Source organism: Pseudarthrobacter sp. J1738 (assembly GCF_050490315.1).
GTDB lineage: Bacteria > Actinomycetota > Actinomycetes > Actinomycetales > Micrococcaceae > JBNPEO01.
The window spans coordinates 715,612-773,282 of record NZ_JBNPEO010000001.1 but is presented as its reverse complement, the minus strand read 5'-3'; the positions used below and the strand labels follow the sequence as shown (position 1 = coordinate 773,282).

47 protein-coding genes and 1 other RNA gene (1 of these 48 running past the window's edge) are annotated in these 57,671 nt (G+C 58.0%); 11 read left to right on the top strand and 37 right to left on the bottom strand.

Going from position 1 to position 57,671, the window contains the following annotated elements:
- The first annotated feature begins 663 nt into the window (after positions 1–663).
- On the top strand, positions 664–981 hold the full coding sequence (locus ACQR35_RS03630) for a hypothetical protein (protein ID WP_430269223.1): 318 nt from the start codon (positions 664–666) through the stop codon (positions 979–981).
- Between the two features lie 700 nt (positions 982–1,681).
- On the opposite strand, the gene ACQR35_RS03625 is transcribed toward ACQR35_RS03630, so the two are convergent.
- The 4 genes from ACQR35_RS03625 to ACQR35_RS03610 form a co-directional block, all read right to left on the bottom strand.
- On the bottom strand, positions 1,682–1,882 hold the full coding sequence (locus ACQR35_RS03625) for a hypothetical protein (protein ID WP_430269222.1): 201 nt from the start codon (positions 1,880–1,882) through the stop codon (positions 1,682–1,684).
- Between the two features lie 24 nt (positions 1,883–1,906).
- Entirely contained in the window at positions 1,907–2,731 is an 825-nt protein-coding gene (locus ACQR35_RS03620) for a hypothetical protein (RefSeq protein ID WP_430269221.1), read from the bottom strand.
- Between the two features lie 442 nt (positions 2,732–3,173).
- On the bottom strand, positions 3,174–4,160 hold the full coding sequence (locus ACQR35_RS03615; RefSeq protein WP_430269220.1) for a phospholipase D-like domain-containing protein: 987 nt from the start codon (positions 4,158–4,160) through the stop codon (positions 3,174–3,176).
- 548 nt (positions 4,161–4,708) lie between these two features.
- Positions 4,709–5,437 carry a GIY-YIG nuclease family protein gene (locus ACQR35_RS03610; RefSeq protein WP_430269219.1) on the bottom strand — a complete coding sequence of 243 codons (729 nt, stop codon included), beginning with the start codon at positions 5,435–5,437 and terminating at the stop codon, positions 4,709–4,711.
- 778 nt (positions 5,438–6,215) lie between these two features.
- Between ACQR35_RS03610 and ACQR35_RS03605 the strand changes: the two genes are divergently transcribed.
- Both ACQR35_RS03605 and ACQR35_RS03600 read left to right on the top strand, forming a co-directional pair.
- The gene (locus tag ACQR35_RS03605; protein ID WP_430269218.1) at positions 6,216–6,479 is read left to right on the top strand and encodes a helix-turn-helix domain-containing protein; all 264 of its coding nucleotides are present in this window, start codon (positions 6,216–6,218) and stop codon (positions 6,477–6,479) included.
- Between the two features lie 238 nt (positions 6,480–6,717).
- Positions 6,718–6,918, top strand: a complete 201-nt coding sequence (locus tag ACQR35_RS03600) for a hypothetical protein (RefSeq protein WP_430269217.1) — start codon at positions 6,718–6,720, stop codon at positions 6,916–6,918.
- Positions 6,919–7,628: 710 nt separating this feature from the next.
- On the opposite strand, the gene ACQR35_RS03595 is transcribed toward ACQR35_RS03600, so the two are convergent.
- From ACQR35_RS03595 to ACQR35_RS03580, 4 genes are read right to left on the bottom strand one after another with little or no spacing between them, the layout of a single operon-like run.
- On the bottom strand, positions 7,629–8,057 hold the full coding sequence (locus ACQR35_RS03595; RefSeq protein WP_430269216.1) for a hypothetical protein: 429 nt from the start codon (positions 8,055–8,057) through the stop codon (positions 7,629–7,631).
- Positions 8,057–10,108, bottom strand: a complete 2,052-nt coding sequence (locus tag ACQR35_RS03590) for a hypothetical protein (RefSeq protein ID WP_430269215.1) — start codon at positions 10,106–10,108, stop codon at positions 8,057–8,059. Before ACQR35_RS03590 ends, ACQR35_RS03595 begins: the two co-directional genes overlap by 1 nt.
- Complete coding sequence (locus ACQR35_RS03585) at positions 10,095–11,801, bottom strand: hypothetical protein (RefSeq protein WP_430269214.1); 1,707 nt, start codon at positions 11,799–11,801, stop codon at positions 10,095–10,097. Before ACQR35_RS03585 ends, ACQR35_RS03590 begins: the two co-directional genes overlap by 14 nt.
- Positions 11,798–13,291, bottom strand: a complete 1,494-nt coding sequence (locus tag ACQR35_RS03580; RefSeq protein WP_430269213.1) for a tyrosine-type recombinase/integrase — start codon at positions 13,289–13,291, stop codon at positions 11,798–11,800. Before ACQR35_RS03580 ends, ACQR35_RS03585 begins: the two co-directional genes overlap by 4 nt.
- 303 nt (positions 13,292–13,594) lie before the next feature.
- Between ACQR35_RS03580 and ACQR35_RS03575 the strand changes: the two genes are divergently transcribed.
- A complete protein-coding gene (locus ACQR35_RS03575) occupies positions 13,595–14,785 on the top strand; it encodes an IS481 family transposase (RefSeq protein ID WP_430267517.1) in 1,191 nt (396 codons plus the stop codon).
- Positions 14,786–14,830: 45 nt separating this feature from the next.
- Here ACQR35_RS03575 and ssrA read toward each other — a convergent pair.
- From ssrA to ACQR35_RS03510, 13 genes are all read right to left on the bottom strand, one after another.
- Positions 14,831–15,199, bottom strand: a transfer-messenger RNA (tmRNA) gene (gene ssrA / locus ACQR35_RS03570).
- A gap of 147 nt (positions 15,200–15,346) precedes the next feature.
- Entirely contained in the window at positions 15,347–15,820 is a 474-nt protein-coding gene (smpB, locus tag ACQR35_RS03565) for an SsrA-binding protein SmpB (RefSeq protein ID WP_430266639.1), read from the bottom strand.
- A gap of 51 nt (positions 15,821–15,871) precedes the next feature.
- Positions 15,872–17,251 (bottom strand): peptidoglycan DD-metalloendopeptidase family protein, encoded by a 1,380-nt coding sequence (locus ACQR35_RS03560; protein WP_430269251.1) that lies wholly within the window; start codon positions 17,249–17,251, stop codon positions 15,872–15,874.
- A 98-nt stretch (positions 17,252–17,349) separates the two neighbouring features.
- Entirely contained in the window at positions 17,350–18,264 is a 915-nt protein-coding gene (ftsX, locus tag ACQR35_RS03555; protein WP_430269212.1) for a permease-like cell division protein FtsX, read from the bottom strand.
- Positions 18,261–19,082, bottom strand: a complete 822-nt coding sequence (gene ftsE / locus ACQR35_RS03550; RefSeq protein WP_430266637.1) for a cell division ATP-binding protein FtsE — start codon at positions 19,080–19,082, stop codon at positions 18,261–18,263. The genes ftsX and ftsE overlap by 4 nt, the downstream gene beginning before the upstream one ends.
- A gap of 168 nt (positions 19,083–19,250) precedes the next feature.
- Positions 19,251–20,366 (bottom strand): peptide chain release factor 2, encoded by a 1,116-nt coding sequence (gene prfB, locus ACQR35_RS03545; RefSeq protein WP_430266636.1) that lies wholly within the window; start codon positions 20,364–20,366, stop codon positions 19,251–19,253.
- 38 nt (positions 20,367–20,404) lie between these two features.
- Entirely contained in the window at positions 20,405–20,893 is a 489-nt protein-coding gene (locus ACQR35_RS03540; protein WP_430266635.1) for a pilus assembly protein TadG-related protein, read from the bottom strand.
- Entirely contained in the window at positions 20,893–21,393 is a 501-nt protein-coding gene (locus ACQR35_RS03535; protein ID WP_430269211.1) for a hypothetical protein, read from the bottom strand. Before ACQR35_RS03535 ends, ACQR35_RS03540 begins: the two co-directional genes overlap by 1 nt.
- Positions 21,374–21,793 carry a TadE/TadG family type IV pilus assembly protein gene (locus tag ACQR35_RS03530; protein WP_430269210.1) on the bottom strand — a complete coding sequence of 140 codons (420 nt, stop codon included), beginning with the start codon at positions 21,791–21,793 and terminating at the stop codon, positions 21,374–21,376. The genes ACQR35_RS03535 and ACQR35_RS03530 overlap by 20 nt, the downstream gene beginning before the upstream one ends.
- Positions 21,777–22,070 (bottom strand): hypothetical protein, encoded by a 294-nt coding sequence (locus ACQR35_RS03525; protein ID WP_430269209.1) that lies wholly within the window; start codon positions 22,068–22,070, stop codon positions 21,777–21,779. The genes ACQR35_RS03530 and ACQR35_RS03525 overlap by 17 nt, the downstream gene beginning before the upstream one ends.
- Positions 22,071–22,128: 58 nt before the next feature.
- Positions 22,129–23,004: a type II secretion system F family protein gene (locus tag ACQR35_RS03520; protein ID WP_430266729.1), complete on the bottom strand. Its 876-nt coding sequence runs from the start codon at positions 23,002–23,004 to the stop codon at positions 22,129–22,131.
- 62 nt (positions 23,005–23,066) lie between these two features.
- Positions 23,067–23,921 carry a type II secretion system F family protein gene (locus ACQR35_RS03515; RefSeq protein WP_430269208.1) on the bottom strand — a complete coding sequence of 285 codons (855 nt, stop codon included), beginning with the start codon at positions 23,919–23,921 and terminating at the stop codon, positions 23,067–23,069.
- Positions 23,921–25,144 carry a CpaF family protein gene (locus tag ACQR35_RS03510; RefSeq protein ID WP_430266630.1) on the bottom strand — a complete coding sequence of 408 codons (1,224 nt, stop codon included), beginning with the start codon at positions 25,142–25,144 and terminating at the stop codon, positions 23,921–23,923. The genes ACQR35_RS03515 and ACQR35_RS03510 overlap by 1 nt, the downstream gene beginning before the upstream one ends.
- A 305-nt stretch (positions 25,145–25,449) precedes the next feature.
- Between ACQR35_RS03510 and ACQR35_RS03505 the strand changes: the two genes are divergently transcribed.
- From ACQR35_RS03505 to pseI, 4 genes are all read left to right on the top strand, one after another.
- Positions 25,450–28,095, top strand: coding sequence for an FG-GAP-like repeat-containing protein (locus ACQR35_RS03505; RefSeq protein WP_430269207.1), 2,646 nt, complete (start codon positions 25,450–25,452; stop codon positions 28,093–28,095).
- Between the two features lie 110 nt (positions 28,096–28,205).
- Positions 28,206–29,237 carry a hypothetical protein gene (locus ACQR35_RS03500; protein ID WP_430266628.1) on the top strand — a complete coding sequence of 344 codons (1,032 nt, stop codon included), beginning with the start codon at positions 28,206–28,208 and terminating at the stop codon, positions 29,235–29,237.
- The gene (locus ACQR35_RS03495; protein ID WP_430269206.1) at positions 29,230–30,612 is read left to right on the top strand and encodes a hypothetical protein; all 1,383 of its coding nucleotides are present in this window, start codon (positions 29,230–29,232) and stop codon (positions 30,610–30,612) included. The genes ACQR35_RS03500 and ACQR35_RS03495 overlap by 8 nt, the downstream gene beginning before the upstream one ends.
- A gap of 62 nt (positions 30,613–30,674) precedes the next feature.
- Complete coding sequence (gene pseI / locus ACQR35_RS03490; RefSeq protein ID WP_430266626.1) at positions 30,675–31,727, top strand: pseudaminic acid synthase; 1,053 nt, start codon at positions 30,675–30,677, stop codon at positions 31,725–31,727.
- Positions 31,728–31,804: 77 nt separating this feature from the next.
- Here the strand turns inward: pseI and ACQR35_RS03485 are convergent, their stop codons facing one another.
- The 7 genes from ACQR35_RS03485 to ACQR35_RS03455 form a co-directional block, all read right to left on the bottom strand.
- On the bottom strand, positions 31,805–33,226 hold the full coding sequence (locus ACQR35_RS03485) for a GNAT family N-acetyltransferase (protein WP_430269205.1): 1,422 nt from the start codon (positions 33,224–33,226) through the stop codon (positions 31,805–31,807).
- Between the two features lie 64 nt (positions 33,227–33,290).
- The gene (locus ACQR35_RS03480; protein WP_430266624.1) at positions 33,291–34,076 is read right to left on the bottom strand and encodes a cytidylyltransferase domain-containing protein; all 786 of its coding nucleotides are present in this window, start codon (positions 34,074–34,076) and stop codon (positions 33,291–33,293) included.
- Positions 34,073–35,200, bottom strand: a complete 1,128-nt coding sequence (locus ACQR35_RS03475) for an aminotransferase class V-fold PLP-dependent enzyme (RefSeq protein WP_430269204.1) — start codon at positions 35,198–35,200, stop codon at positions 34,073–34,075. The genes ACQR35_RS03480 and ACQR35_RS03475 overlap by 4 nt, the downstream gene beginning before the upstream one ends.
- A gap of 2 nt (positions 35,201–35,202) precedes the next feature.
- Complete coding sequence (gene pseB / locus ACQR35_RS03470; protein WP_430269203.1) at positions 35,203–36,189, bottom strand: UDP-N-acetylglucosamine 4,6-dehydratase (inverting); 987 nt, start codon at positions 36,187–36,189, stop codon at positions 35,203–35,205.
- Positions 36,190–36,271: 82 nt separating this feature from the next.
- A complete protein-coding gene (locus ACQR35_RS03465) occupies positions 36,272–37,168 on the bottom strand; it encodes a glycosyltransferase family 2 protein (protein ID WP_430269202.1) in 897 nt (298 codons plus the stop codon).
- A 69-nt stretch (positions 37,169–37,237) separates the two neighbouring features.
- Entirely contained in the window at positions 37,238–37,591 is a 354-nt protein-coding gene (locus tag ACQR35_RS03460) for a DUF2304 domain-containing protein (protein ID WP_430266620.1), read from the bottom strand.
- Positions 37,592–37,593: 2 nt separating this feature from the next.
- Positions 37,594–38,259 carry a glycosyltransferase family 2 protein gene (locus ACQR35_RS03455; RefSeq protein WP_430269201.1) on the bottom strand — a complete coding sequence of 222 codons (666 nt, stop codon included), beginning with the start codon at positions 38,257–38,259 and terminating at the stop codon, positions 37,594–37,596.
- A 262-nt stretch (positions 38,260–38,521) separates the two neighbouring features.
- On the opposite strand from ACQR35_RS03455, the gene ACQR35_RS03450 reads away from it, so the two are divergent.
- On the top strand, positions 38,522–40,564 hold the full coding sequence (locus tag ACQR35_RS03450) for a DUF6541 family protein (RefSeq protein ID WP_430269200.1): 2,043 nt from the start codon (positions 38,522–38,524) through the stop codon (positions 40,562–40,564).
- Between the two features lie 83 nt (positions 40,565–40,647).
- On the opposite strand, the gene ACQR35_RS03445 is transcribed toward ACQR35_RS03450, so the two are convergent.
- The 6 genes from ACQR35_RS03445 to glf form a co-directional block, all read right to left on the bottom strand.
- Positions 40,648–41,520: an ABC transporter substrate-binding protein gene (locus ACQR35_RS03445; RefSeq protein ID WP_430269199.1), complete on the bottom strand. Its 873-nt coding sequence runs from the start codon at positions 41,518–41,520 to the stop codon at positions 40,648–40,650.
- Between the two features lie 230 nt (positions 41,521–41,750).
- Positions 41,751–43,913: an acyltransferase family protein gene (locus ACQR35_RS03440; protein WP_430269198.1), complete on the bottom strand. Its 2,163-nt coding sequence runs from the start codon at positions 43,911–43,913 to the stop codon at positions 41,751–41,753.
- Positions 43,914–43,968: 55 nt separating this feature from the next.
- Entirely contained in the window at positions 43,969–44,718 is a 750-nt protein-coding gene (locus ACQR35_RS03435; RefSeq protein WP_430266615.1) for an ABC transporter ATP-binding protein, read from the bottom strand.
- The gene (locus tag ACQR35_RS03430) at positions 44,718–45,587 is read right to left on the bottom strand and encodes an ABC transporter permease (protein WP_430266614.1); all 870 of its coding nucleotides are present in this window, start codon (positions 45,585–45,587) and stop codon (positions 44,718–44,720) included. The genes ACQR35_RS03435 and ACQR35_RS03430 overlap by 1 nt, the downstream gene beginning before the upstream one ends.
- A complete protein-coding gene (locus tag ACQR35_RS03425) occupies positions 45,584–47,626 on the bottom strand; it encodes a glycosyltransferase (protein ID WP_430269197.1) in 2,043 nt (680 codons plus the stop codon). Before ACQR35_RS03425 ends, ACQR35_RS03430 begins: the two co-directional genes overlap by 4 nt.
- Entirely contained in the window at positions 47,623–48,810 is a 1,188-nt protein-coding gene (glf, locus tag ACQR35_RS03420) for a UDP-galactopyranose mutase (protein WP_430269196.1), read from the bottom strand. Before glf ends, ACQR35_RS03425 begins: the two co-directional genes overlap by 4 nt.
- Before the next feature lie 220 nt (positions 48,811–49,030).
- On the opposite strand from glf, the gene ACQR35_RS03415 reads away from it, so the two are divergent.
- Positions 49,031–53,197 (top strand): FtsK/SpoIIIE domain-containing protein, encoded by a 4,167-nt coding sequence (locus ACQR35_RS03415; protein ID WP_430269195.1) that lies wholly within the window; start codon positions 49,031–49,033, stop codon positions 53,195–53,197.
- A 33-nt stretch (positions 53,198–53,230) separates the two neighbouring features.
- On the opposite strand, the gene ACQR35_RS03410 is transcribed toward ACQR35_RS03415, so the two are convergent.
- Positions 53,231–53,665 carry a hypothetical protein gene (locus ACQR35_RS03410; protein WP_430266610.1) on the bottom strand — a complete coding sequence of 145 codons (435 nt, stop codon included), beginning with the start codon at positions 53,663–53,665 and terminating at the stop codon, positions 53,231–53,233.
- 286 nt (positions 53,666–53,951) lie between these two features.
- Here ACQR35_RS03410 and ACQR35_RS03405 point away from each other — a divergent pair, with 286 nt between their 5' ends.
- The gene (locus tag ACQR35_RS03405) at positions 53,952–54,200 is read left to right on the top strand and encodes a WhiB family transcriptional regulator (protein ID WP_430266609.1); all 249 of its coding nucleotides are present in this window, start codon (positions 53,952–53,954) and stop codon (positions 54,198–54,200) included.
- A gap of 93 nt (positions 54,201–54,293) precedes the next feature.
- On the opposite strand, the gene ACQR35_RS03400 is transcribed toward ACQR35_RS03405, so the two are convergent.
- Positions 54,294–55,760 carry a sensor histidine kinase gene (locus tag ACQR35_RS03400; RefSeq protein ID WP_430266608.1) on the bottom strand — a complete coding sequence of 489 codons (1,467 nt, stop codon included), beginning with the start codon at positions 55,758–55,760 and terminating at the stop codon, positions 54,294–54,296.
- A gap of 13 nt (positions 55,761–55,773) precedes the next feature.
- Positions 55,774–57,671, bottom strand: partial view of an NAD-glutamate dehydrogenase gene (locus tag ACQR35_RS03395; RefSeq protein WP_430269194.1) — the 3' end only. Its footprint extends 2,956 nt past the window's final position; 1,898 of the gene's 4,854 nt are visible here — the last part of the coding sequence; the start codon falls outside the window, past its right edge — the gene reads right to left on this strand; its stop codon occupies positions 55,774–55,776.

Genomic DNA, 57,671 nt, shown 5'->3' with positions numbered 1-57,671 from the left:
CGTGTGACGAGCCAGTCTTTTGTCCAGAACTACTTGTAATCGTGCAGCCGCCCGTCGGAGGTTCCGCCCCTGTCTGGCCTCGTAGTCCAGTTCCCGCTGTGTCTTTTGCCCGTGGCAGCGGCATGGGCAGCGCTTACGTGCTTCTCTGTCCAATCGGGCGATAGCTTCCTCGACCCACCCTGCCCCTAAGATGGGGTCGCCCTGCTCCCGCGCCAGATCCACGACCCAACCGGGTGTGGGGTCCCGTTCCAAGCGGCGGTCCGTCACGAGCCGCAGACGCGCCGCCGCCCGTTGCACATCCCGGTACGACTTTGCATCCCGGGCCAGTTCGTCAAGAGCTAATGTTCGCGGATACCGACGGCCGCAGGGACAAAGGTCGTGCCGAGTGACGACGACTTCACCCCGTAGGGTTGTGCCCGAGGCGGCGTGCCGACCCGCCATCACAACGCCCCCAGCAAGCGGACGCTGGGAGGATCCAAACGGTCCGTGCAGCCGCCCGCTTTCCGCCATACAGAGGCGCGGTCCTCGGCAACCAGCGGTTCGGCAATGCCCGTCATAAACCGATTCTAGGCGGGTGCGGCTAATTAGTCTTGGGGTTTTGCCAGGTGGTCTGCGCGTCGCGTGGGGCCTGACACCGTCATTCGCCGCCGCTAAACTCGCACCATGACGCAGGAGCTTCGCAACGACGATGCGGGCCGCTACATCGTGACCACAGCTACCGGCAGCCGATACCTGCTGGATCTGACAGCCAGGACACTGAAGCGTCACATGGCCGCCACCGCGCCAATTGTCGAGTATCTGGACGCGGGGTTCTCGCAGCTGCGCCGCGATGGGGAAGAACTCGAGCTGCTACTGCTGGAGTCGTGCCTGGTCGGCGCGTCCGCCCGCTACTGGGTCCAGGTCCGCGACGACGACATCCCAACCCTCAGGGTGACATCCCCGGTTCTGCGGATCGATGCCCTGCCGACCTCCGGATCATGAGACAGCTGTGTCTTAGATTCGGCGATACCCGCCCGTCTTGAGGGGGCAGTGGCAGGATGGGGTCCATTATGGACAGGCGACTGCGGCGCGCTCCTTACGGGGAATGGGTGTTGATGCACCGGCACGGACTGAGCCGGAAATCGCTGCCCTCGTGCGCGTTCCTCCCGCCGCGGTCGGATGTTATTTTGGGCTTGTTCCTCCGGCGGAACCTACTCCCCAGCTGATCGAGATATGGGCACTCATCGCCGCCTACTCCCTGATCGTGCATAGAAAACTGCCCGAACGTGGAGATCGCCACCTGGTCGATACTCGGGACATGCTCGCCGAAATTGACCCCGATGCAGAAGGCGGCCTGGTCCTGGCGATGATGACATGGGACTACGCGGCCCCGGAAACGCATGATAGCCGGGTACATTCACCCCTTGACCCCAGAGATGACGTTCACGAGACATCAATCCCTACGAGGGCGCTGAGGCAGGCGGTGCGGCCCAAGGGCAGCCGGGAGCATGGCTTTGTAAAGTTGCGCCTAGAAGGGACGGAGAGGGAGCGTGAACGGCACCTTGAGATGCGAGCGTGAAGATGTCCTGAACGTCGAAGCAGCAGAGAACGTCGGGCCTCCGTCAGCGCCACCGCTCTGACTATGAGAGCGCGCAAACGCGCGCAGAAGCTTTGATTCCCGAGGGCTCGAAAGCCATCGCCATCAGAACCGCTTGATCGACCTACGGCCCTTCTTCAAGGTCGCTTGGACGGAGTCTTTTAGGCCGATGCGATCACGGACCTGTGCCTGCTTCTCGACGACCTCAAGGTCTTCGAGCTGCTTCTCGGAGGGGTGCAGCCCACGCATGGTCTTGAAGAAGATGGCGCTGTCCAAGGGCTTGCGGGCCGGGATCTGATGAGTCATCGGAGCCTCCTTCTACTGTTTATCTTATCGTTTCATCGCCCGGGCGAGAACAGCGGCCGCGCTGGTCAGCAGGTTTTGCTGTATCTGGGCATCACCGAGAACCGACTGCTCGTGCGTGAAAGCGTCCCGGTAGGGAATATCCACTGCCAAGATACCCAGGACCTTACTGCCATCGTCTGACATTATGGGTGTGGCCAGGCTCTCGTAATAGTTTTTGACCATCATCTTCAGTTCGTCGTCCCCGAAACCGAAGCGTTGATCCTGGGGAATAGAAGCCAGCACGTCCTCACCGGCATTCAAAGCCGCTGAATACGGAACCCAGTCGGCATGGACGGACGTCCTTTTCTCGACGGCGTAGCCGATGGCCCCCTTTGCACCCTGCCATTTGATACCCGAGGGCGGCGGGTAGTCATCAAGTCGGTACCTGAGCAGCGTCTTCAGTTTGAAGCCACCCCAGAACTTTTTCTTGTGCTCGAAAACCGTGCCGCCCAGACACAGAATGTCGATCTCCGCATGCCGCGAGAGCACCCTCAGAACACCGAGAACTGTTTTCTCAATGTCCTTGTTCTTCTCCTCGGTGATTTTGCGCCGGGATTCACGAACGAGGCCCAAGGCGCCGTCCAAGGCCACCACAGCAGCAGCGACAGAACCAGCCCAGGCAGATGCCACAACCCAGTCAGCCTGGGCAACGCCCATTATCGTCGGCAGCATTTTCCCGGGATCCGCCGGCCCCGGCGGGGTGTAGCCAGGCATGGGCCGGTCGGGCGACTTGGCTAACTGCACGGTCACCGAAGCGATCAGCCCTGTGACGAGCTTTACCGTTTCCCAGATCCACTTCGGCCTTGCCAACGACACTCCTGTCCCCCGGCAGCTGCGTGATGCGCTGCGCCCAACCACACTACATTGCCATATGGAGGCTCAACTGCCGCCTCGATGACCTCCGGCTGGTTGCTGCAGCTCGTCACGCACGGCCTTCGATTCCAGGGTGTGCCCAGGGCCCGGGCAGTCTTGGCAATCGCCGCCGTCATCACATCATGGTTGGCTTCTACCCGGGCGATAGTCGGTCGGGAAAACGCCTGATGTCTCGCCACGCTCCGCCTGCGACCACCCGAGCTCCTTTCGGGCTTCCGGGTGATGTCGCCGAAAGCCATCTGCCCGTCGTCGCTCATGACGGCCGAGGGACCGCTGAAGATCCTGCATGAGGGCAATGCAATACCCCGGGCCAACGATGAGTTGATAGTGCGCTTCGGCTTTGGTTTCAATTAGCGAGGTGCATCGCCAGGTCAATCTGCTAAGTGACAAGCCGTCCAAGGGCCCTCACGCCTGCTGTGAATTCATCGAACTCCAGCTTCATGTGACCGTTCTGCAGACCTCCGGTGCTGGCAACGAGCTCCTGGGCCTTGAGCTCCAGTACCTGATCCGGCACGAAGCGTGGTTTGGTGCGGCTCACCCAAGGCCAACGTGATGCTTCATCGCCCCTGAGCTCGCAGTAGTCAGCAGGCAGCTTCTCCGGATCCGAGGTTACTTCCACGATCGCATAGCAATCACGGGTCTGCGCGCAAATGATGACCAGGTCGCGGGGTTTGATACTCGGCCGCCCTTCTCCCCTGCCGTTGCCCATCCGGGGGCTCCCAAAGAACCAATCTTTCCGCCATTGCTCTAAAGCCGGTGCGCCGTACTCGCCCTTGAGCCACAGCTTTCGTGTTTCGTCGCGGGCATCCGCCAGCAGCTGCTCAACCAGCGCCAGCGCGGAATCAGTATCCAGCTCACGTGAAGCAGGCGATAGGGCCTTGGTAAGGCGGCGCGCCTGGACGGACAGCTTCTGAAGATCCGCAGAAGTTGCGTCGCGACTAGGCCATGCGCTGATGTTGCGCCTGACAGCCTCGACTTGGCTGGAGGTAAGATCAACTCCCATTTCGAGATTAGACGCCGCCGAACTTCCCAGGCCGGCACCGGTGAGGTTTGCAGATCCCATGAAACCTCGGCTGCCGACGACGAAGGTCTTGGCGTGCAGGCGGTCGACATGGCTGACTTTTACCCCACTCTTCATCAGAGCCTTCAACCCCTCCACGGACAGGTAGCCGTTCGCCACGGCGGTTGGATCTAGGCACGTGAAGAGCCGCCAGGAAGCCTCATTACGGGCAGCGGCGGCGGCCAACTTCCTGCACACGTCAAAGGACAGATAAGGGCTGGCCAGCAGCACATCCCCGTTTGAGCTGCTAACTGCTTCGTACAGCCAATCAGAAGCATTCGCAAAAACATGGCCTTCGTTCAACATGATGATGACCCTACGGCACAGATGCCTGGCTCTGGTTTGATCACTCTGTGGTGGCCGGGGATCAGATGAGATTATGCGGCCCCAGGCGGCCTTCTCCGGCACACCTGAGGCGTACTTTCTCCCATGGTTGTCAGGAGATTCACGCGGCACGCAATGCCAGGGTGGGATCCGTGAAAAGGGACTCAAAGCTCTCCCCCTCGTCCGTGGCCATCACAGCAGATTTGGCACGCCTAACTAGATGCGAACGCCGGCCGGTTCCGGAGTCGGAACTACAGCACTCCCCTGATCGGATCCTGGGCGGCTAACAAAGCTTCTGGCCGCTACCGTCTCTGGTCCGAACCAGCAGCGCCTTCAAGGCGTCGCCTCGATCATGAACGGATCCTCCCCGGCCCCCAGCAAATGCGCCAAGTCGGCCAATTACTGCAACTTGCGCTGGTCCGGACCGGCGCGTGCCAGTACTACGCGGTCAGGGCCACGAGGAGGTAAATGCGTTGCCTGTCCCGCTCCGAGGTCCCCTCAAACGGACTCACTGGCGTCAACGCCGCGACCTAACACTGCGATTCGGGGCCAATCACCCAGTCCACGATCTCCTTGATTTCGTCCGGGCTGGAGAGGAACCATTCTGTCCCCGGGGCATCAACCAGCTGCTGGCCCCTGCAGTGGAGGATGGCATGCAGGCCCTGTTCCAATTTGCGGGGTGCGTTCGTCAGGAATTCGTAGCCGACCACGGGAGCTTCAGGCATAACGGTGCCCTGTTGGTTCAAGACGCGGATAGAGGAATTGCCGGCGTACGTCATTCCGACCTTCACCGGCCACCGCGCTTCCCTCTTTCGGATGGCCAACTCCTTGTAGGTGGGGAAGTAGTAGACGTACACGCGGCCGGCCCCCTGGCCCTCGCTGGTTCCCTGATTGGCCATTTCGACCTCACCCCCCACAAAGACGCCGGACGTGGGCCAGGAGCCGGAGCCAATCTGCAGGCGGCCCGGGAAGTTTGCCCCTGGCCGCCATCGCCACCAGCCGGGCTTTCCCGCGCCCTCAAGCAATCCCGCACGGGCCAGTATGGTCAAAGCCTTCTTGATCAAGGTCACGATGTCCGTCTCGGTCGGCGCGCCGCCTCTTGCCAGGTGGTACTCACGGATCTTTCCCAGTGCCGTGCGACGGAAGACCGGTTCCGGCACTAGGTTCCTGGCAAGGTCTGCCATGACCTGCGGCGTGAGGCGTCTGCCCTCGTACCTGTATCCCAACGGCTCTTGGCTGGCGCTTTCAACCGGCTCCATGACTCACCACATTTCATTCCACGTGCGCCGCGCAAGCCACGGCGTCCGGTGCAGCCACGAACTGCCGTCCACCTCCAGCCCCACCAGGAAGGGTTCCGGTAGTTCGCCGGTCAGGGGCTTGCACTCCGCGGCGACCCCACCGACCACCTCGTAGACAAGACCCGTCTGGGTGACCAGTCAAGGGGCCCTTGGCACCTCGGTGGTCCACCACTCCCCTGACCTCCACATCCAAGCAGTAAGCCATGGCTGTCTCATCCCTCGTCACGCCGTTCAATCGAAACGACCCGGACCGTGGGAATGCCGTCCCTGCGCACGTCGAGGAGCAGGGCATCGGGTTGGCCGAGCTCCATCTGCCGATGGCCAGCAGGGGCAGGGTTGCCCCCTCCCGCCGGAGGCTGGCGACCGGGATCAGGGCGTAGTCTGCCTTCGGCTTCTCCCGCCCGGACACGCGCATCGTGCTGCCGGGGGCCACCCGCACGATCAGATAAAGGTCCGCTCGCCCAGCAAGCCCCATGGCAGTGTTTTCGGCCATCCAGACCCGGTCGAAAGCGGTCCCCCGACCCGTCTGCAGAGTTTCCACCAACCGCCCAACGCCGAGTTGAACCACTGCCGGTCCTCTTCCTAGTGATGCCACGGCCTGAGGAGCTGTTGTCCGCCAGTCGGTCGGACTATGCCTTCAACTGACAGCCACACGCTGTGGAACGAACATCACATCCCCAGCTGCGAAATCCTTATATATAGGGTCGATTATATTGGGCCATATTGACATGTTCAATGCATGCCTTGGACCAAGCAACACTCTCTCCAACTCGGACGACGGATCCGAGAGCTGAGATTGCTGAACGGTCTAACGCAGGAATCCCTCGCACACCTTGCCGGGATAACGAAGAACCAAATGCAGCTAATAGAGGCGGGCCGAGGATCACCTCGAGACCCCCTGCCCGGCTCCAACCCCAGGGCTTCAACTCTTGTCGGGATCGCGGAGGTACTTAGTGTGAGGCCGGGAGACCTCCTCAATGCAGCGGTAGCACCACCTGAGTAGGTCATGGCACATCCTGGAGTGCATGGCATCCCACACCTCGCCGCCGGCAATCGAAACAACGAAGGTCGCAGAACCTCGCATGTTCTTATCGATCTGTCACTGAAGACGCCATCGCGGTGCCAGCAGGCAACCCAACCGCAGGCACCGAGAAGGCGTGAACCGGCATGAAGCAGGCCATCCGGCCTCTCGAAACGTCAGCTCACAGCTCCACGGCGCCTTCGGCCCACATCGTGATCAAATGTCCACGACGGAGACTGTGACCAGTCAGGTACGGATTATCCAAGCCTGCATCGGCAGCCCGCCTCCTGATGATCCTCCCTACATCGGCGGCCGCCAGGGCTTCACCGCTCGTCATACCGCCGCCCGGGGCAATATGCTGAAACAGCGCCTCATCGTCCCGGATGTCGGTCGCCGCCAGCCACTCGTGCAGTGCAAATAGGGGGTCGGTGTCACGGGACCGGCCACGGCGGAAAAGTACGATTTGCGCCGACCGTTTTCCGCAAACTTGCACCGAAAAAGGGGTTGTGCCTCGCCTGTGGCGGAACTGGCCAGCCGTCAGCCTCGTCATCGCGCTCGGCCGAAGGGCTCCCGCGAATCCCATCAGGAGCAGGGCATAGTCCCGCTTTCCCCGGAGCGAAGTTCTGTCAATCAGCGCCAGGATGTGTTTCAGGCTGTGGGCCAGTAAGGCACTAGTTCGGTGGCGGGGCTGCGTACGGAGACGCTTAGTCTCGTGCCGGATTGCTTCCAGGTAAATGGGGCCGAGGAAGGCTGGGACAGGCGCGGCACCTTTGGAGTGCTCGGACCCGTCCACGTCCTGCCGAGGGTCACAGTCGCACTCAGCGGGCTTGTAGTTACATGGCGGTGGGACATCGACATGTGCGTACTTGCATCCCTGCGGGTCGTTTGAAATATCAGACATCTGACGCATCCTTTTCGACGTGGTTCATTAGAACGATTCGCCGGCAAGCAAGTGTCACTGAGACTAGTGTCAGGGCCTTGGAAAAATCAATAGATTCCACTTTAGTTCCAGACGAGGCCCGCAGATCCTGTGGAACGTCCCGGTAGCCCGGATGGCGTTGGCGACGACGACAGGTGGCACGGCATCCTGTATTGAGACCTTGTCAGGGGGCCACGAGTTAGTGATGGACGTCAGGATCGCTGTCGTCTGTGCCGGCGGATGGAGACGGCGCCATTCGTTTCTGTGCGCGGGTTGTCCTCGAGGTAGTAGGCGAAGAGGGTCATCGCGTACCGGTCAAGTTGCCGGTTGAGCTCGCTGACCTGTTGTTTGAGTTCGGCAATCTTCTGTTTGTCCTGATGCTTTTCCTCGCCCGCGGGGCTTCGCCTGCCGCTGCCGAGTGCGCCGATCAGGTGATTGAATTTCTCATTGAGCCGGTACGGGTTGTCCGGCTCGGTCGCGTCTTGCCGGAAAGCGCGGGCCACTGCGTCATGGCCGAGCCCACTGAGGATTTCAATCTGTCGTTTCGTCCGTGGCGCGTTTTGGTCGACGGAGAGTACCTTGATTGCATCGGACACACGGGTGAGCACGTCATCGGAGACTCGTTTGCGCTTCGCAGGCATCATTCCTCCATCGGGGCGGACGCGTCGTCGCCGAGGTCGCGGAGGACGCGGACAAGGTTCGCCCGGTCCTGCTGCTTTGTTGCGCGTAGGTCCGCGTTTCCTCCTTCCCGGTCAAGGTAACCGTCAAGTCGGGCGATTCCATCTCTGAGGACGGGGGTGTGTGCCTGCCTTAGGAGGGCGTTAAAGCAATCAACCCCTATACAGATGTGGTCATTCAGGTGCGGGCCGTCGGTTCCGCAGCCGCTGGTGGCGACATTCCACATACAGTCATTCGTGATACCAAGGTGGTAACGGTCCGCGACAGTATCGGCGATGTGGTCGGCGCGGGATGGGTCGGCGATGACCTGAGCGCGGAAGGCCTCGATGTGCCGGGCGGCTGGCCCGGCGACTGGGGCTGTGTCCGCAATAAGCGCGGCGACCTGCTTACGAAGAATGACTTTGCGGGTAGCGTCCAAATGCTTAACTGCTTGCTGTTGGCCGTCGCTGAAGTACCCGCTGGTCATGCGCCAGGCTGAGTGGCCCAGTTGGATGCCCAGGCCCAGTTCGGCACCGGGTTTGGTCGTAGAGTAGACCGCGAAAGATCGGCGCAGCGTGTCCGCATTGATGCTGTCGGAATCTGTGGTGTTGATCGGACGAAGGCCCAGGCCGGCGCCCCGACCGGGGCGGGTCTGCGGATCGCCGTTGACGAAGGCTATGAGGCGGGGAAGGTCCCGGTCGCCGGCGTAGGCGCCGGCGTTTGTGGCACTGCGCGCGAATAAGTAGACGGGGTGCGGACTGACGGCGGCCAGTACTTGGCACGCGCGGATTACAGGTTGGGGAGCCCACCACGCACGTGCTTCCCCGTCCAGGGTGTCATTGCCCTTGTGCTCGATGCTCGCCAGAGCAGGCAAACCGTCCCGGGTGGTCGCAGAGTCACGTCTCAGTTCCTGAATTTCACCGTCCCGCATCCCAGTCAGGCAAGCGATGATGACGTAGCACGCAGCACGCAGCACGCTGACGAAGCGCTCGGTCTCGCCTAGGCCGATCTCGGCTACCCACGGGTTCCGGGTACCATCCGCTTGAGCAACTAGGACTGAAGGCTCGACCAGTCCCCCAAAGACTGCGCGGCGAGCGTCAACGGCCGCGGCGGCCAGCAGGTCTGCCGCCTCCTGACGGTAGTTGTGGTTAGCCCGGTTGAGGACGGAGTCGTGTATGCGCAGCACTCTGCATAGCATCGACACGTTTGGTTGGCCGCGCCGGCCGGGGCTCCGGCCGAAGCCGGTATGCAGCGGCAGCTTCCCATCGTTTGCATCCCAAGCTTTGATAATGCTCAGGGCGTTCGTGCCGCCTGGTCCGGAGGCCTGCGGCGGAAGATTCTGTCGGGCATAAACGGCGGCGATGATGTCGACGGACCATTGGTCCACAATCGCCCACGACGAGGCGACCAGCGGTGCCCACAGGTCCCACCCGAGCGGCGCGTTCCCATTCTCGACACCTCGGCCATCGCCTGCGCCGGAGATCTCATTGGCGGTCCGCGCGCCCCATGGCCGGAAGGACAAGCCATCAGGCAGCATGGCTCGGCAGTCGTAAAGCAGTTTAAGCACTTCCAGATAGCTACGGATCGTAGATGGCGACACCCCGTGCGCGTTCTCGCGGTGTCGTCCGGACTCAAGATCGGCCAGGAAATCGTCGCAGTCCTGCTGCCGCCAGGCCCTGAATGACGCTAGGGAGCGGGCCTTGCCCCACTGGGCGAAGGTGCGAAGGTGCAGGTAGGTGCCGTAAACGGTGTGGGTCGGGGCGGGATCAGCGCGGCGAACAACTCCCGCCTCGACGACGGCCGGGTGGTCGGGTTGGGCGAGGACCATCAGCAGGTCTGCGGCATCAGCGCGATAGCCATCCGGGATTTCGATGAAATCGATCCTGCGCTCCCCCTCGCCTATCCGTTTGATGAGGCGGCCGAAGTCCCAGACGTGCTGGCCGTAGCGGGGTCCGTCCTTTTCCAGTGCCCAGACCGGCTCGCCGGGGGTGAATACGCCGGGTTGGGCGGCAGCTACGGAGTCAGGCTTCGTCATCGGTGCCCCGCATGTCGTTGCGCGTGCCAAGGTCGAGCGGCACTGAAGCGATGCGCTCCCGGGCTGCTTCTACGGTTTCGGGGGAGAACGCGGGCAGGATCAACTGGGTAATCATCTCGTAAATCGGCTTCCAGTGGTCGAGCCAGACCTGTGGGTCGGCGGCGCGGGCCGGGTCGGCGACCTCGGCGATGGCCAGCGCCGCCGGCAGGTGGTGCCGGGTGATGATGGCGTTGCCGCAGCCGAAGCAGGTTCCGGTCATCGATTTGGTGCAAATGGCCCCCGGCGCCTCGAAGGGGCTGTCCTTGGGGTCGCGGCAGGCGGCTTGGGGCCCTTCGAGGTCGCCGTGCAACAGGGCTGCCGCGGTAGCCGCGTCGAGGCCGGCAGCATCCTGGCCCTGGGCCAGCAGATGCTCGGCTTCCGGCGTCACCACGGTGGGTCCAGCCAACGCGGCATTGAACATGGCATCGGCGCTCTCAAGCAGCAGGCGTCCCGCTTCGGCACGGAGGACCTCACTGTTGGTGTAATGCCTGAAGAACGTCTCGGCCCCGTGCCGTCGATTGCTGGTCAAATAGCGGCGCGGGCTGGCCAAGGCCTCGCCTGCGAGCACCACCTTGCGAAACCGACCCCAGACCTGCGGCTCACTGACCGTCAGGTCCGCGTCGCCAATCCAGCGGCGAATCCCAAAGTCGTCGTTGTTCCAGACCGGCTCGGTGATCCGGCCGTCCCCCCGCTCCTGCTGCCAGAGCGCGGGGAGAGCGCTGCGCGCACGCAGTCCTGCGGTCAGCCGGATGAGTGCCGTTAGCGTCCGGTGGACGGCGTGGTCATGTCGGGTGTAAACGTCCTGGTAGGTTTCCCCCGCCCGGTTCTTCGTCCAGGTAACGGCATACTGGTCTACCAGGTCCCGTTCGGCCAGCCATGCGAGCCGGGCCGCGGGCGTCATGCCACCGACATCCCGTTCGTGCTCTGCCGGGGCGGTCGCGGCAATGTGGTCGACTCTAAGGGCGCGGATCACCTCAGGCGGTTCACCGGTTGCCAGGCTAAGCAGGACGTGGGCGGCGACCAGCACCTGACGGGGTGGAGCAGGTCCTGTTTTCCCGTCTGTCCCGAGGCGTAACTGGCCGTGGACGAGTCGGTGGGCACGTGACCGCATCTGCCTCACCTCGCCGGGGGCGAAGGCGGGCAGACCATCGTTACGGTGGTGGCGGAGCCGTGTGTCGCTCTCAAGGCGATGCACCACTTCAGTGTGAAGGATGTCGGGCGTGTCGTAGTGAATGCGGTCGAGCAGGGCGAACAGGTATACGGCGTAGCGGTAGTGGGTGTCGGTCTTGGCTTCCCGATGCGCCGCCAAGAGGTCCACCTCCCACGCGTCTAGGTGCCGGCGACGCACATCGCTTAATGCGAATGACGACGCGCTTCCCGCTGCGTGGGGTTGCTGTCCCACATGGGTGAGGAATTTGCGTACGGATGTCGCCAGTTCCTTCATTGCGCGCCCGTTCTCTTGGGTTACCTCCAACCACTTGTCAGCAAGCTGTGCACCGAGCACGGGCAGGAGGAAGTCCGAGGGGGTGATGGACGCCGTGGCTGGTTGTCCGTAGTCGTGCCAGGTGTACGTGCGGGGGTCATCTAGGGTGAGGGCGGCCGCCGGGGGCTGGTGGGTGGGGCTTGCCGGGGTGCTGTAGGAGCCTCGTGTCATGCCTCCTCCTCACCTGCTTTGTGCTGCACTGCATCGCGTTCAGGGTCCAGGGCGGCGTGCCCGACAAGTTCGGAGGCCAGGGAACGCAGCGCGCGCGGCACTTCGCCCTGCCAGGTCTCAGCGGCGAAGAGGTACTGGTAGGTGGTGGATACGCTGGCATGCCCGAGCAGTTCCTTGACGGTCAGCACCGGGTTGGCCAGCAGTAGGTAGGGATCTCCGGCCCGTTCGCGTCCCTCTTGCATGAGCGAAGCCAGCATAGTCACGGCGAAGGTATGGCGGAAGGTGTGCGGCGTGACGGTGATGTGCGCCGGAGGACGGTTGGGGCCGCCGAGCTCGAACACCCTGTCGCGGGCGTCAGAGAACAGCTCGTTCCAGTAGGCCGGCACCGGGGGCAGCCCCCGTGCGATGAACAGAGCCAGCGGTTCGATGCTGCCGTCGTCCAGGATCCGGACGGCACGGGCGCGATCCTCGTCGGTCAGGCCGAGCGTCGAGCGAGGGTGCCCGTCGTTGACGACGGCCGGCTGCCCGCGCAGGCGGGTAAATCCATCAAAGATTAGAAGCCTCCCCTGCCGGCGTAACCTGCGCAGGGACGCCTGGTGGCGCCGGACGAGCGCGGCCCGCTCGGTCTGCCGGTAGAGGTCGACGGTCCGGGCGACCTCGGCCGTGACATAGATGGAGCGGATGACACCCATCTTGCCGATGCGTTCGAAAACGTGCACTCCGTCGGCCGGCATTCCAGACAGAGGCGGGATCTCGTTATCGAGAACGAACGCGCCCTCCTCTCTGCGGAGGCCGGTCGCAGCCAGCAACAGCCCATACGCGTAGTCTCGTTCCGGGGCTGCAGGACGGGACACCGCGTCGGATCCATCACCCCGTAACCCTGCCGACAAGAAGTGCGCAGTCTGGGCCGTGGTGAGAAAGCGGGCTTGGCGGACCTTCCGCTTCCCAGACATGAGCGTGTTCCGCTCCCCCCATTGCGGAAACGGATTGGCCGGGACCCAGCCCACGGCGGTGGCATAACGGAAGAACGAGGACAGGCAGCCCAATTCGGTGTCGAGGGTGGTGAACTCGACGGCGCCCTGGCGGCTGTCGCGGTAGCCGACGAGATCCTTACGGGTCGCGTGGATCAGGTCGACCTTCGGTTCCCCATGCGTCTTCAGCCAGTCCTCGACCGTCTGTCCTGCTAGCACGGCGAGCCCTTGCGCCCGCTTACGCCGGATGTAACGCAGCAACCGGGCGAGATGGTAGACGTGGAAGCGGCGCATGTTGCCTAAGTCGAAGGCTTTCTGCTCTTGGGCATCGAGAAGGTACTGGTTCAGGTAACGGCAGCCGCTGACGCCGCCGTCGTCATCGACGACGAACGGGAAGCCGTCCGGCAGTGTTCGTTCATCGAAGACCTCGCGGACGTGAGAAACGGCGAAGGCCTGTCCCTCGGGGAGGGACAGGCCTTCGTTACCCAGCAGTTGCCGGTTGATAAATACAGTCCTCACTGCCGCCTCCCCTCGATGGCCACGGTGATTACCCGATGGCACTACTCGTGCGGAAGACAGTAGCAAACACTATGCGATGTAGGAAGTAAGAATACACTCCCTAAATCTGTCTGGTGGAGATGGGGGTGTTTGAAATCGGGACATCGTTCATATGTGTGTCGGGACATACTGCACAGTGATAGTTCATCGATGTCGCGGGACATGAAGCACACGGTGACAGTGAGTTCATCTCTCGGGTCATGGTTCTGTCGGTGGAGTTCTGGATCTCTCGCGTCATCGTTCCTATCGGTTCACGATGATTTGATGGAGAAGAATCAACTCATCATCAAGTCCATCCGCCAGGGGCAATTATCCCCGGCGCAGGCCGCTGAACACTTCGGCGTCAGCCGCCGCTGGGTCTACGAACTCATGCGCAGGTACCGTTGCGCAGGCGAGGACGGGCTAGTTCCGCAATCCAGGCGTCCTCATTCAAATCCGCGTCAGACCCAAGAGAGTGTGCGTGAGCGTATCCGTGCTCTGCGCCATGAGCTGACAGTCAAGGGCCTCGATGCCGGCGCTGAAACAATTGCATGGCACTTGGAATCCGAGGGGCTAGAAGCCCCTGCGCCGTCCACGATCCACCGTGTATTGCGCCAAGCGGGCCTCGTGATCAACGAGGTCCACAAACGTCCGCGTTCGTCTTGGCATCGCTTCGAGGCCGGTCAACCCAACGAAACGTGGCAATCAGACTTCACGCACTGGGCTCTCGCGGACGGCACGGACATCGAGATCTTGAACTTCCTCGATGACCACTCCCGTTTTCTGATTTACTGCACTGCCCACCGGCGAGTTACCGGGGCTTTGGTTCTCGAGGCGTTCATTCAGTCGGGAGAGATCCATGGATTCCCTGCCTCAACACTGACGGATAACGGGATGGTTTTCACCACGAAGCTTGCCGGCGGACGGGGAGGGTTGAACGCGTTCGAGAAAACGCTCCGGGACCTGAAGATCGTGCAAAAGAACGGCAAACCCAACCACCCCCAAACGCAAGGAAAGATCGAACGATTCCACCAAACCCTGAAGCGATGGCTCACCATCCAAAAACCAGCGACCACCCTAGGACAGCTAAATGAAGACCTCGTCAGGTTCCTGAACGTCTACAACACTGAACGCCCACACAGGGCCTTGCAACGACGCACACCCGCGCAAACGTACGCAGCACTTCCAAAAGCTCAGCCTGAAGGGCTTGCTAAAGGTGTTCATCACCGCGTCCGCACGGACAGGATCGATAAAGCGGGAAAGGTAACCGTGCGCTTCCAAGGCAGACTGCTACATCTAGGCGTGGGCCGCCGCCACAATGACGAACCGGTCACCGTCCTCGTTGCCGACAATGCCGCCACCGTCATCCAAACAAGCACGGGAGAAATTCTCGGAACCTACACACTCGACCCCATGAAGGGATACCAAGCAAAAATGAAAAAACCCCCGGCCGAAGCCGAGGGTCCTTCCATATGAACGATGACGCGGGACATATATGAACTATGTCCCGCTACATCACACTGGTGGAGATGGGGGGAATTGAACCCCCGTCCGATGTGGTGTTGCCAGGGCTTCTCCGGGCGCAGTTTGCGTCGGATTTTCTCGGCCCCGGCCATCCTGCAAACAGGTAGCCGATCCGGGCCCAGTCATCTAAAAGTCCCAGCTACTCCAATGACAAAAGTAACTAGCAGTGGCTATCTTAATGACGCCAGTATCCGGAGCGATAGCATCCCCGGGCTGACGGACTGTCTTACTGCTTAGGCAGCGAGAGCGAAGTCAGTGCGCTTTGATTCGGCACTTATTGGTTTGCAGACAGCGTTTACGAGATAATTCTGCATCCTCGGCCCGCTTCACCTGGCGCGACGAACACCGTCGAAACCGATCATCCCCGTATTTTGTTACCAATACCTGACGTGCACCGAAGTGTCCAGCAGGACTTTTCAGTATAGCGCGGCACAGGGCACCCCGCCACCTCAGCCGGCAGAACGGCGCAGGCCTTGAGGAAACAAACTGCCCTTGGCCTTCCAGCCAGGAATCTTAGCTACCGCGGTTTTTTTCGCGCATGGCGCGCAACGCCTCGCGCTTGTCCTGTTGCTCACGCAGCGTTTGGCGCTTGTCATAGTCCTTTTTACCCCGGGCAATGCCAATCTCAACCTTGGCCCGGCCATCTACGAAGTACAGCTGAAGCGGCACTATCGTAAAACCGGATTCACGAATCTTGTGGCTGATTTTGATGAGCTCTTCGCGATGCAAAAGCAGCTTCCGCCGCCGGCGTGCTGCGTGGTTGGTCCAGCTGCCTTGGTTGTACTCCGGGATGTGGATGCCTTCCATCCACAACTCATCGTTGTAGAAGGTGCAAAACCCATCAACCATTGAGGCATGGCCTTCACGCAAGGACTTCACCTCGGTCCCCATGAGGGCAATACCAGCCTCATAGGTATCAAGAACGTGGTAGTCGTGCCGGGCCTTGCGGTTGGTGGCCACTACCTTCCGGCCACTCTCTCTGGGCACGGTAAAACTCCTTAGAACGAATTGATTCCCACTAGTTTACGCGCAGAAAACCTAGAGCAGGGTCATGGGGTCAACCGGCGAGCCATTAAGCCACGTCTCGAAGTGGGCATGGCAACCAGTGGAGTTACCTGAGGTGCCCGAATAGGCAATGAGCTGACCTTGGCTGACGCGCATACCGGGAGAGACCACAACACTGCTGTTGTGGTAGTAAACCGTGGTCAAAGAGTTTCCTTGGACAACTCCGTGCGAGATCATCACCGTGTTGCCGCCACCGTAATTGGTCCAGCCGCCCACGGTGACCTCACCAGCCGCTGCAGCGTACACCGGGGTGCCACAAGCCGCACCGAAGTCGATACCTGTGTGCATGTATCCACCGGTGCCATAGAAGTCGATGGTGCCAGGCGGTGTTGCGCGCCAACCGAACCCAGAGGTGATGGGAATGTCGCCGCTGAACGGGTGCCGGAGACCAAAGGCCGACGGCGAACCCTGGCTTGGGGTGTAGGCCGGCGGTGCCGGCGGGGCCGGCGGAGCTGCTTGTCCGGCTTTTGCCGCTGCGGCCTCCGCAGCAGCTTGTGCTGCCGCAGCGGCTGCGGCAGCCTCGGCAGCTTTGCGGCGCTGTTCTGCTTCCCAAGCTTCGCGAAGCTTACGATCGCGTTCCTTGATCTGCGCTGCAACTTCGTTTTGCGCACTTTGAACACTGGCAAGTTTCTTCTGGATGCCAGGTTTAGCAGCTTGAAGTTGGTTGTTCAGCGCGGTGGTGTCTGAAACAAGTTTGTCCACAGCGGCCTTTTTTGACGCTGCATCATCACGCGCTGCCTGCTCACGAGCAAGTGCAGCGTCGGCCTTAGCTTTAAGGTCTTTGATCTCAGCCTCAACGGCAACAAGACGGGCTTGTGAGTTCACGTTGGTGGCGTTCTGCTGGGACAACTTGTCCATGGCAGAGTTTTGAGCTCGCAACGCTTGATCAGCAAGATCCATGGTGTCAGTCAAAGATCCAGTGCCGTCTGCTCCGAAAAAGAGTGACAGATCAGAGGGCACTCCCCCGGACTTATAAGCCTGCGATGCGATCTGACCGATGAGCTTTTTGGTTGACGCCAGCTTCTGCTTGTCCGTGTTCATCTGCTCGGTGATTTTGGCTTTGTTCTGCTGAGCCATATCTACTCGAGCCGCCATGGCCTGAACTTCGGAGGTAGCGGTGGCTACGCGGCCTTGGGCTGCAAGGAGGGCCTGCTGGGCGCCGGGAAGCTGTCCTTGGTACACCACCAAGTCGCCGGCAGCCTTGGCAATCTTGGCATCAACGAACTCGAGAGAATCTTGAACCCTTGCTGCCTGATCCTGAAGAGCCTTCTGTTGATCTTCTAAACTATCCGCATGCGCTGCTGGCACAGCTCCAAGGCTGAGGGTCAACGTAAGGACTAGAGCAGAACCCATCACCTGGCTTGCCCGGCGAACAGCCCTACGTGAAGTGCTGCGAACAGCGCCGCTGCCCTTGAATGCGCGCATCGAATAATCCTTTATAGAGATCATGTCTAAACCTTCAGATAACGTCGCAGCGTCAACAACGAGGAAACGCCAGCCAAGAGGACACCTAGGGCAATCAACGCGGGAGCCAAAATCAACGTTTGGCCAGCCGAGATAAACGCAGTCTGGGGGTACTGCTTGGCAAGGACGTCGCCAAGGAAGAAGTGCGCCACTGCCCAGAGCGTAGCCGAGGCCAACACTGCGCCGATCACGGCCGCAATAACACCTTCAAGAACAAACGGCAGTTGGATCACTGTTTTGGAGGCACCCACCAACCGCATAATTCCCGTCTCGCGCCTACGGCTATAGGCCGAAAGCCGAATGGTGGTGGCAATCAGCAAGATGGCGCAGACGATCATCACACCGGCAATCGTCACCGCTACCAGGGACGCTGCATTCATCGCAGAAAACAGCTTCTCTAGCAATTGACGCTGGTCCGTCACGGACTCAACACCTGGCTGAGAAGAGAACGTCTCAGAGATGATCTGGTACTTCTGCGGGTCTTTCAGGTTGATTCGGAACGAAGAAGGCAGCTGGTCTGCAGTGACCGAGTCAACGATCGGTGAATTGGAGAACTGCTCCTTGAAGTGCTTAAAAGCCTCATCCTGGGACTCAAACTGGAAGTCGTTGACGTACTGCTTGACGTTGTCAGACTCCAAGAGTTTTTGCAGATTGTCTTTCTGCTCCGCAGTCACCGGCCCGCTCGCGCAACCAGTCGCCGTCGAACCGTCACTGCACAGGAAAATGGCAACCTGGACCTTGTCGTACCAGAAGCCTTTCATCTGGTTGATCTGCAATTGCAACATCCCCGCGGCGCCCACAAATGTTAGCGACACAAAGGTCACAAGAATGACAGAAACCACCATGGATAGGTTGCGCCGCAGGCCCCCGCCGATTTCACCGAGGATAAACGCGAGCCTCACTTCTGGCCCTCCTCATCGGTGCGGTTCGAACCCGTTGAACTGTCTGAACCTTTTGAACGGCTTGGGTCCGTTGACCGGTCGGTGGAGCGCGAACCGGAATCCGGACGTTCCCCACGAGCGCTGACCACCGGGACCATCGAAGTGTACAAAGCCTTCGCTTCGTCACGAACAACCAAACCATTTTTTAGCTCGATCACACGCCGGCGCATCTCGTTGACAATATCGTCGTCGTGCGTGGCCATAACAACCGTGGTGCCGTTCTGATTAATCTTGTCCAAAACAGCCATAATCCCCATCGACGTGGTGGGGTCAAGGTTTCCAGTGGGCTCGTCAGCGAGCAGAATGCCCGGCTTATTTACGACGGCGCGGGCGATCGCCACGCGCTGCTGCTCACCACCAGAAAGTTCGTGAGGCATACGGCGTTCTTTGCCCTCAAGTCCAACCGTCTTAAGCACCTCAGGCACTGTCTCGCGGATAACTGCTCGGCTCTTCCCAATGACCTGCATAGCGAAGGCCACATTGGCGAAGACATTTTTTTGCGGCAACAAGCGGAAATCCTGGAACACCACACCGATGCCACGGCGCAGCTTGGGCACACGCCAGCTGGAGATGTTGTCCACGTTTTGCCCGGCGACATAGACGGACCCGGAGGTGGCACGGTCCTCTTTGAGGACCAAGCGCAGGAACGTGGACTTACCTGAACCGGAAGCCCCGACGAGGAAGGTAAATTCGCCTCGGTCGATCTCTAGGCTCACCGAATCCAGTGCAGGACGCGCCTTTTGGTCATAGACCTTGGTGACATTTTCGAAACGAATCATGACTCTTCGTAAACCCGGCAGGAGAGCGCAAAAAATTGCCCTATCCAGCTACCGGTGCTCGGGCTTTCGCTTGGGGGAAGTAGGCTCCGGCCTTTCGACTATAGGCATTGAACCCACCCTTGGCCCCCGTTTAGCGCGGTGTGTCGCCTAATCGGTGATCAACCGTGACTACTCGGCCGCGTTGCGATTATCCGCGCGCCAGCGAATGCCTGCGTCAATAAAGTCATCAATGTCGCCGTCCAAGACCGCGGAGGTGTTACCGACTTCGAAGTTAGTCCGTAAGTCCTTGACCATCTGGTACGGGTTGAGAACGTAGGAACGCATCTGGTCCCCCCAGGACGCCTTGATGTCTCCAGCGAAGGCTTTCTTCTCAGCGTCTTCCTGCTCTTTTTTGAGTAGCAGAAGCCGCGACTGAAGGACCCGCATGGCTGCTGCACGGTTCTGCAATTGCGATTTCTCGTTTTGCATGGACACCACGGTGCCGGTGGGAATGTGTGTCAACCGGACAGCTGAGTCAGTGGTGTTCACGGACTGTCCGCCGGGGCCAGATGAGCGGAACACGTCAACACGGATTTCATTGTCCGGGATCTCGATCGAGTCTGTTTGCTCAATCAGAGGAATAACCTCCACCGCGGCGAAGGACGTCTGCCGGCGACCCTGGTTGTCAAAAGGACTGATCCGAACCAAACGATGTGTCCCTGCTTCAACGCTCAAAGTTCCAAAGGCATAAGGCGCTTTGACCTCGAAGGTGGCGGACTTGAGCCCAGCCTCTTCGGCATAGGAAGTGTCCATCACGGTGGTGGGATAGCCATGGCGCTCCGCCCAGCGTAGGTACATACGCATCAACATCTCGGCAAAGTCAGCTGCATCAACGCCACCGGCACCGGAGCGAATAGTTACTACGGCTTCGCGCGAATCGTATTCGCCGGCCAGCAGCGTCACGATTTCTAGCTGAGCCAGCGACTTACGGATCGATTCCAGTTCCGCAGCGGCCTCATCCATCGAATCTGAGTCGTCTTCGTCTTGGCCCAGTTCAACCAAAACTTCAAGGTCATCGATTCGGTCAGCCAGAGTAGTGAGACGTTCGAGTTCGCTCTGGCGGTGAGAGAGCTTTGAGGTCACGATTTGGGCTGCCGCAGGGTCATCCCAAAGATCAGGGGCACCAGCCTGATCGGACAAGTCTTCAATATCCTCACGGATTTGTTCGACGTTGGAGACCTGTTCGATGGAGGTGTACGTGCTTCGTAATGCGCGGATTTCCGCGGGAAAATCTATGGCAGCCATGGTCAATCCAGCCTACGCTATAGCAGCGCGTGGCGTGTTTATCGCACCAGCCTAGACCGCGCCGTCGAGCTCGCTTCAATTCTGATCCCGTCCGGGATGAGGAAGTTCACTACTGGTGGATGTACGACGGCGGTGAGGACAACGTTCGCAGTTCGTCCGTCGGTGCTGCCGGTCCTTGGGTCAAGAGCAAGGGCGTTAAAGCGGACCGTGGCGTTGTCCTTAACCAGAAAATCTTGGGCCGAGTTGTAGACGCGTTGCGAGTTCAATTCCGCCACCGGTGAAGAGCCGCCTTGATTTTGGCCAAGGGAATAGCTGTCCGCTGCGGCTACTGCAGCACTGTCAGCAACCGAAAGTAGTTTCTTGTGCTCGATGTACACATTCGAGATGGCCATAACAACGGTTGCCAGAAGTAGTGAAAGGAGCACGTACCCAATGATCATGACCATCAGCTGGCCGCCTTCGTTGGATCGCTCTCCGTCCTTGGTGTTTGTTGACGGGGTGAGAGCTTCTCGAATTTTGGGACTCATCACCGGAAACGTCCCACGATTTGGCTCGCCGATGACGAGACCTTCCCGACGTTGAGACGGTTGCCGTTATCAAAGGGCATCAATGGCAGTGGAACGCTCAGATCCAAACTCACGGTCACGATCGAACCAGAATCTGAACAACTGCCTGGGGCGCACGTAATTGACATACTGCCTGCTTCTTGCCCGAACCCGTGGTCCGCGAGCGCAAGCATTGCCGCTTGCTGTGCGGCTACTGTTCCATCTGCAGGGTTGGCCTGGGCGACGTAAACCTTGGCAGCTTGATCCGTGGCGCCAACCGCAGCAAATGAAGCGGCCTGAAGTTGAGCCACGGTCAAGATGAAGTACACCACTGGAACCATAAGCAGCACGGACAAAAAGGTGAACTCAACAATGGCGTTGCCAGCCTGGTTCGCGGCGGTGGCCCGTCCGTGTGCATCGCGGCCCAGCGCGAGTAGGAGCCGATGTTTGAAGCGTTCAACGCTAGCGCTGCACTGCTGCATGCCCTGTCACCTCCAGCGCCGCACTAGGACCAATGAGGCCAATGACAGGCAGCGGGGCAGAAATCCTAACTTCCATGGTTCTTACCCCCTGGTATTCAGTCTCTGACACCGTAACGTCCTGAGCGAAGTCCGCATTCAGTGCCGAAGTTGTTAAGTCCTTAGCGCGTTGAACCGCATCGGCGGGGCCTCGGTCAGCGAGCGTTCCGTACCGCGCACCGGAAGCCGCAGCATCAATCAGAGTGTTCCGGATATGGAGAACAAGCGTGAGCTGAATTATCGCCAAAAAGAACATGGTGAGCAGCGCCCCAACGAGGACAAAGTCCACAACGGCAGAGCCCCGCTCCGAATCCCGGTTGGCCGTAGATAAAGTCCCCTTGAGGAACTTATTTCTTGCCGACACTATCCATTGCCTGATTGAACAACCCTTCCAATGCGGGGCCGGCGATCGCTAGCAAGAGTGCCACGAGAGCGGCAGACATCAGTGTGATCATGACCCAGCCGGGGACATCGCCGCGTTCGCTGTTTTCAGTCCGGTCCAGCGGGCTTGTATTTGCTCCGGGCACTGACTGACCCAGCGATCCGTTCAGTCCAAGTAGTGCAGTGAGTGCGAGGGCGATCAGTTGAGCTGACGCCCGGTACATGGTCAAGGTAGTTTGCGTGATTTTTTGGATTTTCATGGTTTCTTTCCTTGCTAGTGATGAGATTTAATCTGATTTTTGAAATCCGGGTAGCCCGTTAGGGATTGAGCGAGATGGCAGCAATACCAGGGAATATTGCGAAAATGACGGTCAGCGGCAATACCCCGAAAACGAGCGGAACCATCATGGCAATTTCTTTTTTGCCCGCAGATTCCATCAGCTCGCGTTTGGACATGTCACGCACATCCTGCGCTTGAGCTCGTAAAACCTCGGCTAGTGGGGTCCCTCGCTCCACAGCCACAACGATCCCGTCGACAAACCGCACAAGCGGCGCAAGGTCAGTGCGTCTGGAAAAGTCCTGGAGCGCCTCAACAAGTGGTTTTCCCGCCCGAGTTTGAGCCAAAATTTCCGCGAATTCCGAGGCCAACTCGCCCTTGGCCGAACGGCATATCCGCTCCAAGGCGCCGGTGGCGCTCTCCCCCGCACTGACTGCGAGCGCCATTAGTTCCGCCAGACTAGGAAATTCTGAGAGCATCCTGGCTTCACGGCGTCGGATGGTCACCCCTAAGACATAGTCGCGCGCTACAAACCCGGCTAAGGCGCTTCCCACCACGGCTATAACCGCTATTAAGGGATTGAATCGGCCTGCCGCGGCCGAACTCACAATGGCCACTACGCCCACGACAAATCCCGCTCCTGCCCAGAGCAGCTGTTCTGCCCGGAAGTCCACTGCGCTCTTTTTGATGCCAGCTTGGGCTAGGCGTCGGCTAAGTGCCGAGGCGCCTGTATTAAACCGTGCCATCCAGTGGACTGCGTCCCGGAGCGCGGGAGCAAGAATCCGTTCCAGGGCGCCGAAAGGTGTGATGTTCTGTTTCGCCGTCCGGAGTAACCGAGACTCGTTACTGGCTGAACGCAGCTGCGGGGCAATGCGGTCCGTGAACGTAGTGGCTCGCATAAACGGCAGCCTGACCATCACCAGCCAGAGCCCACCTCCCAGGACAACCCCACAAAATACCGCTGACGCGTTCAGCGCACTCACCGGAGCACCCGCTCATCTTCTGGGAGGGCACCAATCCGCAGCATCACGCGGTAGCAGACCACGGAGATCACTAAGCCGCCAACAAGGACAAGTAAACCGAGGGTGGAGCTGTAGGCTGTCACTGCCTCGCGCCGCGAAGCCATCAGCAGCAGAACTATCCATGGTGCCGCAACAGCAAGTCTGGCTGCGTTTACTGTCCACGACTGGCGCGCTTCAAGCTCGCTCCGGGTTCTGCCACTATCACGCAGGAATTCTGCGAGGGTGCCCAAGAGCCGGCCCAGGTCTGAACCGCCGACCTCCCTTGTCAGACGCAAAGCTTCAATGATCCGGTCTGCCACTGGGTCAGCAATGCGAGCCTTCAGGAGCGTGAGCGACTGATCGAACTGCCCACCTGAACGGTAGTCAGCAGCGAATTCCAAGAAGAGCGGCCTCAACTCCTCCGGACCTTTGGTGCCCAATTGCATCAGCGCTTCCGGAAGTGAGAGACCAGCCCGGATGGCGGAGCGGAGGTGGTCAACGACGTCGGGCCATAGCTGGCGTAGCACGGCCGTGCGCTTTTTGGCGCGCCAGCTCACTAAAGCCAGCGGGAGCCACCCGCCGAATAGGCCAAAGCACGCAGCGATCTGCCACGAGCGTGTGAAAACAAAGAAAACCAAAAGCACCACAAGCCCGACTGCGAAGCAGGAGACGATTAGGCCCGTTGCGCTGACCCGTTCGATCCCGGCGCTCAGGAGCATCAATTCGAGCCGTGATGGTTTAGCGTCACGTTTTGGCTTTACGGGCACAGCCCAAAATGACCACCAGATCAGGAAGAGCCCGGCACCAAAAAGAAGCCCCCAAGCCGCCGACATTAGCGAACCTCCAAAAGCGAGGCTGCGTCGTAACCTGCCAATGCAAGCTTGTCTGCTGAAGGCAGCCCAGTCCCGGTTGGGGCTAGTTCGCCATCTTTGATTGAGAACACCATGGTGGACTCAATCACACCGTTTTCGACTCGACGTCCCAACGCGAGTATTTCCGATACTCGCCGGCGCCCATTAGCGAGTCGCGTGCAGTGCACTACTAAGTCAACACAGGACGCTACGGTGGGCACCACAAAGTGGCTGGATATGTTGGCTCCGGCTAGCAGCGGCAGGGTACAGATCTTGGTGACAGCGTCATGCGCGGAGTTCGCGTGGACCGTACACATCCCAGGCAGGCCACTGTTCAAGGCGATCAGCATGTCTAGGCTCTCGGCTTCACGAACCTCTCCCACGATCAGCCGGTCGGGCCGCATACGCAGAGCTTCTTTAACTAGCCTGCGTAGCGGAATCTCTCCTTCACCTTCGAGGTTTGCCTGCCGGCATTGGAGGCCCACTACATCGCGGAGTGGAAGCTTGAGCTCAAAAATTTCTTCAACAGTGACCACACGTTCACGCGAGCCAATGCTGGCGGCAAGGCAATTGAGCATGGTGGTCTTCCCCGCTTGAGTAGCTCCCGAGACCAGTACGTTCAAGCCGCTACTCACGGCCGCTCCGAGGAAGCGTGCGGCCTGCGGGGTGAGTGTGCCGAATTCCACAAGGTGTTCAAGCCGGGTTGCTTTGACCACGAACTTTCTAATATTTACTGCCCAATGCCGGCGGGTGACATCGGGGATCACGACGTGGAGACGGGAACCATCAGGCAATGCCGCATCCACAAAGGGCGAGGAGAGGTCCAGTCGTCTGCCGGAACTCTTCAGCATCCGTTCCACGAGGTCTTTGACCTGCTGGTCCGTCAGCGAAATGGAAGTCAGTTCAGACTCACCGTTACGCGCCACGAATATTTCATGAGGCGCGTTGAGCCAAATTTCTTCAATGCTGGGATCGTCCAAGAGCGGTTGCAGGGCCCCAAACCCGGCAACAGCATCGAATACTTGGCGGCGCACGGTCTCCGCGTGGCCTAGTGGCGGCACTGCTCCCAGCATCGAGCGTTCGTCGTAATCGCTAACCGCCGCCTCAACCAGGCGACGAACGTCGCTCGCTTGCGTCAGAGGATCTAGGCCACGCCGTCTAATCAGCTCACGGACCTCATCCTCGACAATAGCTATTGCATCCACGTTTCCCCCGTACGTCTTGCGCCGTCGACCTGCTGGCTTGTCCCCTATTAGCCAACACGGTAAGCCAGCACAGAGCTGAATAAAAGTCATACGAGATTGCCTGTGGAAAACAACCAACTCAGAAGTCGATCGATGCGCCGTTCGTTTAGTCACTCGAGTCACATGGATCACTCTGGTCACATCAGGCGCGAGGTGTTAGGGTATTCGCGTTAGCCCCTAGAGTTTGCAAAACACCTGTCGCAACTAGCGGCCCGTAAAGTTTCAGTGCAAGCTGAGCTCCTCCCCGCACTGCCCCGGAGTCATCCATGATTAAGCCTGCACTTTCCCGCCGCCACCCGAGCGCACTTCAGTCTCGAACACTCCGCGGCGCCGCATTCGCCGCCGTTTGCGTCACCACACTTGGACTACTGTCGCCGGGCGCGGCTAACGCCGATTCGCTGACCAGTTCAACGTCGTCGCCCAGCCCCACAGCATCCGCCACGAAAACCAGCAGCGCGGCGACTGTTTCGCCGTCGGCCTCCCCCGCCGCCACCGCACAAAGTACGACGACGGTTGCGCCCACTATGTCCCCCACCGCAACCGCAACGGCCTCTGCGGTTCCAGCACCGGCCGGAAGTAAAGAGGAACAACTCCTCAAAGCCATCGGCCCAGCCGGCGCCACAATGGAGACCAACGCTTCAAAGAAGTACGTGTCCTCTGGAACCAGCGGCGTGCTATCACGGCAAGCCGTGAGTGCTGAGGCCTTTAGTGCAACGCATTGGCGTCCCAGCTTTGGAGTTCCTGGCCAAGACGTCAGCGCCTATCAGGGAAATGTGGATTGGGCATCGCAGTGGTCCCAGGGTTCGCGCTTTGCCTATGTGAAGGCCACCGAGGGTAGTTTCTACACCAACGCAAACTTCGCTCAGCAATACAACGGCTCGCGCCAGGTTGGTATGACCCGCGGCGCGTACCACTTCGCTATTCCCAACTGGTCCTCTGGCGCTTCCCAAGCCAAGTACTTTGTGGCCAACGGTGGTGGATGGAGCGCCGACGGTTCCACACTTCCTCCCGTGATTGATATTGAGTACAACCCCTACGCGGGCCGCACAGACCTCGGGTACAACACTGGAAATGTTTGCTACGGGATGACCGCGAGTCAAATGGTCCAGTGGCTCAAAGACTTCGGCACCACCATGAAGTCGCTGACCGGACGCTTGCCCGCGATCTACACCACCACCGATTGGTGGACGCAGTGCACCGGCAACTCCGCCGCCTTTAGTGATTACCCGCTGTGGCTCGCCGCCTACCCGCTTTCTGCAAGCAACGACGCCGGAACCTTGCCCGCGAGCTGGAGCGCCTACAGCATGTGGCAGTACAGCTCCGAGGGCCCATTCTTGGGCGACTCGAATGTATGGAACGGTGACGCCGCAGGGCTGAAGCGTTTTGCTGGCGCCAGCGCTCCGGCTCTGTTCACAAAAGTACAGCGCCTCACATCAGGTGATTACACCTCAGACGGACGCGCCGATCTGTTGACGAAGACTGCTGACGGAAAACTGCTGCTCCAGCGAGGGCTCGCAGACGGGACTTTCGGTGCAGCGACCGTGATCGGGGCAGGGTGGGATATCTACGACGTCGTCACTGCCACCAAAGACTTTAATGGCGACGGAAACGCTGATCTCCTAGCGCGCGACGCCAGCGGGAATTTTTGGTTTTACGCCGGTGACGGTCAAGGAGGACTTCGCCCACGAACACAAGTTGGCTCTGGGTGGAGCATTTTCAAGTCTGTACTCGCGCCGGGTGACTTCAACCGCGATGGGTTTAACGACCTCGTAGCCGTGGGGACAGACGGGGTGCTATGGCTTTATGCCGGCAACGGAAAAGCAGGATTTAAGCCTCGGATCAGCATCGGTCAGGGCTATCAACAGTTCGCTTCTGTCCTTCCTGCCGGTGATTTCTCGGGTGATGGGAAGGCAGATCTGTTCGCCATTTCCACGTCCGGAGACCTGTATTTGTACTCTGGGAATGGTTCTAACGGTTTCGCATCTCCCGTTATTGCTGGCCGCGGTTGGGGAGCGTTCGATTCTGTGCTCGGTGGCCTCGACATCAATCGCGACGGTAAAAGCGACATCGTCGTTCGTACCTCCAGCGGCGCACTCACCACGTACTTAGGCGGCGGTAAGGGCAATTTTGCGATGTCGGTGCAAGTTGGCCGCGCATGGCAGGTATTCGCGAAGGTGCTAGAGGCTGGCGACTTCGACGGCGATGGGAACCCCGACGTTTTGGCCGTCGCCAAGACTGGGCAGCTCTATCTGTACCCGGGCAACGGGCACGGCGGATGGTTGACCCGGCGGCAAGTTGGCGCCGGCTGGCAAACATTCACCTCTGTTTCAGTGGCAAGAGATTTTGATCGAAAAGGCGGAACGGCCCTGCTGGCCAGGGCCGTCGATGGCACACTCTTGCTCTACCCGACTGACGGGCGTGGGAACTTCCTAGCGCCTAAGACGATCGGTAAGGGCTGGCAAATATTCGCCTCCATCGTCGCGACAACCGACTGGAATGGTGACGGCTCCGGGGACATAATGGCCCGAACGTCGCAAGGGGCACTTTTCCTGTATCCCGGCAACGGCTCAGGAGGATTTCTTTCGCGACGACAGATCGGAAGTGGATGGGATATCTTTTCCGCGGTAGTGGCCACTGGAGATTTCAATGGTGATGGCAAAGCCGATCTTCTGGCGAACACCTCGTCCGGCACAAATTGGCTCTACCCGGGAGACGGCGTGGGAGGCTTCAAGCCACGTACGGCGCTTTCAGGACCATGGCAAACAGCAGATCAGAAGATGCCCGCATTTGGCTTCACCTCTGGTCAACAGAAGAATATTTTGCTTCGGCGCACGGACGGTTCCGTGTGGGTGGCAGCCGGCAACGGTAAGGGCGGAATGCAAAATGTCTTGCTAAGTTCGGGCACCAGCTAGATACAGACGGGACAGGTTCGCTCATGCAATGTGTCGTATCCTTGAATGCGGTCGCTACTTCGCAGGCCCACGCAGTTCCATAATTTCTCTCAAAAGGAGTCCGGTCCGTAATGGATATCCAGAATCACTTCTACGGCCACTCCGCGGTTTTAGCCGGTCACGCAGGTCTACCCCGCCCACGCCATATGCGAGGGCTGCTTCAGCACGGCTGGACACCCGTGACACCAATTTCAACGCACTTTGCCGATCTAGCCAGCGCTGCCCCCGCAGGCAATCTCTTTGTGTGGACCCACGATTCTCGGGGGTGGACCGAAGAAGAGTCGGTTCGCGAGACGGGCTTTAGAAGCACCGCAATCGGCGCCCCCGCCCTCTATTTAGCCGAGATGGTCAACCGCAGTGGACCTCCAATAGAACGCACTATCGACGCAGTCGTTTTCCCTTTCCACGGCACACGATTGGTGTCCGTGGACGGCGACCAGAACGCATATGCCCGTGAAATTTTTGAGCGCGAAGGATCGGCTCTCGTGTGTATGCACGTCGACGACCTTCAAAAGCCAGAAATCGTCAAGGCCTGGACAGACGCTGGTCACACCATTACCAGCGCAGGCGAACGGCGCGACTCAGCATTCCTGGCTCGAGTTATGTGGTTACTCATGAGCTCCAAGAAAGTAATTTCCAACCGTTTGGCAACGGCGCTAATTTACGGGGCTGCGGTAGAAACGCCGGTGAGTATCTACGGGCCCCATTTCCAGATCGCCGGTATTCAAGAAACCTCTTCCGAAGAGTATCTCCGGCGCTTGTGGCCTGAATTCTACGAAGACGCCACCGATGGCCCAACACTCTTGTCCGTTGCACGGGCGGAGTTGGGCTACGAATATATGCAATCGCCCGAGGAACTTCGGCACACGCTCGGGTGGGACACGCCCTCCGTTCGGGCATTCGCCGACTACTGGGTTGGTGCCCCAATTGCGAAAGCTCAAGCGATCCTAGGGCTCAAGAAGCGCGAAGTCGGCCCGTTGGTTAACGACGTCAAGCCATCTCCGCTTCACTTCCTTCGTGACCCATTTGAGCACCTTCCGGACCGACTAGCCCGTTCGTCCTCCACCACACTCGTTGCCCCCAAAATGGACTACTTTGGCTGATTCAGCAAAAGCACCGGTATCTCACACGAGGCAATCGGTCTACTACCTGCTTGGAGCAGCGCTACAGGGACTAGGCGCCCTTTTAGTACAGCCGTTCTCCATTCGAATCCTGGACTCTGCGGAGTGGGGGCGCGTAGGTTTTTCCGCAGTAGTGTTGCAAGTTGGCCAGGTGGTATTGTCCGCAGGGTTGCCCCTAGCTATTACCCGCGCGTACTTCCAACCAGAAAACGGTAAAGCCCACGCTCGGGCTATACACGGAGCAAACCTGATCCTGAGTTTCGGTATTTCTCTGATCTCCGCACTATTTGTCTATTTTTCAATACCGGACAGTCACGTTGGGGCGACTTTCGCTTTTGCTGTGGCGTCCACTGGTCTGCTCAGTATCGTGGTGAGTTCCCAAGCCATTCTGCGAAGCCAACGTAGAGCTCTGGCCTTCGTGATGTTGAGTGGGGCTGCGTCTCTGGGAGCGCACCTGTGTGGACTTATTGCGATTAGTTTGTTATCAGCCGACTCCGCCACCTACATGGCCGCGTTCCTCATTGGGATGGCAATTACCGCTGGCGTGTCCTTCAAGCTTGCACCACCACTGTGGCCCGGAAAAGCATGGATTGCGGTGAAATCTGCGTTCAAGCTTGGCTTGCCTCTGCTTCCCCACAGCATTGCCATGATGCTGATGATGCAAGGCGATTCGTTCCTTGTACAACACTTCCAAAATTCTGTAGGCTCCGGACGATACGTTGCCGCAGCAGCATTTGCCCTGGGCCCGTTCGCTGTTCTCTCGAGTTTGAACAATGTCTGGACAGCGAGGCTCTTCGAAGCGTCCCACAGCAATGGGCTGCTCGTCGTGGCACGGCAGCTTTCGACTCAGGCAGCTCTCATTGCCGGTGGTCTTGTGCTTTTGGGCAGCTCCGGAGCGACAGTGGGAATGCTCGTCCTGAAGGGGAACGACCCCGAAGTCATGATGCTAGCAAAGGTGCTGCCCGCAGTGGGCTGCGGTTATGCACTCTACCTGCTGGCAATGTCAGTGTTGTTCGCTAAACAGGAAACCCGTTCGTTCACGTGGGTTACGCCGTCTGTGCTAGTGCTAGCTGGCCTTGTTGGCCTGTTCGCTGCCCAGACCACCAACTACTGGGAGCTTGGTGCCGTCAAAGTCGGCGCGTTCGGCATGCTTGGATTGGTATATGCCTTGCTTGCAGCCAAAGCGTTGCGAGAGGCATTCCCGTGGCGTCCATTTGCGTTGACAGCGGCTGGAGCAATAGTGGTTGTCGGCCTGAACTTTCTAGTGCCAAACACACTCCTCGCCGGATTGATCAGCATCGTTGTCGCGTTGGGCGTTTGCGGCGCCGGTTTTATGCTGGTGCGCAAACGGGTCTAGCATCTTTGTAGAAACTGCAACCACCACTGCGGATTTAAGTACGCCATCGAGATAGGTACGAAATGCATTCATCCTACGAAGTAGCCGGTCACAAAATCGGTAGCACCGAAAAGCCATTTATCATTGCTGAAATGTCTGGTAACCACAATGGGAGCCTTCAGCGGGCCTTGGACATTGTGGACATGGTGGCGGACTCTGGCGCACAAGCCGTTAAGCTGCAAACTTATACCGCAGACACCATTACGATCGACTCCAATAAGCCTCAGTTCCAAATCGGCGAAGACCATGCACTCTGGGGTGGCAAGAATCTTTACAAGCTGTACACGGAAGCGCACACACCGTGGGACTGGCATGCTCCGATTTTCGAACGTGCGCGTGAACGCGGTCTTATTGCTTTCTCCAGTCCTTTCGATTCCACTGCCGTAGACCTCCTGGAATCCTTGGACGTTCCGCTGTACAAGATCGCTTCTCTGGAGATCGGGGATCTGCCTCTGCTCCGCTTGGTTGCACGGACTGGCAAACCAATCATCCTCTCCAACGGCGCAGCAAGCCTTTCTGATATCGATACGGCTGTCAAAACCATTCGGGCTGAAGGCAATGATCAAATCGTGGTTCTTGCGTGCACCTCTTCTTACCCCGCGTCGGCTTCAGAGTCCAACCTTCGGACTATTCCAGTACTGCGCGATGCCTTCGGCGTTCAGGTTGGTCTTTCCGACCACACTATGGGCATCGGTGCCGCCATTGCTGCAGTTGCACTTGGCGCAACTGTCATCGAAAAGCACGTCACGCTGAGCCGAGCTGACGGTGGCGTTGATTCTGATTTCTCCTTAGAACCCCACGAATTGCGCTCCCTTGTTGAGGAGAGCCGCACCGCGCAAGAAGCACTCGGCTCCCCCGTGATCCAACAAACCACTGGCGAATCCGCGAGCCTCAAACTTCGCCGTTCCTTGTACATCGTCAAGCCGGTAAAGGCTGGCGAGATTGCCACCGCGGAGAATGTACGTTCGATCCGTCCCTCCGGCGGCTTGGAACCCGCCTTATACGAGACTGTACTTGGGCGCCCCTTCCGCGTTGATGCCGAACCCGGAACTGCGCTGACCTGGGATGTTATCTAGTCACATAAAAAAGATCGGCCGGTGAAACACAAGCAAAAATTGTGTTTCACCGGCCGATCTTTTGAACCCTGTCTAGCTTAATTTGGGGTTATAGATGCCGCAGTTTTGGTCAATCGATACCACAACTCGCCATCAATTCGCTCGAGTTCCCCAGCATAACCGGCACCCTGAAATAGTTTGAACGATTGCACGTTCGATTCCAGCATTGCCGCTTGAAGGATCGCTTCTGGATGATCGACGACGAAGTGTACTTCAGCCGCAGCGAGAACTGCAGAGGCCATTCCGCGTCCTCGCATCTCTGGTGCGAGCGTAATAGAGGCTTCCCAAACATTGGGTTCCACAACATGAAACCTGACAGTACCAATTCGAGCGCCCTCAAACTGTGCGATCAACAAACAGACCTCGGGGTTTGCAACTGCACGGGTTACCCAGGCAACATGGTCACCCCAGTGCAGCTCGCCCCTTTGGCGCGAAACCGCTCTTACGGAGGCTTCGTTTCGCCAATCGAACAGAATCCCTGCATCTTCGACCGTCGCCGGTCTAATCGATACCTCCGATGGCTCATCCATTAGCTGTTCCCATTCCGCCACAATTCTGTCCGCCCCAGCGCCATCAAGAAGTTCGGTTGACTGAGTCGAGAGTTTCCGGCGGAGTGAATCGCTCAGTAGCAATTGTTGAATTTTTTGTATCGCAGCGGCCTCGTCGAGCTCCCCCGTACTGATGTCCCCCAGCCCAACGGCTATTCCCCGCTGAATGGCAAATTGATAATTGTCGTTCTGGTTGCCTACAAGCTGTACAAGGCCGGTAGGGACGCCAAGGGTTGCAAGTTCCCATGTGGTTGTTCCAGCACCACTGATAACTACATCCATCGTGGGGAAAAGTTCAGGGACGTCTAAGGAAGGTCTAACGAGTTCGAGGGTTTGCCCCTCAAGAAGTTCAATACCAAGCGTAGAACGTCCGTTCGGATCGACAGCAACGCAGTGGGAAGGAACTGCAGCTTTGGCCCAAAGTCTTACCAAGGTAGCTGTCATGTCCCGAGCGTCAGTTCCACCCATAATGATCATGACGCGCTTGATAGCCGGGCTATGTTTTCCGACGGATCGCAGCTGCCTGATGGAACGTCTAATCGGAATCGACTTTGTGCCCCGAAAAAGCCTGTAGGAGCCGTCATCCGGGCGGTGCAAGACCTCCGCACCCGGCGACGGGTCAATGATGATATCTGCTCGCCGCCGCCCGTAAGTGCCGTCCTCCATCGAGGAGAGACGAACCGATGAGCGGTTAAGGCATTCAAAAATAGTGCCTTGTTCCACGTAGGTATCAATGTGCACCAAATCAGCACCAACGGAAACGGCCAGAGCGGCAAGTTCCTCCGCTGACTTTGGACCCGGATGCACTCGAGAACAAAGTGCTGAAATGAGCTCCTGACCCACAGGGCTCGCAACATCGCCAGAGAATTCAACGCTATGGCCCGCGGCCAATGCAGCCTCGGCGATTGCCATAGTCCTGATCACATGGCCTAGGCCCTGCGACTTGGTGGAATCGCATCGGAGCAAAATGCGCAAATCAGCCCTCTTCCAGCGCTTTCTGTTCAATATGCGCATTGAGCGCAACAATATCTGGGTTCTCGTCTAGAACGTGGAGGATGCCTCGCCAGGACGGGATGTCAGTGCCGATTTTAGCCACGAGTGCGTCCAGAAGCTGAGCGTCCTCGTCAGTGTCCAGTGTCACCCGGAAGTGGTTGTAGCTGGGCTGGAAAGAAAGCGAACCAGTTACGAAGCCTGCTCCTTCTTCGTAAATGGCGCTTGTCACGTGTGCTCTATGGTGCGGCTCCGTGCGCTCATCTGCCTTGAGCAGCGCCGATGAGCGGACTAATTCGACGTCGAGGCCACGGGGAAGCGAACGGTGCTGGGTCGTGGAGACATAATCGACCATCTGATCTTGCCGCCACAGGTACACCACTTGTGAGATAACCGCAGGATCCAAAAGAGGACAATCGGCGGTAAGCCGAACAACAGCATCTGCGTTTGTCGTCTTGGCGGCCAACAAAAAACGCGAGAGCACGTCATCCTGTGACCCGCGAATAACCCGGACTCCGTGCTTGCGACCGAAGTCTTCAATCACGTCATCATCCGGTAGATCCGAGGTGGCAATAACCACCTCGTTGATACCTTGGGCCGCCCTTGCGGCTCGCAATACCCATTCAAGAACTGGCATGCCGCCAAGGTCCCTCAGGACCTTGGCGCGCAAGCGCGTGGAGCCAACCCTCGCCTGGATGACCGCGACGACGCGGGGTGCTTCAGCAAGGTTGATGCGCTTGATTTGCTGCGTATTCAGGTCTGTGCCGCTCATTCTCCGACAATCTCCAGAACGTTCTCAATGACCATATCCACCTGGTCGTTGGTCAGGGTGGCGAAGAGCGGGAGGCTAATTTCCTGAGCGTAGAACTGCTCGGCGTTAGGGCACATGCCCTTTTTGTATCCCATGTCTTGGAATACGGGGTGCCAGTAGCTCGGGATGTAGTTAACTTGAACGCCGATACCCCGGGTGCGCAGCTCGTCGAAGATCGCCCGACGGCGCTCCGCAGGCACTCGCAGCGGGTAGAGGTGCCACATGGGCTCAGCGCCCTGCTCAACGCCCGGCAACGTGAGGCTCTCGTTGCCAGCGAAGGCGGCGTTATAGCGGTCGTGGATCTCCTGGCGGCGAGTCTTGTACTGGCCAAGGCGAGCAATCTGGCTTGTGCCGAGCGCACAGAGGACATCCGGGAGACGGTAGTTCAGGCCGAACTCCTGGACCTCATAGAACCAGCTTCCTTCGTCCTGAGCGCGCATTTCCTTTGGATCGCGGATCATGCCGAGTCCCTTAAAGTTGCGGGCTCGCTTGTCGAGTTCAGCACTCGTGGTGATGACTGCACCACCTTCAGCGGTGGTGAGGTTCTTCGTCGGGAAGAAGGAGAAGGTCGTGAGATCCGCGAGCTGGCCGACGGGCACGCCATTGAGCGTGGAACCGATCGAGTGGGCAGCGTCCTCCAGGAAGAGCGCGCCAGACTCTGCGGCCAGCTTCTGGAACTCGGGACCCTTGACAGGGTGGCCCGCGTAGTCGACGGTGGCAATGACCTTTGTTTTATCGGTCACAGCTGCCGCGGCAGCCTCAGGATCGAGATTTCCCGTGAACGGGTCGATGTCAGCGAAAACAATCTTCGCCCCGAAAGCACAAGCCGTGGACTGGGTTGCGACGAAGGTCATCGGAGTTGAGACGACCTCGTCGCCGGGCGCCAAGTTAGCTGCCGCGTACGCGGTGTGAAGGGCGGCAGTACCACTTGTCACAACCGTGGCACTAGCCCCGCCTGCCACCTTAGAAATGGCCGCCTCAAAGCGTTCAACTTCAGGTCCCGTCGTCAGCCAGTCGCTCTGGAGCGCGGCGACGACAGCGTCAACGTCAGCTTGTTCAATATCTTGGCGTCCGTACGGAAGCATCCTTACAGACCCTCCGCCTTGAACATGTCGCGGAGCTCGTCCACGGAGAGGAAACGGTCGTTGCCGTCCGATTGGTAGCTCCAGCCGTCCTTGACCGTCTCAGCACCTTCGGGGCGCTTGTATCCCCAGCCTTCGAGGTGTGGCTCAACGATGTATCGGTCGCCAACCGAGATTGTGCGGCGTGAATCGTCCGCAGCAATCATTTCTTCGTGAAGCTTCTCGCCGGGACGGATGCCAATCTCGTGGACCTTGGCGTTCTCGTCCACGGCCTTGGCGAGATCGGTAATTCGGATGGACGGGATCTTAGGTACGTAGAGCTCGCCACCCTGCATGATCTCGAAGGAGTCCAATACAAACTTAACGGCTTGCTCGATGGTGATCCAGAAGCGGGTCATGCGGAAGTCTGTGACGCCGAGAGACTCGCCGCGTTCTGCCATGGCCTTCCATTTGGGAACGATAGAACCACGAGAACCCATAACATTGCCGTAGCGAACCACGCAGAAGCGGGTGTCGTAGGCGGCAGCATAGTGGTTGCCCGAGATAAAGAGGCGGTCTGCGCAGAGCTTTGTGGCACCGTAGAGGTTGACCGGGCTTGAGGCCTTGTCCGTGGACAGTGCCACAACCTTTTTGACACCCTGATCAATCGCTGCGTCAATAACGTTCTGTGATCCTCGAACGTTAGTCTCGACAAATTCAAACGGGTTGTACTCAGCAGTGTCCACCTGCTTGAGGGCTGCTGCGTGGATAACGTAGTCCACACCGTGGAAAGCCCTGTTGAGTCGGTGTCGGTCACGAATATCGCCAATGAACCAGCGCAAGCGCGGGTCATCGTTGAACATGTTGCGCGCCTCGAACTGCTTTAGTTCGTCACGGCTGAAAATGACCAATCGACGAACATTATGGTTCGCAAGAATTTCCTTGATCAGTGCTTTACCAAGCGAACCTGTGCCGCCCGTGATCAGTACCGATGCACCGTCCAACATGGACATGCGTCTCACCTTTGCCTTCGTGTCTCGTTACACATACATTGTCAGAAAAACTGGGTTTTCTCTCACCGAAGCGAGAGTCGTATTACGGCTTAACGACGTGCGCGCTCAACGTCCGAAGTCCGGGCCACATACGCTTGCTGACCACCTTTGGAAGGAGCGACGCAGCATTCAATCTCGATGTCACGTGGAATCGAGCAGCACGCGCTGCTCTAGTCCAATTTAGCGCCGTGAACTCGCGAACCTTCTCATCGAAGAAACGACGCTCTTCGACAAACCGCCGACCATCGAGGGCGCGGACCGAGCTGTCCGATTCACGGTGACGGCGGTACTGGAAGCAGACCGTTCCCGTCACAAACATCTTGCCGCCGTCCATAATCACGTCAAGGGCAAGAGCCAAGTCTTGAACCACGTCATAGCCCTGCCGGAAATTGTGCGTTTTGATGGCAGACGCGCGCCAAGCGACAGATGGGAAATACAACCAGTTTCCGTCGATGAGATTGGCGGCCAGAGCCTCGCCCTCAACGATAGCGGAGGAGGCCTTCCCCACCAGCGAACGGCGCATGGCGGCCTTGATACGGTCCATCAGCGGCAGGTACACCTGGCCGTTCTCATCGATGACCTCGATGCCCGGCTGCACTATGTCCACCTCGGGGTTTTCGAACGCCGCACGGACTGTAGCCAGATAGTTCGGCTTCATGAGGTCATCGGCACCCATAATCACAACGATCTCGTGCTCGATGAGTCCCACACATTTGCGGTAATTACCATTAGCGCCGAGGTTCGTCTCATTTTTGAAGTAGACGATTCGGTCATCGCTCGCTACAAGTTCCTCAAAGTATGCCGGGAGCGAGTCATCGGGAAAACCGTCATCGACGATCGTGAGTTTAAAGTCAGTATCCGTCTGCGCTAACACAGAGCCGACAGCGGCCTTCATCATGGCGACGTCGCCGTAGTACGGGAACATAACGTCAATGGTCATGCGGTCCTCATTTCCATCGGTGGAGAGCAGTGTTGAGCTGGTGTCAGCGTCACGAGTTTGGTCAATATCCTACGATTCGTCCTCGAGCCACGGCTTGCGCGCCTCTTTGAGTGCAATCCTCCGAGACAGTTTGGTCAGTGCCACTTCCTGGCCACGGAACCGCTGGTAGGTCGATGCCATAAAGATGAGGAACGACACAATAAACGCGTAGAGGACTAAGTCAGTTCCGCGTCCGATTCCCACGAAGCTCGCGACACTCTGAATAAGTCGCGGAAAGAGAATGGACATAACTGCTGTGACGGCGAACAGAATAGTCATCATGCGGCGAATGGCAGTGTGCCGAGCGTTGGCCGAACCACGCATCAGGACAAAGGAAAATAAGATAACGCCAAGAACCAGGACGAGCTGAACAATGAATTGCATGGTTACCTCAAGAACAGTTCGGCCAGAATATTGACGGAGTTTAGTAGGGACTGACCCTTCGCCTTGGAATAGTCTGTGTAGATAATCTCGACCGGATGCTCAACCCAGCGAGGCTTCATTTCAGCGATCTGGTTGACGAGCTCAGAGGCATGGGCCATCCGGTTTTGCGTCAGGTGAATACGGCTGGCAACATCCCGGTTGAAAACCCGGAGACCGTTGTGAGCGTCCGTGAGATTCATTCCCGTAGCTAGGCGGCTCTGCAGGGCAGCGGTTTTGAGCACAGCGCGCTTCATAGGGCCGATTTTGGTACGCGAATCCAAAAAGCGGGAGCCGAGGACGATGTCCGCCTCCCCCGAATCGATTCGTTCCACCATGGCCTGTGCATCCTCGATGCGGTGTTGCCCATCGGCGTCGAAAGTCACGATCGAGGTCATGTTTGGATCTTCGAGCGCATACGAAATTCCGGTCTGCAATGCCGCTCCCTGACCGAGGTTAATTGGGTGCTGGACGACGACGGCGCCGGCGCTTTCAGCGACCTCCGGCGATCCATCCGTGCTGCCGTCGTCGATGCACACAACATTGGGGAACACCGTCTTGACGCGACTAATGACGTCGCCGACGACAGTCGCCTCGTTATACATCGGGATCACAATCCATGCTCGATTCACTCTTATGAGTATTCCATACAGCTCCCGTAATCAGCGGGTTAGCACGACGCGTCTTGCAGTTAGCCGAGGCACATGGCTCTACGGCGATCGGAGAAGAACAAGATTGTGAACCAGAGAATCAAGACCCAATGCAGCGTTTGAACACGCCGCCGAGGAGCAGATTACGCAACGTGCGGCTGCGTCAGACGGCGAGTTGCTTTGGCTCGGCGCCACGTATCCAGCCAAGCCTAGTAGTCTTTCCTTGACGTTTAGGAGTTGATCAATGTCCTGGTGGGAAACCCTACCCACGCTCGGCCTTGCCGTCGTCGTCTTTTTCGCGCCGGGCCTCGCCCTGTTGTGGGCGGCAGGCGTCAGAGGACCGAGCTTGGCTGTACTAGCCGTTCCAGTCACTGCCACAGTGGCCGCCTGTGCGGGCATAGTCTTTGGCTACACGCATATACCGTTTAACCCGGTGACCATCGTTGCCCTGACAGTTCTTTTACTAGTTTTGGTACTTGTGATTAGGCGCCTAGTCGACAAGTACACCTTGCATTATTCAGCGCTGAAGCTGGCCCCGCCGGCCCGTGACTACTTCACCGGGCACAGGATCAACCAGCTGATGATCCCTCTTGCCGTGGCCATACCGGCGATCATTATTGCTGCCCGGTACATGTCAGGCTTCGGATCTCCGGAGGCATTCTCCGAAACTTATGACAATGTCTACCACCTGAATGCTGTCCGTTACATCGCCGATACGCAATCCGCCAACACTCTTACTTTGGGCAATCTGACTGATGCTTCTCAGGGCCTATATCCAGCGGGTATGCATGCGATGCTTGCTTTGGTATTGATGTCCGGTGCGCAGTCAATCACCATCGCAGTGAATTGGGGAACGATCCTATACGCTGCTTTAGTCTGGCCGATGGGCGCAATTTTCTTAGTAAGCCGGATTGTTGGTTCGCGCCCCGCTACCCTTCTGGGTGCGGGTGTTCTATCGGCAGGGTTTAGTAGCTTCCCATACCTGATGGTGGCGTTCGGCATCCTGTATCCCAACCATGCCGCCCTGACAATGCTTCCCGTCGCTTTGGGGCTGGCAATCGAGGCTCTTGGTGTACGGTCAGGCCAATTGCGCATCAACGCTCATGCATTGATTTTGTTGGTTGCCATTGTCCCAGGGCTGGCATTGACCCACCCTAGCGCCCTAGTGGCTCTTCTGGCCTTCGCGTCCCCCGCAGTGTTGGCCGTGCTGCTACGCGCTGTAGTCCATTTCAAGCGCGGCCAAATTACTCGTAGGGCATTCGTCTTTTGGCTAGCCGCGGCCATTCTGTACTACCTAGTTACTTTGATCATCTGGATCAAGGCCCGGCCACCAGCGAGTGCCGCGACGTGGCCGCCCTTCCAAAACAACGCCCAAGCACTCGGCGAGGTTCTTACCAGCGCACCGATGGGCACCACCGTCGCCTGGATAATTTCATTTTTCACCGTAGTGGGGCTCTACGCGGTGGCTCGTAATTTCAGACGTCACTGGTGGACCTTATTGATGTTTACCATTGGGGCTGTTTTGTACTTGGTGGTCTCCGCATGGCCCTTCGGCTCGTTCCGTTTCTTTATGACTGGGGTGTGGTATTCAGACTCCAACCGTTTCGCTGCCATGTTGCCTCTGATTACCCTCCCCATTGTGGCTTTGGGCATTGAATGGACTATTCGCAAGTTGAGTCCTGTCTGGGACAACGGCATGACTTGGATTGCCGATCGCGCAAAATCGAAGGAAAGCCCCTTAGCCCGCTTATCGAAAATCCGAACAGGTAGCCCGGCGCTCGGCGTTGGGGCCATAGTGGCCTTCGCTGTACTTGGCGTAGCCGCTCAGGGTGGAACGCTCGCGAAGGTTCAGGAGAAGCTTCACACGACTTTTGAGACTCGTGCGGATTCCTCTTTGGTGACGACGGACGAGCTCACCCTCATGAATCAGTTGGGTACGCTAGTACCCGAGGGCGACGTTATTGTGGGCAACCCACGCACGGGCGCGTCTATGGCGTACGCGTTCTCTGGGCGGAAGGTCATAGCGCCGCACATCGTGGGAGCACGAAGCGACAGCGAGAGACTGTTGATGGATCACTGGGCGGAAGCAGCATATAACCCGGATGTTTGCCCAGTCATCAAAGAAAAGCGCGCCTACTGGGCTCTCGATTTCGCAGACTCTGAAATGGCACCGCGTGGCGAACCGCTTGAAGGAACACGCGACCTTGCCAGTGACTCGGCTCCTGGCATGAAGCTCATCAAAGCCGTTGGCAAAGCAAGGCTCTTTAAAGTAACGGCTTGCGGCTAGCATCTAAGTGCAGCCAATAAAAAAGGTGCGTTTTGCGCCCCCGCCCGGGGCGCAAAACGCACCTTTTTAATACAGACGGTCTGCTACTTCTGACGATTGAGATATACGGACTTTGCCAATTCAGGCAACACGTTCCTAGCGCACCACTGCGCACCAAGAATCGACTGCCGCTGAAGCGATAGTGCCTCGGCAGCGTTAGTCACATACAAGGTGCCGTCTCCGAACGCTGGGAAACCCTCACCTAGCTTTTCGTTTGCTTTGTAGCTTGTGTAATCAACGGCAGGCACAGACACGATCAGGACGTCCGCACTGAGCCGCCCCGATTGGGTCCGCGGTAGGTACAAGGAATCATAGGGGAAACGCGCATTAGCGGCGGTGAGCTTGGCGGCGAGCGTGGCCACAGCGGGTGCTTCCTTCATACCGATCCCTTTCAAAAAGGCCATCGGCGAAGAGTGGGTTCCGGACAAAACGTAATCAGAGCCAGAAACAGACGACGCGCTGACCATAAGTGTTGACGCTCCCTGAAGGTCAGGGTAGTCCTCCACGATCTCTGCGATAGCTGTCTTAGCGTCAGCGACAAGTGATTCCATGGGCTTTGTCATTCCAACGGCGGAAGCGACGAAGCTGGCAATGTCCTCCCAACTTTGGGGACTCACATTTTCCGGAGCAAGCAAAACAGGGGCTAGCTTGCTGAGCGACTCGTATTCTGCTTTGCCGAGGCGAGGACCAACTGAAATGAACGCATCGGGTTTGATGTCGCTGAAGAGAGAGGAGGAAAGCGACTTTGCATCGTCATAGTTTTGCAACTCTTCGCTCGTAACGATGGAACGCACGGCCGAGCGATACCAGGGTGACGAATCGCTGCCCGGCCGGGACACGGGTGCGATCCCCAGCGCCACAAGTGTTTCCGCTTCGACGGCTCCCAGAGCCACGAGCCTCAGAGGGACAGAATTCAAGGTAGTGGTGCCGAAGCGGTGCTCAAACGTTTTTGGAAACCCGTCGTTTGATTGCTCAAGAGGTTGCTGGACGGCCGTGGGCGTGGAACACGATGCGAGTAACCCCGCGAGAGGCAACACACCCCCCAAGGCGAGTAACCGTCGTCGGCTGAGAGTACTGTCCGAACCCTGCGACTTCATTAATATTGTCCGTTCACTTCTAGTTTGAGCTTTCTGCATTTGATCTGGGCCTACTTCGAATTCATGAGGCCCAACAGGCGCTCGTCAAAGATCGGCTCGAGGCTCTCAACGTAGTTCTTCGACAAGTGGTTGTTGTCGAAGTAAACGAAGATTCCGCCGATCACGGCGTGACACTGCTTCGCATCACAGAATTGATCTGACAAGTCCATCACCTTGAGGTTACCCGAGCCAAGATCAAGTGCAGCTTTGGCCGTGGGATCAGCTACGAGAGCTTTGGAACGATCAGTGGCACAGGCTAGAGAATCACCCTTCTTCTGAATCACACAGCCTGGTGTGCTCTTACCGAGGGTCAGTGGTGGATCCCGGATCACGATCACTCGAGTTCCGTTCTGGGCCCATTTCGCCTGCCGGCGTTCGACTGTGTCTTTATACTGTGCCAGCTGATCGCGACCGGTGCCGTCGTCGATGGTTTCTTTAACAGAGAAGGTCGAGGTGACAACATAGTCTGGTTTTTGCTTGAGGATCTTGTCAGAAACCTGTTGACTCCATTGCAAACACCGTTCTTGACTGGCTGAATCTAGCCGCGGAGCGTCCATAAATGCGATTCGCTTGACGTCTGCCAACGAACATCCCCCAGCCAGAGATAACCGGACGTGCCACTTTTGCTTTCGTGCAAGATCGAAGAAAGCGACCTTCCAATGTTCAGCGTGAGAATCGCCAACGTACCAAACGGTCTTGGCATTCTTATCCCCACCCGAATAGTCACAATCCTGCAAGAACGAAACATCCTGGACAACGATTTGATCGGTTGCCGAACGACAGCCACTCACAGCAAAGTACGGGGACTGGGCCTTGCCAATATTCAACACATCCGGTGAACCGTATTTGTCCGGGCAGTTTGCGTTGGGCAGCAAACTGGAAGCACCGTAGCAAGGCTGCTGCGCCAAGTTGGCGAGCTTCTGGGCCTCAGCACTCTCCACCCTGCCAGCGGACAGAACCATGCCTAATGCCAGCGCCGTCACCAAAAGCATGGCTCCAAATCCTGCCAGCAAACTAACCGCCGAGCGCCTGCCTTTATAGAGCTTGGTTCGTCCCGGATCCTCGATGTAACGCTTGCTCAAAAACGCGAGCGCAAGGGAAATCGCGGCAATGATCCATTTGTCCACGTTGCCCAATTCGCGGCCGAGGAAGGGAACTGCCAAGACAATGAGGGGCCAGTGCCACAAATACAACGAATACGAAACGTCACCGACAAACTGAAAGGGCCTGAATCCAGAAAACGGGATCGCACTGGAGCCCAGTACAGAGCCTGTCCAAATGATCAGCCCGGTACCAACCACGGGGATCAGTGCCATGGCGCCAGGGAAAGTCGTCTCTTGGTTGTAGACAAACAGGGTGACCAAAACCGCAATTAGTCCGATTCCGGCTAGTAGCTGCATCCGGTTTTGAACAAGCTTCGAGGGCGAACGCCTTTGGGAAGCTTTGGTGTCCAAAAATGCCACGGTGCCCAAAGCAATCAGACCGCCAGCAGCAAATTCCCATGCCCTCGTGGTGGTGACGAAGTAGGCCTCGTTGGGGTTAGTCACAGTGTAGATAATGCTGAAAATCAATGACGCGGCGAACACGACGCTCATAGCGATGGTGAGGAATCGCAAAGGGTTCTTACGCCGCCATAGCGCTGCCGCGAACGCACCAGCCAACAACAGTGGCCAGACCACGTAGAACTGCTCTTCGACGGACAAGGACCAGTAGTGCTGGACTACGGTAGCTGTTTCCTGGCTTGCCGAGTAGTCAACAGATTTAGCAGCTAACAGCCAGTTTTCACCATAAAAAGCAGCGGCGATGCCCTCCCCCGCAGCATCAGCCCACCGTGAATACGGCATAAACAACCACGTGCCAGCGAGCCCCAAAGCGCCCACCAACAGGGCAGCCGGCAAAAGTCGCCGCATGCGACGGGCATAAAACGCTGCGAAGTGAACCCGCCCTCGTTTCGTCAGCTCGCCAACAAGGTGCCGAGTGATGAGGAACCCAGAAATGACAAAGAAGATGTCAACGCCAACATAGCCACCGGGCAGCCTATCCGGCCACAGGTGATTCAACACCACTGCTCCAACAGCTAGAGCACGCAAAGCCTGAATGTCTGTGCGAACCTTCGACTTTGGCCCAACAACATCACGCCGCGTGGGCAGTGTAATGGCCTGGTTAACGCTCAATCTACCTATCCCGTCGTACGTGAATCGTTGCCAGTTAGTCGGCGTAAAGGAGGACCTAGTGGCTGTCCCTTGACCTGAGGAACTGCACGACCTCTGCAACAGGTCCGTCCATAAGAACCTTGCCGTGCTCAAGCAAAACTCCACGCTGACACACTCGTTGCACAAGATCTAGGTCATGACTAACGACGACCAGCGTTTGACCCGCGTCTACGAGTTCTTGGATCTTGTTCAAGCACTTGCGTTGGAACGGCTCGTCCCCCACAGCAAGGATCTCGTCGACCAAAAAAACTTCTGGATCAGAATGAACTGCAACGGCAAACGCCAAACGCAAGTACATTCCCGATGAGTAGAACCGGACCTCGGTATCCACGAACTCACCAATCTCGGCGAATTCAACAATGGAGTCGAATCGTTCTTGGATCTGAGCTTCCGAAACCCCAAGAATGGCGGCATTGAGATAAATGTTGTCCCTACCAGTGAGATCCGGATGGAAACCGGCCCCAACCTCAATAAGACCGGCAACTCGTCCACGCGTTCGGACAGTTCCGGAGTCCGGTGTCATTACACCTGAGATGTGCTTGAGCAACGTCGATTTACCGGATCCATTGAAGCCCAAGAGGGCCACCGTTTCTCCCTGCCGAACGTTCATCGTGACGTTGTCCAGGGCATGGAACTTGACGCTGAGATCGCCTTTGCGTCCCTTGAGGAGCCAGATCAGAGCTTCCTTGAGGGAACGGGTATGCCGCAAAACGAACTGTTTGCTGATGCCTTGGATTTCAACGGTAATCGGGGCTACGTCGGACACTACAACTCCTGCGCAAACTTGACTTCCAACTTGCGGAAGGTGAATTGACCGAGGGCCAGAACGGCGGCAGAAACGATCAGTGCAATCGGCAGCCAAAGTTCAAATAGCTGTGGCGGGGCAGCAAGTGCTGTGTCACCACCGGAGGTGGTGGACCAGAAGGCATAATGAAAAAGTTCGACGCCGACAGTCACCGGGTTCGATTGGTAAACACCGAACCAAAAATCGCCGAGCTTCTCGTGGACCATGGTCCATTGGTACATTACGGGCGACGCCCATGTGGCGATCATTAGCATCAGTTCCACGAAGTTCTCTGAGTCGCGGAAATACACATTAACTGAGCTAAAAAATAATCCCAAGCCCACCGAGAGCATGGCAAGGACTAAGAAGCCTGCCACTCCTGCCAGCAGCCCAAGCAGGGTGGGTCGCCAACCGGTGACTACACAACCAATCACTAGTACAACTAGTTGCGGAAAGAAGTGAGCTGCGGAGACAAATACCGAAGCCACCGGGAAAAGCTCCCGCGGCATAAAGATCTTCTTGATGAGACCCGAGTTATAGACAACGGATTTAGCTGCGTTGTTGAGCGCTTCGGTAAAAAAGTTGATCAGAACAATGCCAGAAAAGAGATAAACCGCATAATTTCCAACATTGCGGTTGAGGCCAAGAAACACCCCAAGGGCAATGTAGAACACAATGAACTGCACTGCCGGTTTAACGTAAGACCAAAGGATGCCCAGAACAGAGCCACGGTAGCGGAGCTTGATTTCTTTGCGAACAAGGAGTTTCAAGAGGTACCGCTGGCGGAAAACATCCTGCAATCCGTGCCCGATACCAGGGCGGATCAGAGGCGCGTCCTGAATTGCTGTCATTCTTCGCCCTCGGTGCTTACTGCAACTGGCGTTCGAGAATCTGAGATGGTGTGCTGGGCAAAGGTGTGTGCCCACACCTCTTGGGTACACAGAGTCGGCATGGTGGCCCGGTATTCAGCTGCCAGGTCATCCCAACGACGTACCAATTGGGCAGTGTTTTTGGCTGAATCCTTCAAGAGGGTCCGAGCTAGCTCAGGATTTCGTTTGTACCATGAGGCTCCCGTGCCGTCAGCGTTGCTGACTACGGCTGAATCAAACTGGGACACTGACCACCATTTGTTATCTTGGTGTGAAATCCGCGCTTGTGGCCGCTCAGCGTCTGCACTGGAAACCTCTGCGAGCAACTGTCGCTTCAGCGTCTTCAGACCCCACGGAATGATGTTGCGCAGCGAGGGCCGCCCGGCAACGGCAGAGCTTCCGCCAATGCTGAGTTCTTTTTGCGCCTCGGGGAAAGCTTCTGGGTCACTCAGGTACACAGTGTCGCTGTGGGTAGCGAGCATCTCGCGAATCCGCGGCAGCGTCGAAGCGAGGGAAGCGTGCAGTTCTTGCGGCCCGTCCAAGATATCTTTGACCGCCCATACCCGCCCCTGAGCCGTTGCATATTGCATGGACAAAGTGTGCTTGAGGTCAGCAAACAAGGCGCCCAAGACTGCTTTGCCACCACGTGCGAAGGGGCTGTACATCAGGGCAACCATCAATCGGTTACGGGCGTGGAAATAAGCCTGCCAGCCCACTAGGTCGTCTTTGTCACCCCACGAGACGTGCCACACTGCTGCTCCGGGCAAACTGACGGTCTGGTAGCCGTGAGCTTTGGCGCGAAGGCCATATTCGGCGTCGTCCCATTTAATAAACACGGGCATGGAGAGACCGATTTCCCGGATTACTGAGGTGGGGATCAAGCACATCCACCATCCGTTGTAGTCAACATCCACGCGGCGGTGCATCCACGGCGTCTGGCGCAGGTTCGAGCGCAAGAAATCGTGTCCCATTTCCATCTCTTCCAGCGGTTGTTCCGGCTGGATTCGGGAAGGACTAACAATTTCACCAAAGGTGTGTAGAGCTGTCCGGTGATGAAGGTCAAACATGTGAGCACCAACAATGGTTGGCTTGCGGCAATAGTTAGCAAACGTCAACAAGCGGCTGATGCTCTCAGGTTCAATCACCACGTCATCATCCATCAGCAAAACGTAGTCACTGCCGTTTTCACACGCCTCAAACATGCCGCGCGCAAAGCCGCCAGAGCCGCCAAGGTTGGACTGCTCAATGATGCGAAGTTTCCCGCCCAACGCTGCTTTGACGTCTTCGAAGCCTTCAGCCTGAGCAAGCTTGTCGCTGCCTTGGTCCACAATCAAAATCTCGGAGACAAACTCCAAGCTTTCAGGGTGGCTAGCCATCAAACGAAGATTGTTGAGGCAGTAGTCAGTCTTATTGAGCGTCGTGATTTCAAGAGTGACGCTCGAAGGGGCCGGTGCGGGCCCGGGAGCCTGCCACTGCGCTGCTTGCATCTGGAGCTCATCACGGCTAGCTACCAGGTCAAACCAGTACCAGCCTCCGTCTCCGAAGGGCAAAAGATCAAGTTCGATCTCGGACGTTTGCTCGCCTTCAAGACGCACATTACGAACCTGCAGCAAAGAACCTTTTGCATTGGATCGGTAAACAATGAGCGTGCCGGAGCCGCTGGTTTGAACCTGCAAGCGAACAGATTTAAGAGTTGTCCACTTCCACCAATAGCTAGCAGCAAAAGCGTTGAAGTAGCTTCCGAACGAAACCCGCTCCCCTGGCCGTACACGTGTGGCCGTCCGGCCCATAAAGTCTTCGGCGTGCGCTTCGCGAGCCGATGAGCTTAAGCGGACGGGACGCTGACCACGTTTACGGGCCTCTTCCTCGGTAGGGGCCGGCATACCTGCTGCTGTGCCCATGTCTACGTAGAGCGGAGCCGTATCCATTTCCGAATCTTCAGGGAAAACGACTCGCTGGAGTGTGACCCACTCGGCGGTGGGGGCTGAACTTGAGGCAGTCTGCGCGTCCCCTGCGCTCATGCGTCCACTCCTCCACTTTCAATTTTGGTTCCCGCCTCGAAGTGAGGACGAATCTTGTTCTCGAACATGCTCAGTGCTGAACCGATGGCCATGTGCATGTCCAGGTACTTGTACGTTCCCAGACGGCCACCAAAGAGAACATCTGATTCGGCAGCTGCGAGGTCGCGGTATTTGAGCAACTTCTCGCGATCTTCCGCGGTGTTAATGGGGTAGTACGGTTCGTCGCCCTTTTCCGCAAAGCGCGAGAACTCGCGCATAATGACGGTCTTTTCCGTCTGGTACTCCCGCTCCGGGTGGAAGTGACGCGGTTCGATGATGCGCGTGTAGGCAACGTCTTCGTCGTTGTAGTTCACTACCGAGGTGCCTTGGAAGTCACCGATGTCAAGAACTTCTTCTTCGAAGTCGATGGTGCGCCATGACAAATCGCCTTCTGCAAAGTCGAAGTAGCGGTCCACTGGGCCCGTGTACACAACAGGAACCTTGCCAACAACTTTATTCTTCGAGTACTCGTGGGACTCATCAAAGAAGTCAGTGTTGAGGCGGACCTCGATATTCGGGTGCTCCGCCATCTTTTCAATCCACGCCGTATACCCGTTCGTCGGGAGACCCTCGTACTTGTCATTGAAGTACCGGTTGTCATAGTTGTAGCGAACGGGCAATCGAGAGATGATCCCGGCTGGCAGGTTCTTAGGATCTGTCTGCCACTGCTTACCCGTGTAGTGCTTGATAAAAGCCTCATACAAGGGGCGCCCGATGAGCTGGATGCCTTTGTCATTCAGGTTCTGCGGGTCAGTTCCTGCGAGCTCCCCGGCCTGCTCCTGAATCAATTCCCGCGCTTGGCCGGGCGTCAGGTTTGCCCGGAAGAACTGGTTGATTGTTGCCAAGTTGATCGGCAGGGAGTAAACCTCGCCTTTGTGCACGCCGTAGACCTTGTGAACGTAGTTCGTAAAGGTGGTGAAGCGATTTACGTATTCCCAGACTTTCTCGTTTGAGGTGTGGAAGAGGTGCGCACCGTAGCGGTGGATCTCAATTCCGGTCTGAGCTTCCTTCTCGCTGTAGGCGTTTCCGCCAATGTGGTGGCGACGGTCCAAGACCACTACTTTCAAGCCCAGCTCGGTGGCGGCTTGCTCTGCAATGGTTAGGCCAAAGAAACCTGAACCTACGACGACGAGATCAGCGTTCACAAACACTCCTGTGTAGACATGTGGGCAGGCAAAAGTTGAGCTATGCCTGCTGAATAAGGTTACCCGAGATTGCTTTGGAGACTGTTGAGGCGCACCCCGCACTGGCAGCGACCGCCCCAAGTTATCCACAGGGAGCAATTTTTGACTGTTGTCTCACCACTGTCCGCGCCTAGCGTTGGGGCTAGCAGTAAAGCTCATTGAAGGGGAAGGTGGTGCGGTTGTGTTGCATTGCACACTTGTTCGCGGTCCAGCTGCGGGGCGCGGTCCGGCGCGTCCGCAGGTTCTCTCCGCTGATCCAATGGCGAAGCCCGCTGCCCAACCAGTAATCCCAGCGGCTGAAGTTTCGGTGCGTATTCAGCCAGGAGCTCCAGGCGCGGATCTGGCAACTGCACTGGCACAATCGCACGGGACGCAACCTTCAGGGATCGACCAGCCTCGAGTGGGTGGGAAGCCTCTTGATGAACTAGTGGTGGGCGACTTCCCACTGGTTAACGGCTGCGTCATCGTGGACGGCGTTGCCGCCGTTCCCCAAAACTCGCACCATAGGTCTCATGGCCGACTCCACTTTGTAGTTCACTCCGGGCCCGGCGCAGGTTTAACGTTTCCTCTGACTCGGGGTCGCTACAGCATTGGCCGGAATAACGCCGACATCACCATCCCGGATCCTTCGCTGTCCAGACACCACGCTTGGCTCGAGGTCGCCGAGACGAATGTAGTACTCCAAGATGCCGGTAGCGCCAACGGCAGCTTTGTGGACTCTCGAGCTGTGGCTAAAACGGCGGTTGACACGTCCTCCCTGATTGAGCTGGGCTCGAGTTGGTGCTCTCTGGCACTGAACACCGAGGCCGAGCTTCCCGCCGAAGCCGGGGCTGATGTTTCAACTCCGATCGAAGTCTCAGTGCGTGCCGACGCAGCCCAAACCAACAAGACCACCATTGCTCTGACCGCTGGTTTGCCTTTGTTGATTGGTGTGGGCTTGGCAGTGATCACCGGCATGTGGATGTTTTTGGCCTTCACAGCTGTCTCCGCCGTATCGGTTTTGATCCCGCTTGTATCCGGCAGACGCCGTCGTCAGCGTTTGGGTACGGCAGTTGCCGCAGCCGTGGCGCAAGATGAAGAACGACGACGACGCTCGGCGCCAGCGCTTCCGCTGATCTTGGGTGCCCCTACAGTGCGGGACGTTCCCGAGCCTCTAGGCCCACTTTCACTGCGCCTCGGCACCACCGTTCAGTCTGCAAACATCAAGGTCAGTGGCGGGTATGACGACTTTGAACCACCCGAGGTGGGCCGCACTCCTCTAGTCCTTGTATTCCCTCGACGCCCCGTCCTAATACGTGGTTCCGAAACGCAGGCCCGGGGATTGATCGCGGCGCTGCTAGCTCAGGTAGCCACTTATCCGGCAGCTGCCGGCTCCACAATATTTATTCTTACCGCGCCAGGTCATTTTTCGCGTGGCGCCCAGTTCTTGCCCGGTGTCACCCTCAGCACCAACCCGCTGACTGCCCTGACGTTGTTCACCGGCGCAGCAAATGCCACGGAAAGTCATACAGCTCCGCTGAAGTTTTTTGTCTCAATGATGGACACTCCCCTGCGGGCGGAGATCGAGAACGCCGCACTGACGGCAGGCTTTCAGCTTATAAAGTCGGTTCGTTCGAGCGCCGCCGAGTCGGCCAACAGTGGTGAGACAACCATCAAATTCGGCGAGCGCAACGCCCAGCTTCTCAAGGGGGAAAGCTCCACAGATTTTGTGGCGGATGTGCTCTCGAATGGCCTCTTCGATAAATTTTGCCGGAGCCACGGGGCCGGCCCCCTTCTGGCCGAGACACTGGTTTCTGGTCTGCCGGCGAAGACGAAACTAGGGGAGCTATTGTCAGTTTCCAGTGGCAGCACTGAAAAACGTTGGAGCGCGTCAGAGGCTGCAGCGGGACTTCCTGTGACTCTGGGGGCGAGCGCCACCGGCAATTTAGTGGTGGATCTAAAGTCCGATGGGCCGCACTTCTTGGTGGCAGGAACCACTGGCTCGGGTAAATCGGAGCTTTTGCGGACGCTCGTAGCTTCCGCAGCCTTGAGTTTCCCGCCTTCTCGAGTGAACTTTTTGTTTTTTGATTTCAAGGGCGGTTCTGGTTTGGACCCGTTGGCTGGCTTGCCCCACTGTGTGGGCGTGGTGACAGACCTCGCCCAGGAAGAACTCGAACGAACCTTGGCGTCTCTTCGCGCCGAAGTTCGTCGGCGCGAAGCACTGTTAGCTTCGGTCTCGGCCCCGGATCTGGAGCAGTACAGGGTTCGGCGCACCAGTAGCGATGAGGCCCTGCCGAACCTGTTTATTGTGATCGACGAATTCCGCATGCTTGTGGACGAAGCCCCGGCCGCGCTAACAGAACTGATGCGTATTGCCACGATCGGCCGGTCTCTGGGTATTCAGCTGATCATGGCAACTCAGCGTCCTTCTGGCGCTCTCAATTCAGACATTCGTGCCAACGTCACCACCAGCATTGCTCTACGCGTTCAATCCGAGATGGAGTCCCTAGACATTCTCAATCGACGAGACGCCGCGCACATTCCGGTGCAGTTACAGGGCCGGGCCTACATTGCTCGCGGCACGGCGGAACCGGAACTTTTTCAGACTGCTGAACTCATAGCAGCAACGGAGGACGTTATTCGCCCCGGGATAGAGATTTTCTCTGCCGAGGAGGCGATGCATATGGGCCCTTCGGAGTCCGCCATGCCACTCAGCAAAAGCAGCGACGGAGACGATCCCGGCTGTACACCGAGTAATACACCAACGGAGAATGCACGTCCCATCGTTGAAATGACGACTGCTTTGTGGGCCAAGACGTCACAAGAATCAGTCCGGCGACCGGTGGCACCACCCTTGCCACGTTCACATTCACTAGCCCCAGCAGAATTTAGTAATACGGGAGAATTCAGCAAGCCAGGAGACTTCATTTATAGTGAGTCGCCAGCTGGCCCGGCAACGGTATTGGGTCTGACGGATTATCCGGACCGCCAACAGGTTGCTTCTCTACGATGGAACCCTCTTGAGCACGGAAACTTGGGGATCTTTGCTCCGGATGCCCAAGAGTCTGCCCGCGCCCTTGCCGTGGTCACGTCACAGCTGTTGAATACCCGGCCGGCAGAAAAGCAGCTCTCCCCCACCAAGCCCTCGGTCCCCAGAACACCATCGGAGATGAGTGCTGCACTGTACCTGCTAGACGGCGATGGCCAACTCGCCTCCGTGGCCGAGGCTCCAACGGTGGGTGCTCACGCATCGCTGTACGAGTTGCGTCGAGGGGTTCGAATCCTTGAACGTTTGGCCAGCCACATCGTTTCCTCGTCAGCGCAGGGTCCGGAGGGCGCCCAAAGCGGTAAGTCACCGTTAGTTTTGGTGATTAGTTCGTGGGGTGCATGGCTCTCGGCGCTCCGGAGCAGCGCCTATTCGTGGGCTGAAGACCTGGTCAGCGACATTGTTCGCGACGGCCCGCGCGCTGGTGTATTTGTAGTGATATCCGGTGATCGTGAGCTGAGCATTGCCCGATTTTCACCAGCCCTAGCTTCCCGTCTTTATTGTCCCTATGGTGCCTCTGAAGACAGCAAAATGATGTGGCCCAAATTGCCGGCTACCTCACGTATTCCTGGCAGGACGGTGGCAAACGGCGCACTGACGGAGGGAACGGCCCGCGTGACACAGATCTTCGAAGCCCCAGATCTGGCCGAGGCTGCTTCAAATAGCTACGGCACCACGCCACCAGCACTGCGTATTATGCCACTGCCATCAACGCTGACTGCAGCGGACATGGACAAGCTCATGGGCACTCAAGAGGCACAGGATCGCCCCCAGAATGGCCTGGTCATCGGAGTGGCAGGTGATGAGGGCAAGCTCGCCGACGTACCGTTCAGACTTGGCATGCTTCTGCTGGTTCTAGGCTCCCCGGAGTCTGGCAAGTCGAGCTTTCTGACGGCCCTCCAACAGTGCAATCCGCAGGCCGGTCATTGGCTGCCATTGCGTTATTCCAGTAGTACTCTCGCCCAGCTTTCAACCCTCCGTGAGCAACAAATCGAGGGCTCGCTGCCTGCTGACTCGATCCTGGTTATTGATGATGTTGAGCAGCTTGAGATCCAGGGACAACACTTATTGATGGAGTTGCACCACGGAGGGCTCACCATGGTGTTGGCTACAGTGTTTAGCCCGGTTTTGCTCTCACGAGTCCCCGTTTCCATGAACGCCCGAAGTAGCGGTTGCGGAATCATTCTGGCTCCGCGATCGGTAAACGACGCTGACATTTTCGGGCTCAGGTTCGACGTCGAACCGCGTGGACCCCGGGGTCGCGGCGTTTTGATTTCACGCAACGAAGCGATTTCAGCCCAGTTTGTCCTCGAAGCGGCCTAGTACCAGAACGCGAACTCCAAAAAAGCTCACACTCTAAAAGCTTGGCGTTGAGCCGCCGCTCCGGGAGGCGAAGCTCACGGTGTCCTTAAAGAACAGCAGAACTATGACAACCACGGCTGGAATAATCATGGCCAGTCCCAGCAATGGCAACCCGCCGGTCAGTGTGGGCACACCAATCGTCAGAACAAAAAGTTGCATCACTAGAGCTGCCGAACGAGTCCAACGCTGTCCACGGAACAAAAAGTGTCCCACGACTAGCAAACCAATGGCGGCAGCCAGAATCAGTCCTAGCGTAAAGACCGCGCCCCAAAAGGAGAGTACAGGGGCACCGGTAACAAGGTTGTAGCCATACCAAGCTGCCGCCAAGAGCAATGCCAGCGCTTCCAGGACCAAAATGATGGAAATAACCCCAATAGTCCAGGGCCGCTTCACGGCTTCTGTTGCGGATAACGCACTCGCTGAAGTCACTGCGTCGGGCTGATCGGGATGTTCACTGTGAGGTCTTGACACAGTGGCACCATACCGGACATAGTCAAATTTACGGGTTTCGTTGCTGTCAATGTGACGTATCGCTCATGCCAAACCAGCAATTTGCAGACCTTCACCCCTTGTTTGCTCCGCGTTAACATGACACGCTTGAACAAGTAGAAACAGGGGCCAGAAATGGCCCCTTTCCCTTGTACCTCCTCGTGAATATTTTCACAAGACCGTTCGGTCGCCGAGGTATGCATCCAGAATTGGAGTAATTGATCGCATGGATTGGCGTAATAAGGCCGCGTGCCTCGACAAGGATCCGGAATTGTTTTTCCCGGTTGGCAATACCGGCCCCGCTCTGTTGCAGATCGAAGAAGCCAAAAGCGTTTGTCGCCGTTGCCCGGTGGTAGACACATGTTTGCAGTGGGCACTCGAATCCGGTCAGGACGCCGGTGTTTGGGGCGGTCTTAGCGAAGACGAGCGCCGTGCACTCAAGCGTCGCGCAGCACGCGCACGCCGCGCTTCCTAGTCAGGCAAGCAACAGGTTCAGCTAGCCACATAACATTCGGCCCCATAGACCGCTCGGTTCGAGCGCTATGGGGCTTTTTGTTTGCCGAATCTCCTATTGCGTTAACTCCAGGAAGATCTCAACATTGGTCCCGCCACCTTCGCGAGCACTCCAGAGGATGGTTCCTCCCAGTTCGCTTTGAACAAGGGTCCGCACAATCTGCAATCCCAAACCTTCGGTGTAGCTGCCATTGGGAAGTCCAACACCGTCGTCGGCTATGGTCACCGTCAGTTCCTCAGCGCCAGTCTCCCCTACTGACCGTTTTGCCATCAGCCAAACAGTCCCAGCGCGTCCATCAAGCCCATGTTCGACGGCGTTAGTCACCAATTCGTTGATAACCAGCGCTAAGGGTGTGGCAAAGTCGCTGGGCAGTTCTCCGAAGTCCCCAGAACGTTCGGTGCGCACCTGCTGCGATGGTGAGGCAACTTCCGCTGAGAGCCTGAACTGCCGGCTGATCAGCTCGTCAAAATCCACGTTTTGAGCCAAGCCCTGGGACAACGTTTCATGGACCAAGGCAATCGTGGCCACGCGCCGCATCGCTTGCTCAAGGCCCTGCTTAGCCTCGTCGGAGACCATCCGGCGTGATTGCATTCGCAAGAGCGCTGCCACCGTTTGAAGATTGTTTTTCACCCGGTGATGGATTTCCCGGATAGTTGCGTCCTTGGTAACAAGTTCTTGCTCGCGGCGCCGCAGCTCAGAGACGTCACGGCACAAAACCAGCGCGCCGAACCTCTCGTTTTCATCCCGCAAAGGAATTGCTCGCAAGGACAAGCTCACGCCACGAGATTCAATCTCTGTGCGCCACGGCATACGGCCGGTGACCACTAGGGGCAGCGTCTCGTCAACAAGACGTCTGTCCTTCAACAGGTCAGCTGTCACCTCGGCCAGTGACCGTCCTTCCAATGATTCACCGTCGCCCAAGCGCCGGAAGGCCGAAACACCGTTAGGGCTCGCGTACTGAACAATGCCCTCCGCATCAAGGCGGATTAGTCCATCCCCCACACGCGGAGCACCGCGGCGAGAGCCCGTTGGCGAGGCAAAGTCAGGCCACAAGCCAAGCGTTCCCATCCGCAACAAGTCATAGGCACACTGGCGGTAGGTCAGTTCCAGTCTCGACGGCATCCGTGAGCTGGACAGATCCATGTGGGAAGTCACCACGGCCAAGGTGCGGCCGTTACGGACCATGGGAACTGCCTCGACACGCAGCGCCATATCACTGCTCCAGTTGGTCTCTGGAGAGCGCTCAATGCTCTGACTAGCCCACGCTTTGTCCACGAGCGGCCTCAAGTCCGAACGGATGCCTTCACTGACAAAGTCAGCGTGAAACACCGTGTGCGTTGTTGAAGGCCGCACGTGGGCCAAAGCGAGATAGCCATGCTCGGGATGCGGAAACCACAAGGCAAGGTCGGCGAACGCAAGGTCCGCGACCATTTGCCAGTCGCCTACCAGCAGGTGGAGCCATTCGGCATCCCCCGGCCCAAAATCAGCATGCTCCCTGATGGGGTCGGTAAAGATGGCCACATGAACTCCAGTGCTAGCGGCGGACGATTGAACGCAGAAGTCTCAATGCTACCGAGAGCGAAGCCATATCGTCTTCTTCGAGTGAATTGACCTCGTCAAACATTGTTTTGGCCCTACCCAGCTGTTCGGCATTTTGGGCTTCCCACACCGCAACGCGTTCGGCGGGCGATACTCCTACCTCACTCGCTGCCAGGACTGAGGTGGTGATGTCAGCAGCCGTTGAGTACAAGTCGTCTCGAAGCGCCGCCCGTGCCAAAGCCTGCCAGCGGTCTTCGCGGGGAAGGTTGCTGATCCGTACAAGCAATGAGTCGATGTGGAAACGTTCAAACACGGTGTAGTACACCCGCGCCACGGCTTCAACCGGTTCACTCTGCGAACGAGTGATCCTTGCGATGTCCAAGAGCGCATAGCTCTCAAACAGCTCAGCCCAGCGACGGCCCAAGTCTTCAGGAAGGTTCCATCCCTTAGCCCGTTCAAACCACTCCTGGACGCGTTCCCGGTCAGTCCCTTGCAAATAGTCCAAAAGCTGGCCGCGGAACGGCAACATCTTGGGCTTGAACTCGGAGACGACTTCTTCAATGCTCCGGGAGGTGCTGCCCTCCGCCACCAGCCAACGAACCGCGCGGTCTAGAAGCCTGCGCATGTCCAAGTGCACGGCAGTCCAGTGCTCAGTTGGGAAAGAGGCTGGCAAGCCGTTGAGCTCGGCCAGCATCACGTCGAGCTGATAGATCTCGCGCAAGGCCACAAATGCTTTTGCCACTGCGGATTCGGTAGCGCTGGTTTCTTCCATGGTGCGGAAAGCGAAGGTGATTCCACCGATGTTGATCATGTCGTTTGCTACAACGGTGCAAATGATCTCCCGGCGCAAGGGGTGGCTGTCCAGATCAGCATCAAAACGTTCAGCCAATTGCGCAGGGAAATACTTACGCAAGGTGGACCGGAACCACGGATCATCGCTCACATCGCTGTCGATCAACGCTTCCGCGAGCTCAATTTTGGCGTAGGCCGCCAAAACAGAGAGCTCCGGCGAGGTCAGCCCTTGTCCCTGTTCCAAACGAATCTGCAACGTCGCGGTGCTCGGCAGCGCTTCTAGGTCACGCTTAAGGTCGGCATTCTTCTCAAGCCAGTCCATCAAGCGCTCGTAGCTGGGGCTCCACTCAGCAACGCGGGTGCGGTCATTAAGAAGCAGGATGTTCTGGTCAATGTTGTCTTCAAGAACCAGACGGCCCACTTCATCAGTCATGCTGGCTAGAAACTCTGCACGCTCGCCAGCGTCGAGTTTGCCGGCCGCCACCATACGGTCAACAAAGATTTTGATGTTAACTTCGTGGTCGGAGCAGTCCACACCAGCAGAGTTGTCAATGGCATCCGTATTGAGGATCACTCCTTGGAGCGCTGCCTCGATGCGACCCCGCTGGGTCATACCAAGGTTTCCGCCTTCACCAACAACCTTGACCCGCAGATCACGGCCATCCACCCGAATGGCATCGTTAGCCTTGTCCCCAACATCGGCGTGTGACTCAATAGAGGCCTTTACGTAGGTACCAATACCGCCGTTGTAGAGCAGATCGGCTGGCGCCAAAAGAATGGCTCGCAACAGTTCGGGCGGGCTTAACCGTACGGTGCCCTCGGGCAATCCCAATGCGACACGAATCTGTTCGCTGATCGGAATACTCTTGGCCTGGCGCGGGAAAATTCCCCCACCTTCACTGATGAGCGAACGGTCGTAGTCATCCCACGACGAACGCGGCAGGTCAAAAAGCCTGCGGCGCTCAGCGAACGCGGCTGCAGCGTTGGGGTTCGGATCCAAAAATACGTGCCGGTGGTCAAATGCCGCCACTAGACGAATGTGTTCGGAGAGCAACATGCCATTTCCGAACACGTCACCTGACATGTCGCCAACACCCACCA

Coding starts and splice junctions, on each gene's coding strand:
- ACQR35_RS03585 (WP_430269214.1), bottom strand. CDS start 11,801: ATGACACGAGGCTCCTACAGCACCCCGGCAAGCCCCACCCACCAGCCC.
- ACQR35_RS03610 (WP_430269219.1), bottom strand. CDS start 5,437: ATGGAGCCGGTTGAAAGCGCCAGCCAAGAGCCGTTGGGATACAGGTAC.
- pseI (WP_430266626.1), top strand. CDS start 30,675: ATGCATTCATCCTACGAAGTAGCCGGTCACAAAATCGGTAGCACCGAA.
- ACQR35_RS03525 (WP_430269209.1), bottom strand. CDS start 22,070: ATGAAAATCCAAAAAATCACGCAAACTACCTTGACCATGTACCGGGCG.
- prfB (WP_430266636.1), bottom strand. CDS start 20,366: ATGGCTGCCATAGATTTTCCCGCGGAAATCCGCGCATTACGAAGCACG.
- ACQR35_RS03500 (WP_430266628.1), top strand. CDS start 28,206: ATGGATATCCAGAATCACTTCTACGGCCACTCCGCGGTTTTAGCCGGT.
- ACQR35_RS03575 (WP_430267517.1), top strand. CDS start 13,595: ATGGAGAAGAATCAACTCATCATCAAGTCCATCCGCCAGGGGCAATTA.
- ACQR35_RS03615 (WP_430269220.1), bottom strand. CDS start 4,160: ATGTTGAACGAAGGCCATGTTTTTGCGAATGCTTCTGATTGGCTGTAC.
- ACQR35_RS03460 (WP_430266620.1), bottom strand. CDS start 37,591: ATGCAATTCATTGTTCAGCTCGTCCTGGTTCTTGGCGTTATCTTATTT.
- ACQR35_RS03590 (WP_430269215.1), bottom strand. CDS start 10,108: ATGACGAAGCCTGACTCCGTAGCTGCCGCCCAACCCGGCGTATTCACC.
- ACQR35_RS03540 (WP_430266635.1), bottom strand. CDS start 20,893: ATGAGTCCCAAAATTCGAGAAGCTCTCACCCCGTCAACAAACACCAAG.
- ACQR35_RS03425 (WP_430269197.1), bottom strand. CDS start 47,626: ATGAGCGCAGGGGACGCGCAGACTGCCTCAAGTTCAGCCCCCACCGCC.
- ACQR35_RS03430 (WP_430266614.1), bottom strand. CDS start 45,587: ATGACAGCAATTCAGGACGCGCCTCTGATCCGCCCTGGTATCGGGCAC.
- pseB (WP_430269203.1), bottom strand. CDS start 36,189: ATGTCCATGTTGGACGGTGCATCGGTACTGATCACGGGCGGCACAGGT.
- ACQR35_RS03600 (WP_430269217.1), top strand. CDS start 6,718: ATGTCCACGACGGAGACTGTGACCAGTCAGGTACGGATTATCCAAGCC.
- ACQR35_RS03480 (WP_430266624.1), bottom strand. CDS start 34,076: ATGAGCGGCACAGACCTGAATACGCAGCAAATCAAGCGCATCAACCTT.
- ftsE (WP_430266637.1), bottom strand. CDS start 19,082: ATGATTCGTTTCGAAAATGTCACCAAGGTCTATGACCAAAAGGCGCGT.
- ACQR35_RS03450 (WP_430269200.1), top strand. CDS start 38,522: ATGTCCTGGTGGGAAACCCTACCCACGCTCGGCCTTGCCGTCGTCGTC.
- ACQR35_RS03520 (WP_430266729.1), bottom strand. CDS start 23,004: ATGGTCAGGCTGCCGTTTATGCGAGCCACTACGTTCACGGACCGCATT.
- ACQR35_RS03515 (WP_430269208.1), bottom strand. CDS start 23,921: ATGTCGGCGGCTTGGGGGCTTCTTTTTGGTGCCGGGCTCTTCCTGATC.
- ACQR35_RS03485 (WP_430269205.1), bottom strand. CDS start 33,226: ATGGCAATCGCCGAGGCTGCATTGGCCGCGGGCCATAGCGTTGAATTC.
- ACQR35_RS03625 (WP_430269222.1), bottom strand. CDS start 1,882: ATGACTCATCAGATCCCGGCCCGCAAGCCCTTGGACAGCGCCATCTTC.
- ACQR35_RS03475 (WP_430269204.1), bottom strand. CDS start 35,200: ATGCTTCCGTACGGACGCCAAGATATTGAACAAGCTGACGTTGACGCT.
- ACQR35_RS03605 (WP_430269218.1), top strand. CDS start 6,216: ATGCCTTGGACCAAGCAACACTCTCTCCAACTCGGACGACGGATCCGA.
- ACQR35_RS03595 (WP_430269216.1), bottom strand. CDS start 8,057: ATGCCTGCGAAGCGCAAACGAGTCTCCGATGACGTGCTCACCCGTGTG.
- ACQR35_RS03505 (WP_430269207.1), top strand. CDS start 25,450: ATGATTAAGCCTGCACTTTCCCGCCGCCACCCGAGCGCACTTCAGTCT.
- ACQR35_RS03535 (WP_430269211.1), bottom strand. CDS start 21,393: ATGCAGCAGTGCAGCGCTAGCGTTGAACGCTTCAAACATCGGCTCCTA.
- ACQR35_RS03560 (WP_430269251.1), bottom strand. CDS start 17,251: ATGGGTTCTGCTCTAGTCCTTACGTTGACCCTCAGCCTTGGAGCTGTG.
- ACQR35_RS03630 (WP_430269223.1), top strand. CDS start 664: ATGACGCAGGAGCTTCGCAACGACGATGCGGGCCGCTACATCGTGACC.
- ACQR35_RS03405 (WP_430266609.1), top strand. CDS start 53,952: ATGGATTGGCGTAATAAGGCCGCGTGCCTCGACAAGGATCCGGAATTG.
- ACQR35_RS03465 (WP_430269202.1), bottom strand. CDS start 37,168: ATGACCATTGACGTTATGTTCCCGTACTACGGCGACGTCGCCATGATG.